A 54,493-nucleotide genomic window follows, 5' to 3' on the forward strand; every position below is an offset into this window, starting at 1 on the left:
GTACTCGCCGCAGTAAAGCTACCGTCGGCCGTTGTCGCCGTGATCGTCGCTGATCCGTTCCCTACTGCCGTAACAACGCCATTCGCTACCGTCGCTACGCTAGCATCGCTCGTGCTCCACGTGACGGTCTTGTTCGATGCTGAGGCTGGACTAACCGTCGCCGTCAGCGTTTCGTCCGCTCCGCCCGTTAGCATACTCAGCGTAGATTGATCCAACGATACGCCGGTTACCGCTGTCTTGACCGTTACCGTGCTAGTCGCGGTGAAGCTGCCATTAACCGTCGTCACCGTGATCGTTGCCGTCCCGTTGCCTACTGGCGTCACAACGCCATTCGCTACCGTCGCGACGCTCGCGTCACTTGTGCTCCACGTGACGTTCTTGTTCGTTGCATCCGCTGGACTTACCGTCGCTATCAACGTTTCGACTGTTCCGCCCGTTAACAGGCTCAGTGTCGAGCGATCCAACGTCACGCCCGTTACCGGTGTCGTGACCGTTACCACACTCGTCGCAGTGTAACTGCCGTCGGCCGTCGTCACCGTAATCGTCGCCGTCCCGTCGCCTACTGGCGTGACGACGCCATTGGCTACCGTCGCCACACCCGCGTTGCTCGTCGTCCACGTTACGCTCTTATTCGATGCGTCCGCGGGATTAACCGTGGCCGTCAATGTTCCTGCTGCGCCGCCCTTGATCAAGCTCATAGTCGGCTGATCCAATGTAACGCCCGTTACTAGACTCGTGACTGTTACTGCGCTCGTTGCCGTGAAGTTGCCGTCAGCTGTCGTCACCGTGATGGTCGACGTGCCCGGCCCCACTGGCGTTACAACGCCATTCAGGACCGTCGCGACACCCGCGTTGCTCGAAGTCCAGGTCACAGTCTTGTTCGAAGCTGCGGCCGGATTAACCGTCGCCGTCAACGTTCCGGTCGCGCCGCCCTTAATCAGGCTTAGCGACGCCTTATCCAGCGTTACGCCCGTTACTGGGGTCGTTACGGTCACCGTACACGATGCGGTGAAATTACCGTCTGTCGTCTTAACCGTGATGGTTGCCGTTCCGTTGCCTACTGGCGTAACAACGCCATTCACAACCGTCGCGACGCTCGCGTTACTCGTTGTCCATGTTACTGCCTTGTTCGACGCGGCAGCCGGATTAACCGTCGCCGTCAATGTTCCTGTAGCACCGCCAGGCGTCAGGTTCATCGTCGATTTATCTAATGTGACGCCTGTTACCGCAGTCGTCACCGTTACCGAACTCGATGCTGTGAAACTTCCGTCAGCCGTCGTCGCCGTAATCGTTGCCGTTCCGTTGCCTACTGGCGTAACGACGCCATTCGCAACTGTCGCTATGCTTGCGTTGCTTGTGGTCCACGTTACGGTCTTGTTCGTTGCGTTTGCCGGATTAACCGTCGCCGTCAACGTTCCGGTCGCTCCGCCAGCCGTTAAGTTAAGGCTTGTTGGACTCAGCGATACGCCTGTAACTGGCACCTTCACCGTCACGGTACTCGATGCCGTGAAACTGCCGTCGGCCGTCGTTGCCGTAATCGTCGCTGTGCCGCCTCCCGTTGCCGTTACGACGCCATTCGCAACCGTCGCTACGCTCGCATTGCTTGTGCTCCACGTTACATCCTTAATCGTTGCATTCGCCGGACTCACCGTAGCCGTCAACGTTCCCGTTGCACCGTTGTTTAAATTGAGTGTGCCAGGACTTACCGTTACGCCCGTTACTGGATTGTACATTCCATATGCATAAATCTTGTTATCGTCCAAGTTCCAAAAACCGAAACCGCTGCTGTACCCACTGAACAACCTTCCGTAGGTATGCACTGACCCTTCTACCCCTGTCGCTTGCCATGTGTTAGAAGGATTGTTATACAAGGACCCATCGTTGTTAAATTGTTTTACATAGAGCTGCCCCGGATATGGATCGACATTCACATAAGAATTGTCATATACGATAAACCCGCCATCCGCCAATCCAATCATTCCAGGATATTCCTGAGGAAGAGTATCGGCAATTTCTATCTCGCTAGTAATGACTGATCCAACCGCATTGCCATCCTTATCATAGATTTGCAGCTGGTAGCCGGCTGTTGTCCCAAATAGAACGGCATAATTGCCATTGGATAATGCCGCAACATCTCTAACGTTTCCACTATTATCTCTTTGGACACTATAGTCAAACGACTTTACTTTCGTTCCGTTATTCTGATAAACGTATACATGATGATTTCTTGAGACGTCTGAGTAGTTTACAAGCATAAACGTTCCGCCATTGCTTGCAGCAATGTTATAGGTGTAGGTTGAATCTGTCGCTGCTGCACCTTCAATAGACGTTGGGCTATTAATAAATTGCTTGGTGGTTATATCGAAGATCCGGTAGTAATATTCATCGCCATCGGATTGATACACAAAAGCAATATTCCCGTTGGAAAGCTCCTTCGCTTTAGCGTTACAATTAAGTAACGCCGTAGTCGTGCTTATATCAGTCGGAGACTGTACAACGTTGCCGGTTTGATTATCAATAATAATAAATTGAGCCATATGACCCGTGCTTTGATCACAGCTGTTCGGTTTCCCTGTCCATACGACGATCGTCTGGTCATTCGCCTTAGGAAAAACGCCCATTGTTTGGTAGTCGCTAGCTCGGCTTCCCATATAGGCGCTAGTGTTCAACTGTTTGTCATAAACTACGCTTCCGTTGGGATTTATGACTTCATAATAGTGATTGCTGCTAACTCTCCGCAAAACCCCAATCTTTCCTCCGGACAAACCTATTAAGGATGAATTGGTAGGATTATTAATATCCATTCCCGTCGATGGAACATTGTACTTTTTTACTTGGTTGTAGTCTATCGTGACTGCTGCATCAGCTACCCCCGAAAAACTAGAAACCAACAGTTGACTTGCGATTAACACGAAGCATGTTATCATCGCAGCAATTCTTTTAAATCGTCTCTCTCTTCTCATATTCCCTCCTAATTTATTGTAATTTTTGCTAGATAGTTCCACAGCCTTAGAAGCGTAGTCTATTATCCTCAGAACATATCAATTACTTCCAAATTATTCTGCTTAATAATAGCATATCTCGACAATAATCTGGCAGTTTTTCTGACATTTTTTTTCAACAAGATTCAGGATAATAGACTCATATATCTCTATCAAAAACAACCTTAGTCCGGCATACGTACCGAACAAGGTTGCTTAGCAGATTCGCCTTGATAAAAATAAAGATGCGGACGATCACCGTCCGCATCTTTCCTATCCTTTTATTCAGGATGATTCAACGTATCACTTCCGACTTCATAAGGGCTTGTTATCCCTTCGTACATCAAATGCATCGACATCCCGGTTACCGCATGGGTCAGATTGTGGCAATGATCCATCCATAAGCCAGGATTGTCAGCAACGAACGCAATTTCATACGTATCGCCCGGCAGCACATCGAGTGTATCCGACCACCACGGACTGCCGTCGGACTTCACGCCATTGCGCGACAGCACCAGAACGTGGTGGCCATGCAGATGCATCGGATGATCGACGGAGCCTCGATTGACGATCGTTGTCCGGACCAGATCGCCCTCCCGGACCATATACATCGGCGTATCCGGGAATACTTTGCCGTTAATCGTATACAGCTGATTGAGTGTTCCGTTATAAAATCCGAGCTTATTGTCGAGCACCATCGTAAACTCCCGGTCGAACTTACGGTCGGCATTGAACGACGTTGCAGCCGCCTTGCCGTAATGAATCGGATTGAACGCAGACGTCTTCTCCTTCGGCAGCTTACCCGGCACAACGTTCTGTCCGTCCGGACTCATGGCAATCCCAAGCTTGCTCCCTTGCCCTACGGCAAGAAACACAGGTGTATCCGGCATCTTAAATACGAGATCCATCCGTCCGCCCGTCGTCAGCTCGATATGTTTATCGTTCAGCAGCTCCGGTTCGTTGACGTCCGTGCCGTCAATAGCGGCGACCCGGAACGGGGCTCCGATAAGCGTATACTTCTGTCGCACCCAATCCTGTGTGTTGATGAGCCGCAGCCGTACTTCCGTTCCCGGCGTGACCGTCCGCTGTTGTACGCCTGTCGAGTCGCCGACAGCAAAGCCGACGCCGTCCCATACATGCGACATCACAATGATATCGGAGTCGCCCGTCTTCTGAACCGCATCCTTCTCCGACTCGCCGTTCCCCTTGTCAGCCGGCTCCACGACCAGCGGTCCGAACAGCCCTTTGCTTACCGCCTCCTGCGAATCCTGATGGGAGTGGTACCAGAAAGTACCCGTTTGTTCTGCAATGAACCGGTAGGTGTACGATTGTCCCGGCATAACGGCATTCTGCGTGACCCCCGCTACGCCATCTTCCGCATTCGGCACATCCAGTCCGTGCCAATGGATCGTTACGCCTTCCTCCAAATCGCGGTTCACTAGCTTCACTTCGATCAATTCGCCTTCCCGCATCCGCAGTTCCGGTCCCGGCAGTTGGCCATTGAACGTCCAAGCGCCTTTCACGGTCTCGCCCGTTGCCAGCTTCACGTCTTGGCGCTCCGCGGTCAACGTGAAGGTGCGGTCCGCCTCTGCTTGCTGAGGCCCTGTCAGCTCTGAGACGGATATTACTGCATCACCGCCTGCAGATGATCCGGACGCAAGCGCGATCGCCCCCTCTGACTCGCCGTCATTAACGGCAGATTCGGCGACATGCCCTTGATGTGCCGTATGAACGGTAACGGCATGATGGGCAGGCTCCTCGAGCCCCGCTGCGTCTGCCCCCGGCTCCGCGCCGCCTCCCCAATCCATCTCGCCGGCCGTCATACTGATTCGCGCAGGAAGCTTGCTGTTCTCTAATCCTGCCCAAATCCCTGCAGCAGCTATAGCTCCGACTATAGACACTGTTATGATGAATCGTACAAAGCGGCTCCAAGGCTGCCTACGGACAAGAACGTCAGCCTCGCAAATTTGCCGCCACCGCCGTACATGTCTCACATACAGCGCGCCTAACGCCAGCACATATATGAGCACAGGCACAATGACGGGCAGGGTTCTTACCGGCACGGGCGGCACCAGTGCATAGAACAATCCCGCCAAGCCGCCAAGCGCTGCCGCATGGAACGGAATAACAATGCCCGGCGCAGCCGCCTCTGCCCGCAGCGTATGGGGCAACGCACCATCCGCAGCACGCGCCGCTTGCCTGAGTCTGCGCAGCCTGGGCACCGCCACCAGCCATATTGCTGCTGCTGTTCCGAGCTCGAACGGCACATGAAGCGTCAGCCTGTCGATCCAAAAGACCGGCGCATGCGAAACGGCGAGCAAAATAATGGCTGCAGACCCGATCAACGCCGCCAGCGATGAATACACCGCCCAAGAATACAGTTTGCGCGACCGCCGCGCGAGCTGCCCCGCCGAACCGGTATAAGCGAGCCGGAACGCCTTCGTCCCTCCTGTCCAAGCGAAGATGGCGAGCAGCGCAGGCATCGCCAAGTCTAATCCAGCCAGTAATGAATACACACGATAACCCCCCGAGTAACAATTGCTGCTACTACTATAAAGGGAACGTTAAGCTTCATGTAACCGCCTCAGGTATACAATCCATGCCCGACCTCAGGCCGGGTGTACCTCAGACCGCCCCTTTTCCTCTGCAAAATAAAAAAGCTGCAGGTGGACTATAGTCCATCTGCAGCTTAACAGCTCGAGTTGCCCGAGCCCATTTGCTATTAGATTTGTGCGATCTTGATCAAGTTCGTCGCGCCGGATTTGCCGATCGGCACGCCAGCCGTAATGACGACCGTGTCGCCCGTTTCCAGACGGCCCGTTGCGCGTCCTGCTTCAAGCGACAACGCGAACAGCTCGTCCGTGGACTCGACTTTCGCGCCGCTGACTGCCGTTACGCCCCATACGAGCGCGAGACGGCGCTTAATGCGCTCGTCCGACGTAATCGCGATAATCGGCGATTTCGGACGGTATTTCGATACCATGCGAGCCGTGAAGCCGCTCTCTGTCGGCGTCAGAATCGCTTTTGCGCCAAGCTCAAGCGACGAGCTTACGACCGACTTACTGATCACTTCCGTCACGCTGGACGATTGGCCGAAGCCTTCTTTGTTCAGGTTGCTGCCGTATTCCATGATCGATTCCGCTTTGACAGCGATCGTCGCCATCGTCCGGATCGACTCGACCGGATATTTGCCGGCAGCCGTCTCGCCCGACAGCATGACAGCATCCGTGCCTTGCAGAACAGCGTTAGCTACGTCCGTTACTTCCGCACGCGTAGGGCGCGGGTTCACTTGCATCGAATCAAGCATTTGTGTTGCAACGATAACCGGTTTGCCGGCTGCGTTACATTTGTCGATCATCACTTTCTGGATGAGCGGCACGTCTTCAACCGGAATTTCGACGCCCAAGTCGCCGCGGGCAACCATGATGCCGTCGGATGCTTCGATGATCGAGTCGAGGTTCTCGACGCCTTCTTGGTTTTCGATTTTGGACACGATTTGGATATGGCCCGCGCCAGCTTCTTCGAGCAGACGGCGGATCTCAATAATGTCCTCCGCACGGCGGACGAACGATGCAGCTACGATATCAACATTCTCCTTAATGCCGAAATCGATGTGCATAACGTCGCGTTCCGTTACGCCTGGGAGCGTCGTGCGAACGCCTGGCAGGTTAACGCCTTTGCGAGGCTTGATAACGCCGCCGTTCACGACCGTACAATAGATGTTCTTCTCGTCAACCGAGTTGACTCGCAGCTCGATCAAGCCGTCGTCGAGCAGAATAACGCCGCCCGGCTCCATTACCTTCGGCATATCGGCATAATTGACCCACAGCTTCTCGCCGTCGCCGAGCTGCTCTTCCGTTACGAACGTAAGCGCTTGTCCTGCTTTCAGCTCGTACGAAGCTTCCTTCAGCTTGCCGATCCGGATTTCCGGACCTTTAATATCCATCAGTATCGACACGTTCGAGCCGGTAGCGGCTGCCGCTTCACGGATCGAGGCGATACGTGCACTGTGATCTTCCAACTCGCCGTGCGCCATGTTCAGACGCGCGACATTCATGCCTGCGTTCATCATATCTTTCAAAGTTTCGACCGATTCGCAAGCCGGGCCCATCGTACATACGATTTTGGTTCTACGCATTATTGGTGACGCCTCCTGAATTGTGCTTTATGTACTTATTGTACTGCTGAAACTTTCATTCGCATATGAACTATAGTATGCTAATAATACTATAGTACGATTTTTGGACCAGGAGAATTAACCATGTTAAAACTGCTTGACATGAATATGGACCGCAGCATGAACTGGTACGGCAACTCCAAAGGAACGAACACGGAGCCCGCCTATTCCCTTGTGCTCGCCAGTTACGGCAAGTGCGTCTATTGGATCGGAGGCGAGAAGCTTATCCTTGAAAAAGGCGATGTTCTTCTCATCCCGCCAGACGCGGACTATTATGGCAAAACCGTGCCGACCGTATTCCACGAGAAGATCGTCATCCGGTTTCAAGCCGATCAGCCGCTCGTCTCGGAGCTCCCCCTGCTGCATAAACAAGGGTTCGCGCACGGCAGACCAGGGCGGTTCGAATGGATGTTGGAACGGCTGCGCGACGTCTACGCCGAGTGGACAGACCGAACGGCGTATGCGGGCATTCGCGGCGCTGCCGTCGTGACGGAGCTGCTCGCTCTATGGAACCGCGAGTTCGACCAAGCGCCAATGGCGCAGAGTACGCAGAAGCTTGTCGAGAAAATGAAGCAATATATCCAGCAGTATCATCGGGATAAGGTGACCAAGGATGAACTTGGAGCCTGCATCAACCGGACGCCGAATTATGCCGCCTCGCTGTTCCGGAGGGCAACCGGCCAGACGATCAGCGAAGCGGTTCACGCTGCACGCATGAAGACTGCCGTCTACATGCTGACCGACTCGCTGCTGACCGTAGCCGAAATATCCGATTATCTCGGCTACCGCGACGTGTCCTATTTTCAACGCGTGTTCAAACGTACAACGGGACGGACGCCGTCCTCTTATGCGAAATAATAATTTGCAGCGCCAGTCAAATACTGACACCCTGTTGTCATTCCCTTCCTATATGATGAGGATATAGAAAGCAATTTGGCCAATGAAGGGGAAATGAACCATGAAAGACGCTGCCATTACCATGTACCAATATCATGCATGGGCAAACAACACGCTGTTGCAACACGTGAAAGGACTGCCGGATTCGGTCTACCGGGAGCAAATCACGAGCAGCTTTCCGACGTTGGCTCATGCTTTTGCGCATATTCTCGCCGTTGATTACTCTTGGCTCGGAATCATGGAAGGCACGGAAATGGCCGATTCAATGATTGAGGGCCGCGCGGTCGAAGCAGCCGCCCGTGAGCTTAGCCTGCCCGAATTGGAAGAACGGTACGCCGAGGTTCGTCATCGGTTCGAAGCTTTCTTGACCGGCCAGGCCGACTTAGACCGAACGATCCTTGTCCGCAATCCATATGCCGGCGACCGTGATACGCGCTTGTCCGAAATCGTGCTTCAAATCGTCAATCATGCCACGTATCATCGAGGCAACATTTCCACCATGCTGCGCCAAATGGGGTACGCATCGACCATGACCGAATACGCTTTGTTCTGGTATGCCGATCCGGCGCAGGTTCAAGCTTAGCAGCAATAGGTTATAGCTTTCTCACCAATCTTCCTCGACCAAAGCTCGGTTGATTGCAACGCCTGCCTCATAACCCTCGCTCGCCGCTCCGGTCAGTCCCGAGAATGATTGCTTCGCATCGCCGATGATATACAAGCCCGGAATGCGGGTCAGGCCATGCGATTGGGTCTTGTAGACACCGGATTCGTCCAGCGGTACGCCGAGCCGCAGCGGGATATCCGTCGCCTGCCGCGGCCCAGATTCGGTAACAAATGCGCCGCTTCGGGCAATTCGCTCTCCGCCATCCAGTACAACATGCGTAAGCTCGCCTGCCGCCGAAGATTCCAGACCAGCGAGCGGCTGTTCATACAGGGCAATGCTGCGCTGCTCGAGTTGCTCGCGCTCTTGTTCATTCAGATCCGCAGGCCCATCCGAGCATACGATTAGATCGCGGCTCCAATTATGAATCAGCTTAATATGCGCCATCAGGTTCGAACCGCCGCCAAGTACAGCGAGCGGCTTGCCGCGCATCTCCCAGCCATCGCAGTACGGGCACGGGAAGACGGTCCTTCCGTATACGTCCGTTAGACCCGGCCATGCCGGGAGCTGCTCCTTCATCCCCGATGCAAAAACGATCACGCGGCTCGCCAAGGAGCCGCCATTCTTAGTAATCGCGCGAAACTTTCCGTCCGTGATCGCTACTTCTTGCACAGCATCATGCCAGAAGTCGACCGACCCGTATCGGCGCAGTTCCTCCCTGGCCAATGACCGCAGCGCCTCCGGCTCTATGCCATCCCGCGTCAAATAGCCGTGTGACTTTCGCGCGACCGCGTTTCTCGGCTTCCCCTCATCGATCAAGACGACCGTGCGCAGCGACCGTCCTAAGACGAGTGCCGCGCTCAGACCCGCAGGCCCGCCGCCAACTATAATGATGTCAGTTGTTGTTTGAGGGCTCTGCCCTCCAAGCTCCCGACTATATACTGATTGAGGGCTCTGCCCTCCAAGCTCCCGTTTGTTTTGCATCCCTTCTAGCCTCCCAAACCCTCAAGAGCTTTTATCACCCACCCAAACCCTCAAGGCCTTTTTCACCCACCCAACCCCTCCCTGCAAGGGAGGGCCCCAAAGGTCTCGCGCCCTCTGGACTCCCCTAAGCCAACTCTAGCTACACCTACCGTCCCCGCCGCTTTCCGTCCCTCCCGGGACCCGCTTCCCTCTGTCCGCACCTATTTCCACTTATCCGTCCACCTACTTTACGTTGCCCCTCCCATCATCCATGCACCCTCTCGCTTAACGTCCCTCCAGGACCCGCTCCACCTTTAATCGCTCCCCGCCTCCTGTTGCTCCGCCCCCGGTTCCCGGGCTCCGCTTATGCTGATAGTTACTCTAACTTCCGGTTCCCAAGCCCAGCTTACGCTGATAGTTACTTTAGTTCCCAAATTCCCTGGCTCTGCTTATGCGTTCTAGTTTCCGTTACCCCGTCCGCCTACTACTCCATGCCCCTCCCATTATCCGTCCAACCTCCTCGCTTACGTCCCCCGGTTCCCCCATAACCCGCCCCTTACTGCGCTAACGAATCGTACGAGCGCTATTTCGTGCATTTTGGCCATTTTCAAATTCTAACGAACTCCAGAAACGCTATTTCGTCGTTTTTACCTCGTATCGATCGCTTTTGACTGAAATAACGCTCACTGAGTTCGTTAGAGTGTCTGACAGGACATCTTCGAGCAATTTGCACTTATACGATTCGTTACATTCAGACCAAAAAGCAAAATTTGCCCGCATCCATCCTTTTCATTAACTTGCACCATTTAAAGCCTTACAATGTGTCCTATCTTGATCGTCCCAGCCGGTATCAGCGTGCGACTCTCCCAAAATCAACAAAGCCTGCACAATGTGCAGGCGTTTAACGATTGAGCGAGTTTCCGGGACATGACGACCCTTCCGCTTATTCAGTTTCTATCCACATGTTAAGTTGTGGATAATGTGGACAAGCTGTGTGTTATTCCTGTATATTCCTCTATCACACCTTGCCCGCATCCACACGGTCGCAGTGGATAATCATCGCTTCGCGCATGAATGCGGCAAGACCCGGCTGCTGTTTGTCGATATTTTCGGTAAACCGGTAGTCATTCACGTACATATCCCCAAGCCCGCGATAGATTTCGGTCGAGCATTCATAGAAGTTATCCGAAATATGCTGGCGGTGGTTTGATATAATCCGCTGCACTTCCTCATCGTCCGGGCCATTCGCCATTCGAGCAACCAGCCCTTCGTATACTGCGGCCATCTCTTCCTTGATCCGCTTCCAATCCGCTTCCGTGTACTTCGCCGTGCGGCGGGCCGACTCCCTACACGCCTCCGTATGCCCCCAGCGCTGCTCCGCTTCTTTCTCGTATTTCTTCTGATGCTCCTCGATTTCTTTCATATCGAACGGCTCGAACATGTCCTTATTGCTCATTGCAGTGCCTCCTTCGATCGAATGAAGCGTCTGCTCCACCGACGTAATGATTTGCTCGAGGCGATGCTTCTTCTTCATTAACAGCTCCTTATGGATAAGCAGCGTCCGGCGTCTGTCATACTGCTCGTCATCGAGAATGGCGCGCACCTCTTGAAGCGGCAGGTCCAGCTCCTTAAAAAATAAAATTTGCTGCAGCCGCTCCAAATCCTCGACGCTGTAGTACCGGTAGCCGTTATCTCTTACCTCCGATGGCTTCAGCAGCCCGATCTCGTCGTAATGGTGCAGCGTCCGGACGCTCACCCCCGCGATCTTGGCCACTTCCTTCACCTTGTAGTTCATCCTCGCATCACCTCATGCCATCATCGTAAAGGATCACGTAACGTGAGTGTCAATGCACAATTGTGGAAAAAGGTTATACAGACTTTATCCCCAACTGCAATTGTGCATAATGTGGATAAAGTTCGGGATAACTTCGGCTTGATCCTGAATAGACGCGGTATTCCCACACAAATATACGAAAACCGAGGCTGCCTTCGGCAAGCCCCGGTCATTGCTCACAGCTTATTAAAATTTCAAACAAATATAACTGAGCGTTCCCATCTCGTAGCTCCGGTGAATCACTTCGGGCTTCTGCTCAGGATCGCCGCTGCCATAAGCAATATACAGCGGGACAAAATGCTCCGGACGAGGCACGGCCAGCGCCGCGTTCGGCGCTTGCTCCTCGTAACGGAACAGCGACGGCAGATCGCGCTCCGTCATGCGGTCCACCAGCCAATCGTCGAAATCGATCGCCCACTGCTCAGGCTCGCCGCCGCCCCATTTCATCTGTTTGAAGTTATGCACCGTAGCGCCGCTGCCAATAATAAGAATGTCTTCCGTTCCTAAGCCGCGCAGCGCCTCGCCGACACGATATTGATACTCGTTCGTCTGGAACGGCTGCACCGATATTTGCACAACCGGAATATCCGCATCCGGGAACAGACGCTTCAGGACGACCCACGAGCCGTGGTCAAGACCGCGCTGCGAGTCGAAGCGGACCGGAATGCCTTGCTCGCCTAGTCTCCGGCCTACCTCTTCGGCAAGTTCCGGATCGCCTGGCGCTGGATAAGACACTTCGAACAGTTCACGCGGGAAGCCGCCGAAATCGTATATCGTCTCATAAGGACCGTTCACCGTCGAGATTGTCAGTACATCCGTTTCCCAATGCGCCGTGAACAACACGATCGCCTTAGGCTTCCCGAAAGACGAACCATACTGGGATAAGAACAAGCCGCACTCGTTGTCTTCAATCGCCATCATCGGCGAGCCATGGCCAATAAATAAAACGGGCATCATATTGCTACCTCCTTGTGTTATCGATCGTATTCATGAAGAAGATGAAGGGGGTTCCATTTATCCTTACACTAAGTTACTATTAAGAAACTAATTACTTTATGTAAGTAAGTATATTACCTCTCTGTTTTGAAGTCAACAACGAACCCTGCCGTACTCATCGTTTCCTTTTCGAACCAACTATATTTATTTTAGTGAACTTGCGATATAATAAATTTATATTGAGGTGATGAAGATGAACGAGACAGCTTTATGTCCCCGTTTCGAGAAAGCGGTCGGCATGCTAAGCAAGCGCTGGGTCTCGCTAATCGTATTTCAATTGCTTCCAGGCCCCCGAAGATTTTGCGGTCTCGAGACTTCCTTACCGAATATTAGTGGCAGACTGCTGTCGGAACGGCTGAAGGAACTGGAGCAGGAAGGCATCGTTCGAAGAGAAGTATTCCCGGAAACGCCCGTACGTATCGAATATTCGTTAACGGACAAAGGCCGGGCGCTCGCGCCTGTGCTAAGCGAGATCGGGACCTGGTCGTCGAACTGGCTGTAACAGCTGTTATAGCGAACACCCTATAAGTTAATATGAAGCAACTCTGAGCCCTGTACCGGGAGGACTGTTTGTCCTTGCGGTGCAGGGCTGTTTTGGTTTAGCCTAACCGTCACTGGCACCAGCGGGAGAAACCAGGAACCCGCAACGGCCGCGTATGTTTACGCCAGCTTCAGGGCAAACGATGACAGTGGCTATTTTCGCACGGCATTCCGCTGCAAGCAGCGCAGCCGAACTGATAAACAAAGGATTGGGTAACATATGTGGAGCAAAATACGCAATTGGCTCGAACACCGGTCGCCTGCCCAATTGATTACGAGCTATTATTTAATTGCTGTCACGATCGCGATTGTACTGTTCAGCATCCCTGCCGTGCGGAAACCCGGCGTTCATGTCTCCTTCTTCGATACGGTGTTCACCGCAGTAAGCGTCGTCAGCGATACGGGGCTTGGCGTATTCAATGTTGCCGAAACTTACAGTACGTTCGGATATTTCATCATTATCATCGTGCTGCAATTCGCAGGAATCGGCATCATGGCGATGAGCACGTTCTTCTGGATGCTGCTCGGCAGACGGATCGGCTTGCGGGAGCGAAAGCTTATCATGGTCGACAACAACCAGTTCGCGCTGTCCGGTCTTGTCTATTTGATGAAGGAAATATTGAAGCTTGTGCTTCTGACGGAGCTCATCGGGGCCGCAATTCTGGGGGTACGTTTTCTAAGCTATTATTCGACCTGGCAGGATGCATTCGTCCACGGACTATTCGCTGCGGTGAGCGCGACGACGAACGCCGGCATGGATATCACCGGCCAGTCGCTTATCCCTTATGCGAACGATTATTTCGTGCAGATTATTACGGTGATCCTGATTATTTTCGGCGCCATCGGATTCCCGGTATTGATTGAGGTCAAAGCGTTCTTAACGAGGGCCAAGCTCGATCTGGTCCATCCGTTCCGGTTCTCGTTATTCGCCAAAATCACGACGTTCACCTATTTTGTTCTGCTCGGAATCGGGACTATTCTCATCTGGCTCACGGAGTCGCGGCACTTTTTTCATGGCATGTCGTGGCATAGGAGCTTCTTCTACGCCTTCTTCCAGGCAGCGACAACGAGAAGCGCCGGTCTGACGACGCTCGATATTAATCAACTGACGATGCCGACATTGCTGATTATGAGCATCTTCATGTTCATCGGCGGCTCGCCGAACTCTGTCGGGGGCGGCATCCGGACGACAACATTCGCGCTCAACATGCTGTTTATTTACCATTTTGCGAAGGGGAAGAAAGAAATTAAGGTGTTCCGGCGGGAAATCCATCAAGACGATATTCTAAAATCGCTGGCCATCTCGCTGCTTGCCATCCTCATGTGTACGGTATCGGTTATTGCAATCAGCATCACAGACATGGATCATCCGCTTATCTCCATCGTACTGGAAGTGTGCTCGGCCTTCGGCACGGTCGGCTTGTCGACGGGCATTACGCCGGACTTGAGCGCATTCGCCAAGTGCGACCTGATGGCGCTTATGTTCATCGGCCGAATCGGCCTAACGTCGTTCCTGCTCATTATCGGCGGCACGAAGCGCGATCCGAAATTCCGCTATCCGGTGGAGAGAGTGATGACGGGTTGAAGCGAGGCATTGGAAGACTAAGGGATGAAAAAAGAGCAGCGGTGCGTTATGCACCCTGCTCTTTCGTTCGTTACAAGCTGGATGAGCCAAGCACTCGAGCTCGCCTCGATTAGAACGAGCTTGCCGTCGCCGCTGCTTTCTCCACACCTGCGCCGATGATCTCCGCTGCTTGGTCAGCGAATCTCGCATGGCCTTCTACGATGATTTTCTCGATATCCTGAATACCGAAGAAGCGCAATTGGTTCTCGACGTAGTTAACCGCCATCTCGGATGCCGCGAATGGACCTTCCGAATAAACATTGCCGCGAGCGTTCAGAATGATGACTTGTTTGCCGCCGAGCAGACCTTCCGGACCTTGCTCCGTGTAACGGAACGTTTTGCCTGCTTGGTTCAAATAGTCCATGTACGTATGAAGCACGGCTGGAATCGTCATGTTCCAGAGCGGGAAGGCGAAGACGACTTTGTCTGCCGCGATGAACTGGTCGAGGTAGCCGTTCGCAATTGCAGCCGCTTCTGCTTCCTCTTGCGTCATGTCGATGCCGCGCGCCGCTTTGAACATACCCGTAATCATTGTGTTGTTCAGGTAAGGCAGATTCGTGTTGTACAGATCGATCTCCGTTACTTGTTGATCCGGATTGGCTTGCTTGTAGCTTGCCACGAAAGCATCGTACAGCTGTACGCTTACCGATTGGTCGGCTGGACGGTCATTGGCTTTGATAAACAATACGTTAGTCATTATATATTCCTCCTTGGAATGGTTGCTTAATTTTATTTAGTTACTTGATTGATTTGCTTTATGTGCTCATTGTACAGAAGGAGCCGCTCCCTATCGTCGGTGGATGGTCGGAGTATTCGCTACTGCTTTCGTAGGTGAAATTAAAAAAACTTCTACGACTATGGTCGTAGAAGCTAATGGTGCCCGCTAGCAGTATCTTGCTCGGTTATGCAAAGCCGGTCGGTTATTTGGGCCCTGCATAGCCCTTTCGTTATCCATATGCTACAGACTTACCCGCAGCGGGCCAAAACGTTCGCCATTCAAAATTAGCGTCAGTTCGTCGCCGTCTTTCACCCCGCCGACGCCGGCAGGCGTTCCGGTGTAGATGATATCGCCTGCAGCGAGGCCGAACGTATCGCCAATATAGCTGATGAGCCGCTCCAGCGGAAAAATCATGTCCCGCGGGCTGCCTGACTGCACTTCAGCACCGTTGTTCAGCAAGCTGAATGTCAGCTCCTGAAACGCCGCAGCGCCAGGGAACGGCTGGAATGCCGACAGCACGGCGGAGTTTTTGAACCCTTTGGCAAGCAGCCATGGATGCCGTTTTTCCTTTAGCACCGTCTGCACGTCGCGCGCCGTCCAATCAATGCCGATCGCCAGCCCGTCCACCACTTGGTCAGCGGTCATTCCCGACTCATACGTGCGCCCGATCCGTACAACTAACTCCGCCTCATAATGAATCTCGCCGATGCCGGAAGGCAGGCGCAGTTCCCCCACGGCCGGGTGAAGCGCGTGTGTCGGCTTCGAGAAAATCATCGGCTCCTCCGGCACATCGTTGCCCAGCTCCTGAGCGTGAAGCGCATAATTCCGGCCTACGCAATAAATATTACGAATATCCATCGATTCGTCTCATTCCTTTCCAGTCGGGATCACCATCATTTATCGTAACCGCATTAGCTTTGCAGCTTATGCGTCTCGAAACCGCAGTTTAATATCAATCAGCTCTGAGCGGCTCATCAGCCGAATCGGCGGCCCCCATGAGCCGAAGCCGGATGATACGATGACATGCATCAGACCTTTGCGCATATAACCCCAATCGAGCTCGAACAGCCGGCGCGTGAAATAATGGTTCGGGAAAAATTGTCCCCGGTGCGTATGCCCGCATACGAGCAGATCGACTCCGGCCTCAGCTGCCTGCGCAAAGCCATACGGCTGATGATCCATTGCCAGCACCGGAAGTGCCGCGTCAAGCGGAGCCGTAAGCTCGCTCATCGGCAGTCTGCCGCCTCCCGACTCCGCCGTCTTATCCTTGCGTCCGACGACATGGAACAGCCCATCCACCGTCACCGTCTCGTCGCGAAGCACGGAGATTCCAATCTTCTTCATCGTCTGTACATATTGTTCAGAATCGCCGCCGTAATATTCATGATTGCCGAGCACAGCATACACGCCTTGCTTCGCCTTCAATTGCTCAAGCGTTGCCGCCATGTTGTTGCGGAGAAAAGGCTCGATCGAATCGTCCAGCACGTCGCCTGCCAGCAGGACGACATCCGGCTTCATAGCGTTCATACGGTCAACCAATTTACGCAGGTGGCGGTTGCCGACGACATTGCCTAGATGCAAGTCCGATGCCATGGCAACGCGCAACTCTCGCAGGCTTCCGGCGGGAGCCGGCTTGTCCAGTGTTAACACATACTCGCGCACGACCGGCGACCATGCGTTATAGGAACCGCGAAGCATCAGCACCAGCAGAATAGCCGCAACGATGCCGAACAAAATCATGACGGTATCGCCCCGCTCTATTCCTGCTGCTCCCATCAGCCAAGCTGCCAGATCTGCGACGGGGAGCAGTAATAGCGAAAATTCAATTAACGCTACATAATAGGCGCCAATCACCTTAAGCAACCGTCCGATCGGACCGAGCTTCAACATCCTGCCAAGCAAATATCCGAAAGACAATACAGCGAACACAGGCCAGTAAATCCAAGACACAACATCCACTCCAGCATGTCGAAGCACAAGATCCCCATGCCAGCCAATGTAGAAGTTGATGATCACCAATAGGACCAAGAAGGGAAGGAATCGAATAAACATGGAAGCCGAACTCCTCTGCTCATAATCTATGACTCTAGCTTACTCCGATTGCTATAGTATGAATGTAACATATCAGACGAGCCAAACCAAACGAGCGCACGCAACCTGGCCTCCAACCATCTGGTGTGGCACAAAAAGTGTTGCAACAGCCTGCAACAAAAAACAGCGGTCGCCTGCCTGACGGCAAGCGACCGCTATCTAACTATCTACGGGGTGCGTGCATTGCCCTCCCCTTAAGTACCATTCCGCTCTACCTCGGCTAATCCGAATACCCAGCCTTTGCGCGCGGGACTTGCCTGATCGCCGAACCAAGCGCGACGACGATGCCGGTTGTTACCAGCAGCGTGCCTGTCGTGACGAACAGCCACTGGATGCCGAGAAACATGCCCATCCCTCCGCCAATCAATGGACCGAGCAACTGCCCGAGCTGATTGGCGCTCGTCGTCATGCCGAACGATCTTCCCCGGAAAGAGCTGTCGGTGCTTTGCACGACGAGCGTATTGATGACCGGCACGATACCGGCCAGGAATAAGCCGAAGCCAAATTGGACGACCGTGAACAGCCAGAGCTGATGAACAAAATATTGCGTACTGATCACGCAGCCTGCAGCAATGAGGCAGAAAATCAACACCCGAACATAGCCTTGCTTCTCGCCAATTCGGCCCCACTGCGGCGAGGCCAGTATGCCGGCGATACCGATCAGCGATAGAACGAATCCGGCCGTCGCCGCAGCATCTTGTACACCGCCTTGCAAATCGGCAATATGCAGCGTCAGCAGCGGCTGCACCATACTCACAGACAGCTGGAACAGCAGCAACAGGAAGAGCAGGTTCAGCAGTTGCTTGTTATGCAGCGCTTCGCGGTAATCGCCGAACATCGACGTCTTCCTCGGCGCTGCGTCTGAACTCGCCGCCACCCCTTTGCTTGCCGTCCCCGTCTTGCCTTCTTGGACGAAGAAGTACACCGCCGCCGTCGCCAGCAGCAGGAACACGCCCGCCACGACGAACGATTGCCGCTGGCCGAATGTATGCGCTAGCAGGCCGCCGAGCAGCGGTCCCATAATGCTGCCGGACATGGAAGCAGCTTGCATCGTGCCGAGGCTCGAACCGAGCCGGTTCGCCGGCGCGATCGAAGCGACAATCGACATCGAAGCCGGTACGAAACCGCCTACGAATCCTTGCAGCATCCGGATGCCGATCAGCTCCCACGGGTTTTGCACGAATGCCATTAACGAGTACACGATCGCCAAGCTTAACCCGGCCCGGATGACCATTTTACGCTTGCCGTATTTATCGGCCAGCGATCCCCAGAGCGGAGCCATGACGGCACCGATCAGAAACGCTGACGATTGAACGATACCGGCCCACCAGTAGACCGAATCGTCCGATACGCCGAGCTCTGGCAAAAACAGCGGGAGAAGCGGTATTACCATCGTGTAGCTGGAACTGCACAACAAAACGCCGAACCATAAAATCCACATTTGACGCCGCCACGATTCCATTGCCGCTCACCTTCATTCTATTGTTCCGTTCTTTACGTTAGCTTCAATATACGCCTGTGCAAGCGATCATTCAAAAGCTCTCCGGGACAGCATTCAGCCGTAATCCGCCGCATATGCCCGATTCGACAATCGAAATGAGACGAGAGGACCCGACAACGTAAAGAATGGGAAATGTACCCTAACAGAACCAACGCAGCCGACGCAATATACTAGTCAGTTAGTGCGCTCATAGTAAAGCTTCTGCTTCACCGTTCAAATCATTTAACACCAAGGCCGTAACTTTTGAGGCGGCAGAGTACAAAGACGTTACAGAACCTGCGTATGCTACTCGCACATGCAATTCGAGAGAAGTTACCTCTACCTCAAATTGACAACCGAGCAAGATGTTCCTGAGCAACAAGAGCCCGTCGGCATGCGCCGACGGGCTCTTGTTCTATTCACTCTACGACTGCGGCGTATACGCCAGCCACTCTGCATAAGCAACAGCCGTGGAGGGTGTTCCGTTGCCTGTCGCATATAAGCCGAGGCAGACGCCTGTGAATCCGCCGCTTACTTCCGAGGACAACACATTCGCTGGCGCCTCAGCAAGCTCGTGCCACGTACTGCCGTCAGCCGACCAGGCGAATCGATACGTATGCGAATCCGATGTTATAGCAAGCTCGATTCCGCCAGCAGCAGCTGCGCCGCTGTTCGACTCGATAAGCTGCTTAGCCGCCTCGCTCGTTGAGCCGCCGGCCGTCAACGACACGATAACATAGTCGACACCGCCTTCACGGCGGATGCCGATCTCATAGTGCGCTTTCTCGTGAAGCCGGGCAGACAACCCCGCTTCCTCTCTATCCCGCACTGGCTCGAACGAAAGTCGCGTCTCTACCCGCATATTCACATGCTGCTGGCGGACACCGGCGAATACGGTTGGCGCCGCGTCGCTCAGCGTGTAGGAATGGCCGGTCAGCGCAAGCGCGCCCGGCTTCTTCGTAACCGAAATCCGCTCCTCGTCTAGCGTTCGCAGAGCTGACCAGCGCGGACTTAAAGCCTTGCCGTCGAACTGTTCCCGATAAGATCCGGAACCTAACACGTTGCACCGAGATACGAGGCCAGCTCCGCCGGCATAGATCTCAGCGTTCATCAGCCGCTGAACCGAGCCTTCATTATTGTCGATCATCGGCCAGCCTTTCTCCGTCCAACTAACCGGCGCAAGGAATGTCTCCCGGCCGAGCACGCTGTAATGGCCGTCTACCGGACGCACACCGAGGAATAACGCCCACCAGTTGCCTGCCTCGTCCTCAATCAGATCCGCATGGCCCAGATTGTGCAGGGGATGGTCCGGCAGCTTGTTGTGCGTCAGAATCGGCTCATCGTGCAGCTCGAACGGACCAGTCGGATATTCGCTGCGGGCGGCAAGTACGCGATGGTCACGGCCCGTGCCTCCGCATGCGCAGAGCAGATAGTAGATGCCATGAATACGGTACAAATGCGGTCCTTCCGTCCATACGCCGCCGTCTCCGCGGCACACAACCACCGGCTCGCTTAGCGCTTTGCCCGTAGCGATGTCGATCTCGTAAGTAATGATATGCGATTCCAAGTCAGCGCCGTTCTGCGCCGTAACATACACCTTGCCGTCTTCATCGAAGAATAGCGAAGGGTCTATATTCCCATAGGGTATGCGAATTGGTTCAGACCATGGTCCTGCCGGATCCGCAGCCGTAACGTAAAAATTGCCGATTCCGTACACATCCGTCGTAATCAAATAGAACACGCCATCGTTATACCGAAGAGTCGGAGCGTAGATGCCCTCCGAGCTGTTGCGCTTCGTCATGTCTACCTGGCTGCTTCTCGTCAGCACATGCCCGATCTGCTCCCATTCGACTAGATTCCGGCTCCGAAAAATCGGGACAGCCGGGAAATACTCAAAGGAACTAGTCGCCAAATAATAATATCCGTCTACCCGAATAACGCTCGGATCCGGGAAGAAACCCGGAATGACCGGGTTTTCGTATTTTACCGCCACGTGATTCATTACTGCGTCTCCTCCGGCCCCAATAAGTTTCAATTATTAATAATAGTCCTATTGTAATCATAAAGGAGAATGCACCTATAGCTTAACCCTGTGAAATATAGCTTTTACTTCATAAAATTAAGGATAGACCGCAGCAGCGGATAGGTCTAAAGATGAGGCAGACTGGTGATACAGTCATTTAAGAGCTGTCCATGCATCTGCCGTCGCTTTCCTTCGAACGGGTGCATAGGATGGATGATCGAGGTGAATGGGTATGTACAACCGAACGATGCGTGAGCTGTTCCAACAGCACCAGCAAGGCGCGGATCTCCGCTCCCGCTCCTATCAGGAGCTGAATCTTCATAAACTGGACATTCGGCAGCCTTCCGAGCTCATTGCGAACTCGCCTGTCCTGCAGCGGATCGTCCGCAAGCACTGGCATTCGATGATTGTGCCATGGTTGAAACGATAACACTCTGTCCAGATGACTACTATATAATGTGACAAAAAAACCTCCGGGGACGCTGCTAGAAGCAGCGCAAACCGGAGGTTTCCATTTCGATTAACGGGATGCGTAACGTTTGACGAGCGGATCGTCCTTCTCTACTTTGACGTTCTTCATCGCATCCTTGGCCGTCTTCGCCGGAACGCGGGGGCCGGACAACACGGCGGATGCGCGTTTAATGACTTCGGCTGCATTAATAGGCTTTCCCTTCTTGCTCATGCTCCGATCCCTCCCTTCTATTGGTCCATATTGTACTTGCTGCCGGACAAGCCGGTCAACCAATATTAGCAAATCTTAACAAAATCGCCTTTAAGATTCCGGATTCGCATTCGGTGAAGGAGCTGGGGGCGGAGCCGGGTTCGGATTCGTAGCGACGACCATCAGCTCGATGGACTCGATATTCGTGCTGATGACGTTATGAAGCAGCGGCAGAACATGCTTATCGAACGCATCGAACTGCGTCGCGAAGCTGCTCAGCACCGTTAGCAGAAAACTCGTTTCGCTGATCGAGTAATAATACACCATCCGGTTCGGCTTGAACGGATGGTCCGTCTCCGCCTTGTTCCAGAGTGAGGAATGGCCCGTTTCCTTCGAATGCTGAGCCATCCGCGCATATTTCGGAGGAATTTCATCCTCGTATATTTCGATGGTGAAGCCCGCATTGAACGTATCCCGATACGCCGCTTGGATATCGTCGAGCAGGACGCGCAACACATCGGGGAACGTAATGACGTTGCCGTGCATGCAGCCCAATGTTTTAATAAATGCATCCCGGCCCGTCAAATATTCCATCAATGATGCTTTGGACGTCGTAATTATCGCTTGCTGAATTGCAGCGCGCTCGCCTTCGACCTCGAACTCCACATTGAAGAACTTGAACCGCTTCAGACGCAGGAACGCAACGGGCACGACCAGGAACAGCAGCACCCAGACGAACAGATAGAATAAGCTGCGAAAAATAACCTTGTTCACCGGCGACGTCACGATCGGCTTAATCACAAGCGCCGTAATCGTATTGGTCTCGCTCGGCGTGCCAGAGCCCCCCTCCTGTTCCACAGAGGGCGAGGCTGAAGATGGTGCGGCTGCCGGATTCGATTGCGCACTGGCCGCCCTAGGCGGGTGTGCAATCGTCCAGATCGACCATGCGCCGTGCGCAACGATCAGGACGATGCCGATCACGTACAGCGCCTGCATATATTTGAAACGCAGAAGCCAGTCCTTTACCCCATGCCATCCCTCCGTATTCCGGTTGTTGTCCGCAATATGTATGGTGAGCATGTCTAGCTTCGCGTGAGCGGATCGCCTCATTTTACTTGACCAACATGAGTTTACCACCCGGACAGGCGCAGCGTCATGATACGTTCGTCACATTCGGGGCCGCAGTTCGTGTCGATTCGATGACATCGAACCTTTGGGCGGATGCCGCATACGATGTAGAGCTACTACATCTCGAAAGGGTGTTATTCGATGGGATGTTCTTGTCAATCACCGGCCCCTCAAATGGTCGTTTATGATCCGCGTTACTTCCAGCCTCAAGCGCCTGCACAGTTCGTACAACCTGTACCGGTACAAGACGACAGAGCTTTAATGCCGATGCCAGGCGGTATGCCGGGGCAAGGCGGCTTGTTGCCGATGCCAGGCGGTATGCCAGGTCAGGGCGGCTTGCTGCCGATGCCGGGTGGTATGCCGGGGCAAGGCGGCATGTTGCCGATGCCAGGCGGTATGCCGGGGCAAGGCGGCATGTTGCCGATGCCAGGCGGTATGCCGGGGCAGGGCGGCTTGCTGCCGATGCCGGGCGGTATGCCGGGGCAAGGCGGCATGCTGCCGATGCCAGGCGGTATGCCAGGTCAGGGCGGCTTGCTGCCGATGCCGGGCGGTATGCCGGGGCAAGGCGGCATGCTGCCGATGCCGGGTGGTATGCCAGGCTTTCCTGGTTTACCGGGGCAAGGCGGCGGCATTTTCTTTCCGCAAGGCGGTGTGCCAGGTCAAGGAGGCGGCATCTTGCCTGTGCCAGGCGGTACGCCGGGGCAAGGCGGCATGCCTGGTCAGGGTGGAGGCGGCGTTCCGGCACAGCTGTCGCAAGCGAATCTGCCCTCTGTGCTCGCTCAATTTCCGCGGCCTGTAGGACAGCCGCCTGCGGAAATGCTGTTTCTGTTCAACTACTTACGCGGCAATCCGCAAATGCTTCAGACATTCATCCGCCAACGTCCTCAATCGCTGCAGCAAGCGGTGCAATTCGCACAATTCGGCACAATGGGCCCCCGCGAGGATGAAGACCGGGTACTGCCAGGCTTCTGTTACAATCGCTGGTCGCTCATTTTCACATTCAATAACGTCTTCCTCATGTTCCCGGTCGCGAACCTGTTCGGCTTCGTCATCGGCCACTGCTTCCCGCAGCAGCCGTGCATCATTCCGGACTTCACTATCCTGTTCGCCTTTTGCTAATGTGTCATCTGAACCATATGAGCGGCCTTTTGCGGCGTTTCATATGGTTCTTTAGTTGGTAGAAAAGTCGGATGCCACTCGAGCCAGGGTGCTCTTGCATCACTTTTTGTGTCACTACAGTGGGGTTTCCTCGCTCTGGGGTGCTCTTGCATCACTTTTTGTGTCACTACAGTGGGATTTCCTCGGTCTAGGGTGCTCTTGCATCACTTTTGGGTGTCACTACATAAAAAAGGATCCTCAAAGGACCCTTCACTTCCAACAACCATGCTGTACCTCGCCCTCATCACATCAACCGCTTCAGTACGTCGTACGCCACATATAGAAGGTGGCATACGATTCCCAGTTGGTCCACCCCGCGGACAGCTCCCGGATCTGCTTGATGGACGGCTTCTCCGGCAGGCCCAGACGGTACTTGATCGCCAGATGCAGACCCACATCGTCAATCGGAAAAGCGTTCGGCATCCGCAAACAGCGCATCAACGCATAGTTCGCCGTCCATGGACCGATGCCGCGTATGCCGACGAGCCGACGCTCCGCCTCCTTCAAACTTCCCGCCGCCTTCAGCGAAGACTTCGTGAGCTCGCCTGCGGCCATCAATTCCGCGACGCCGATCATATACTCCGCTTTGCGCGTCGTAATCTGCAGCACTGTCATGTCCTCAACCCGCAGCCCCCTTACGACTTCCGGCGACGGGAATAGCCGAAGCATTCGTCCCTCCCACTCCAATTGGGAGCCGAACAACTCCACGAACCTTTTTTTCAACGTATACGCGAATTTCAAATTGATCTGCTGCCCAAGTATGCCCCAGCACATCGCCTCGAAGAGGTCCGGAATGCCGATGAGCCGCAGCCCTCTGAACCTTACGACGGCCTCTTGAAGCAGCGGATCTTGCTCCGCCATCGCATAGAAGGGGGCCAAGTCGGTGTCCATGTCGAACCACTCGCGCACGAAGCGAACGACCGCTTCCTTTCCCTCTGCAGAAGACTCGTCCTTGAACCGGAGCCGAAGGCTTCCGTCGCCGCCGTCCGTAATCTCTACCGCATGCCGTTCGCTGCCTGCCTCGATCCACCGGTATACCCGTCCGCTCTCGACCTGGAACAAACATTCGTCAGCCGATCGCGTCAGATAGCCTAGATTTTGTTCAAACGAAAAATACGGCGGCACCGCAATCCGAACATCGTTCATCCCGCAACTTCCTTCCCTGCGAATATTACGCTCCGATCAACACAACCAGCAAGCACGCATCGCATTCGATCTTCGTCCAATCGGATCTTGCACTCCTTGCTCCATCCTTCCCCCATTGTACCAAATCCAACCGGGTTCAAGCGCACGGCCGCATGCCGCCGAATGAAAGAGCAAGAATACAATACCTTGCAGACCGGCCCCTGACCGTACCAAAAAGGCACGCCCCATCCGAGTAGGTACGTGCCTTTTCATCGCTCTTATGCGTTGGCGATTTAGAACGAAGCCGTAATCGCCCCTAAGTAGTTCGCCTTGAAGTTCGACAGCGATGTGCTCATCGTCTTGACTGGATATCCCCATGTCCAATAGTCGAACGAAATTTTGTCATTGGCTTCATCGACCGTAACCGGGCCTTCGAGCGTAATAACGTGGGTGCCGTTGCCCGGCTGGAGCAGTACGGTGCGAATCCACAGCACGATGTGATTGTTCGCCGTTTTCGAGATCGCTTTGATGCCGGCTACGCTCGTATCTTCTTTAAATACGGCGTCGGTATAGAAGCCCGTTTTCTTATACCATTCACACAATTCCTTGGTCGGCGTCTCGATCGCCGTCTCTTCGTCCGGAGCTCCTTCGTAATCGAAGAACCAGTTCTCGCTGTCGCGCAAGGACGACATGAGCATCCAATCGGCTTGCGGCGGCATGTTCGTCCATTGGCTTGCGAGCGCGCTATAATCAGCATTGCGCAGGTCGGAGCCGGGCGCAACCTTCAAATTGCCCAAGAAGCCGATGCCGCCGCCGTAGAGCGCATTGGCGAACGACTCGAACTTGGCCGCATCCCTCTGGATAATGTGATGATAGAAGCATGCCGTCGTGCACAATCCGATTTTGCCTTGGTTGAACAGATTCGCATTTCCTTTCAACTGTTGAATTCGCGTCAGCACCGTCGACGGATCGAGCTTCGGCCACGCTTTGCGTGCTTCAAGGGGCGAGCTCGCCGGAGCATCCGCTCCGCTGCCGTTAACCGCTCCCGTTACCTTATCGAGGAATTGTCCGACTACGCCCGACTTCGGCTGGCTGTCTCCCCATGTCGCGGCAAGCGCGGCCGGGTTCTGCGAATAGCCCGCACCACCGCCGGACGGTGCGCCGCCGGAGCTCGAACCACCGCCGCCAACCGGCGATACGGCACCTCCTCCGCCGCCGCCGGATGCACCGCCGCCTCCCGAGGCTCCTCCCTGGCCTTGCGTTTTATCGAAGTAGTTGATTTTGGCGCCGTCCTGCGAATGGTTGCCGCCCCCGCTGATTCCGCCGCCTCCGCCGCCGGCAAGGCCGCCGGAGTAGACAGACGCCGCCGTCTTCGCGAGGCTCGTAATCATCTCGGCTGCAATCCGCTGACGCTCCGTATTGGCCTTCAGCAAATTGTTCATGTTCGTGCCCGCCTGTTCGCCGGCCGTCGCAGCGCCTGCCTGCGTCGATTGAAGCGCCGCCTGTGCTAGACCGATCGTCCCTTGCAGTCCGCTCATGTCGCGGAACATATTGCCGTTCTGGATGGCAGCGAGTATGGCCGCCGTTCCGCTCGGATCTGGCAGCGACGTCGGCGACGTAATGTTCACGATAGGGCTGCTCAACTGCCCCGGCTTCACGTCTTCTTGCATCGCGCGGCTGCCCGTCTGAATTGCGGCGATCTCCGTTGCCTGCATCGGAATCGGCGAGTCCTGCCAGTTCCAGAAGCGCGTAATGTCGAGCTTCTCAGCGCTGTTCGAACGGCCGAGCACCGCTTCGGCGAACGTGCCGCCCGACGGCAGCGGAACAATATCTTCCTTCGCGCTGCCCAGTTGAATGCCGTGATCCCATAACCATTGCGCCCATTCCGGATCAGCGGCGTCCGTATTCATTTTGAATGCGAGGTAGTTGCCGATGTACCGGATCGGACGCGGCTCGACGACTTGCGAGACCGGCACAACCTTTCCTCCGACCTCGACGCCGTAGCCGGCAAGCAAGAACGCAAGCTGCGTGCTGTCCAGCGACCGGTAGACCGCTTGGCTGTAATGCATCCGGTTCTCGTTCAGATGCGCCTTCAAGTTCGCGTCAACACCGCCGAGCTTAATCTGCACGACTGTCGTCTCGACGGTTGTTCCTTTGAACACTTTGAAGAGCGGCAACTGGAACGGGAAGCGAACGCCGTTGCGGTTCAACGTCAGGACGACGTGGACCGCCAGATCGACCTCCTGGCTGCTGCCGATGACGCCGATCCGGCTGACATCGCTCATATCGAGCGGATGCGCCGCATCGACTGTCGTAACCGTCGCCCCCGATAACGTATGGAACACAGGCTGAAGCGGCGTTCCTCCGGCATACACGACGACGCCTTCAATCGTCACGTCGGTCGGCAGAAACGCGGAAGCGCTGTTCGAGCGAAGAATCGCACGGTTAAGCAGTCTCGATACGCGAGCCGAATGCTCGATCGTCCACAGCGCATCGTTCACTTGCTGGTACACCGGCAGCGTATACGACAGAACGAACGGCGTCGTATTGACGACGAGCGACGCAGGATTCGCCTGCGCTTGCGCGGCATCTCCGTCTTTCATCAACTGCAAATTGTTCTGCGCCGACGACGGCTGCGTTGTGGCCGGCTGAGTCGTCGAACGCGTCGGCTGGGTTGAAAGCGGCGGCTTCGTCGCATAACCGGTCCGCGAAATCAGCGCCTCGCGCAGCAGAATATTTAAGCGGTTGCCAATGTTAATGAAGAATGTATTATTATCCGGCGCTATTTCTAACACATCGAGATTAATGAGCGCTTCGCGAATCGAATACGTAAGAGCTGCCCTCGACAAAATGCTCCGGAAGCGCCGAACGAGCGCATCCTTGTTGAAATCGATGAGATCGATCGGAATGAAGACCACTTTATCCGCTTTGACGATGGCCACTTCAACCCGGTATACTTGCACGACTTCGTAATATTGAATCGTCAGCGCATGCATATGGTTGTAGTTTGCAATAACCCGGGTGCTTACGCCTTCATGCTCGGATTGCGACACTTCCTTCACGACCGAAGCACGGCGGCTGCGGCTGCTATGGGCATGCTGATGCGTACGGTCGTTCACATTCTGCATCATCGTGCTGCCGATGTCCCGGTGTCCGTACGAGGTGGAATAGCTCTCCGCCGACGAGTTCGTTGAAGCCGTACTGCTCGTCGTTCCAGACGATGCGCTCGGTCCGCCGAACAATCCGCCGAGAGGCGCCGACAGCTCCTCAGCAGTCGCGGTGCCCTTCGCCTTCGACGTGCTCTTCGCGCTCGATTCGGAGAATCCGCTCTGCGCCTCGTTCGCGACCGCCTCCGTCACCTCGCTGATCGAACGGTTATGCGTTGCATCATTCGTCAGGTCATCGACTTCGCTTATCGTTTCCGTCTCTCCTGCGCGGCTTTTGCGGGACCAGTCGATGACGGCAATCCGCGTGCTCTCGCCCGGTGCCAATGCCGTGCTGTGCAGCAGCTGGCCCAGCGTTACGCCCTGCGCGTACCACGATTGGTTGAATGTCAGCAAGGCGCCGAAGGCGATCTTCTTGAAGCCGGCATCGCCTGCCGCGAGCGCGCCGATATCAATCGGCTTGAAGCCGGGACTGGCAATGTCGATCAGCAGCTCTTTATCGTCGTGGATTTGATCCATTAAGAGCGTCGTGTACTGCACGCGTTCCGTCGGATATTCCCCTGTTTTCGGGAGCAGATCCGGCGGACGCTCGGGATCGTAATTCGGTATATTTTCCGGAAAATAGACCACGTTCAGCAGCTTCGAAGCCGCCCGGTACGGCGGATAAAGCGCCAAATCCCGGACCGTATGCACGTCCAGCACCTGCTGCAACGACGCAGCCTCATTCTCCGGAATGCTCTGCAGCGCGTTGATCGGGAGGAACTGCAGCTCGTTGACTTTGACGCCCGCCGCTACGGATTCCCTGACGAGATCGGCCGTTGGCGTCCCATGCTGATTCAATGCGGAATGAATGTCCGAAGCCGCATTCAGCAGCTTCGTAGCGGCATCGAATACGCTCGATGTCGCAAGGTCGAACAGCGTGTTGATTTCGAGCAGCTTCAGCGCATCCGCCGCTTGCGTATTCACGCCAAGCAGCACTTGCGGGGACAATCGCAGCAGCTCTCGAACCGGCAAGTTGCGGTACTCCGTTCGGACTAATACAAGCAGTTCATCGGAAGCGTTCTGATTAATAATGGAAACCATGACACCTCTCCTTATTTCATCGTAAAGGATGAATACAACACTGCCGAGTCAGCGGTCCTAAACGCATATCCCGCAATGCGATACGTATTGTATCACGGGCTTTTCGGGGCAACAAGCTACGTTCGATACGGTCGAACCTGACATGGAATGCCCATGGCTCGGCCTGACGACCTATTCCTTTAGTTGGAAAGAAAACAAAAAGGGCCCAACCCGCTTCGCAGCGATGTTGAGCCTTACGTAACATTAATACCATTACATTATCCTTGTTTTCCTTCGATTGCAAGAAGCAGCACCGCTGCGGCCAGACCAAGACGACGGTCCAGCTGTTGGTTCGGATCGAGTGCGAAGTCGACATTCAACTTGCTGACGAACGGATTAAAATTTTGCTTAAACTCCGCTACCATGCTCCCGCCAAGCTCTACATTAAACGTCTGAGGAATGAGGTTGCTCAGGAAACGTCTGAGCATCGCCATCAGCACGCTGTCTTCCTTGATCAGCCCGATCTCCCTCTCGCTTGGGCTCATAATGACCCACTCATCCTTCAGGATCGACTTCATGCCTTTGCGGCGCAAAGAGCCAAGCGGGTGGCCCGTCACGGCATCGACAACGTCATACGTTGCGGAGAAATCGATCACGCTCCGCGCTTGAATCGTAATCAATTCCTCCTTCATGGACTCGTCCGCATATAGGCGAATGTCCTCTTTGAGCTTGAATGCTTTCATCTGCGAGAATAGGACAAGCTGCTCGTTGTTGTCATAGATGTGAAACTTTGCTCCTGCGAGAGTCATCACTTTTTTGCGTACCAGATATTGCGTGTGGCTGAACTTAGCATTCATTCGAAAGGGCCCCCTGCGACTGTGGAATGAGTTCGAATCAGAATATATTAAGTCCTAAAATTCGACATTCATATAAAACATCCTTCTATTTTCTCAAAGAATGCGCCAGCCGAACAGAATCGCGATAACCGATGGCGGCAATTCCTGACTGACTGCAGATGGATATCGCACAAGAGAGTACGCTATAGAAACAGACCTACCGTTTCTTGGAACCGGCCTTCGGCATTATGCTGATGCGCTTTGTTCAACTTTCCTCGAATGAATAACACTCCATATCCTCCGTCTTCATGGATGAAAATAAATAGGCTGCCCATTACTGCTCAGGACAGCCTTACTATTATAACGGTTTGCTGAAGGTCACCCGGTGATAGCCGGGAATGAAATAATCGGTCTCCTCGCGGACGAGGTCGAACCCGATTCCTTGATAGAACAAAATGACTGCGCCGTTATCGGCATGTCCGAGGGTGGTCAGCATGACGCTCGATGCCCCTTCATCTGCAATATAGCGGCATACCGTATCGATCAACTCCCGGCCGATGCCTCGCCGCGCCTGGTCCTTGCGGACGACGACGCCGACGATTTCATAATCTCCGTCCTCGCTCATGATGAATCCAGCATGGCCGACCACGCCAAGCCGATCGTCCTCCATCACCCAATACCCGCACCGATCGTTGCGTTCTTCGTTAAGGTATACGCTCCAGCGTTCGGGATATTTCTGAATGACGAAATCCGGGAATTGCAGCGTATGCTCCGCCATAAGACGCATCACTTGTTGCTCATCTTCGTGAACGAGGGGACGAATAGTCATTTGGCGGCTCCGCCTGGCGTATAATACGGGTATTCCATCCGTTGCTGCACTTGCCGTGCGACGTCCGCGTTCGTTACCGATTCAACGAAGTAGAGTCCAAGATCGAGCGAAGCCGAGACGCCTCCGCCGGTGAACACATTGCCGTCCCGCACATAACGCTCGCGCACGACCTCGGCACAGTACGGCTCGAGCAACTCGTAGGCGCTCGAGTTCGTCGTCGCCCGCTTGCCTTCCAGTAGTCCAGCGGCTCCCAGCAGCAGCGCTCCGGTACATACCGAGACTTGGTATTGAACGTCGCGCGCCGACCTGATCCAATCGACGAACGCTTCGTCGAAGCGCAGCTGCCTCGTCGGGTATCCGCCCGGAACGAATACAAGGTCGTATTGCGACAAGTCAGGCTTTACTTGATGCACCTTGATGATCATGCCCCGGTCGTCCGTCACTTGTTCGCTCACCGCGCACATTTCCCAGGAAACGTTATCCTTCACTCTGAGAATGCCGAGCCACGTCACCGCCTCATAAAATCCGACATAATCCAGCGACGTCATCCCGTCAAACAATACGAAAGCCATCTTCATAACCATTCCCCTGCCTTTTCCCGTGTAATGAGAAACAAAAAAAGCATTCGATCCGAAGATCGAACACTTTGCCCAGGCGTACGGCGGTTATCGGTGTGCTCCCTCATGGTTATCCATGTTTACGCCAGTAACACACCGTTCAGTTGTATCCCTAATATAGATTGAATTCTGGAAATTATCAACATGCCATTTAACAAAAATATCCTAAAGTCTCATTGTGCATCTCAAGAGACTGGCTTACAATCTACTCGGCTTAAAGTCCAGTATCCCACAGGAAAAGGAGATGCCATGTATGGATCTGAGCAACAAAACGGTAATCGTTACCGGGGGCGGCACCGGCATCGGCCGGGCGGCCTCTCTGCTCCTGGCAGAACGCGGGGCTAACGTCGTCGTCAACTATTCACGTTCGCAAGCCGATGCCGAGGAAACGGTCCAACAGATCGAGAGCATGGGCGGGAAGGCCATTGCGCTGAGAGCCGACGTGGCAAAGGACGAGGAAGTTCGCGCGATGACGGAAGCGGTGGTGCGGCATTTCGGTGCCATCGATATGCTAGTGAACAACGCCAGCATTACGAAGCATATATCGCTCGAGAACCTCGACGCGGTCACCGATGACGTATGGGATGACCTCCTTGGCGTAAACGTGAAAGGGATGTTTCACTGCGCCCGGGCGGCCGCTCCCTATATCCGCCGGAATGGCGGCGGCGCGATCGTCAATATCGGCAGCATCGCCGGCCAGAACGGACTCGGCTCTTCGCTTCCTTACGCCGTTTCCAAATCAGCCGTACACGGCTTGACCAAATCGCTCGCGCGCGCCCTCGCGCCCGATATTCGGGTCAATTGCGTCGCGCCCGGCGCCGTTCTGACGAGATGGTGGGCAGGCCTGGAGGAACAGATGCTGCGGCTCGCGCCGAAGTTGCTGCTCAAGCAGCTCTCCACGCCGGAAGACGTCGCCTCGCTTATATGCGCCGTATTGGAGCAAGAAGCCATGACCGGCCAAATCATTACGGTGGACAGCGGCCAGACGCTGTAACCCCGATTCGAGGCAAGACACGATTTGTATAAATTTTCCTTGCAATACTCATATATTTAAATATTATAAACGTATAAGCTGATTTCAGTATGTGTGACTGGCGTAAACGTGGACGACCACGGGGAAGCACATATTTCATATGCCGTACGCCTGGGCAAAGTATTGGGTCGAACCGACCGAATACTTTTTATTTTTTCGGGGGAGTTGACCAACTGGATGGCAGAGGCGCGGCAAGCTAGAAACGTGGCGATTTTAATTTTCGACGATGTGGAAGTGATGGATTTCTGCGGCCCATTAGAGGTGTTCAGCAAGGCGAGCCTGGATGCCTATTTCAACGTGTACACGGTCGCCGAGAACCGGTCGCCGGTTCTAACCGCTAACCAATTGAGCGTCAATCCGGCTTACAGCATCGAAGACTGTCCGGTACCTGAGATCGTCCTTGTTCCCGGCGGCATCGGGGCATGGAGGGAAATGCATAATGATGTGCTGACGGACTGGATCCGCCGAATGTATGACTGCGCGGAGCTTGTGCTCTCGGTATGCACTGGCGCCCTCCTGCTCGCCCGAGCGAATCTGTTGGACGGGCTTAGGATCACAACGCACCATTTTGCCTATAAGGACCTGAGGAAGGCCGCCCCGCCTACGGCTGAGCTGCTCGAAGGCGTCCGGTATGTGGATAACGGCAAAGTTATTCTATCCGGCGGGATATCGGCAGGCATCGATATGTCCTTCTATGTCGTGGCACGGTTGTTAGGCGAAGCGCATGCTGCGGATACGGCTAGACGAATGGAGTACGATTGGAAACGAGTATAATGCCAATAAGGCGTGCCGGGTGAATTAACCATCCGCACGCCTTCCGCATTGAATCTAGTTCAAGCCGCTCCTGCTACACGCTGACCAATGCAACGATCTCCTCCACGCCAAGCCGGCTGAAATCGGTCACGATGAGATCGGCGCCGTCCATATTTTCATGCACGTGGGGCAATCCCTTGTAGCCGATGCATTTCATGCCTGCACGCTGCGCTGCCAGCAATCCGTTCCCGGAATCTTCGATGACGACGCAGCTTTGCGCCGGAACTGCCAGCTTATCGCTTGCCAGCGTAAAAATGTGCGGGTCCGGCTTAGACGCCTTAACCTCATCATCGCATACGACGGCATCGAACAGAGAGTGCAGGCCGAACAGGTCCAGCACCGCATTGGTCCGATAGCGGGAAGCGCTCGTCGCAAGCGCCGTCTGAATGCCGGAGTGCCGAAGCTGCGCCAGCAGCTCCTTCACGCCCGGTATCGGCATCATTCCGCGGTATTTCTGAATCTCCTTATCCGCGTCATAACTGCGGATCAAGTCGCTGAGCTCTTGCGGCAGCCCGTAATCCGTCTTTACCTTCGTCCAGAACTGTCTGGAGCTTAGGCTGCCCCAACCCTTGATCTGCTCGACGGTAAGAGCGCAACCATACTCATTCGCCGATTCGCACAGCAGCTCGTATGCGACCGAATGCGAATCGATAATAACGCCATCCATGTCAAAAATAACGGCTCTCAGCACATTCAGTTCCCCCGTCCCCCCATTTCCCCTATTCCAGCTCCAGCACGGCGTCCCCGCTAATGAACGTCCCGTTATTGATTCCTTCGCATATTTCTTTCATCGCGCCCGGCTTATCGAAGTTGAACACATGCATCGGCAGCTTGTAGTCTCTGGCGAGAATAAAAGCCGACTGGTCCATAACCGTTAAGTTCTGCTGCAGCACATCATTGTAATGCAGCGACTTGAACTTCTTGGCTCCGCTGTCCTTCCGCGGGTCGGCGCTTAATACGCCGTCCACGCCTTGCTTTGCAACGAGCAGCGCATCGCAGTTCACTTCGATCGCCCGCTGCACGGACGGGTAATCCGTCGTCACATACGGCTGCCCGTTGCCTCCGGCGAATATGACGACATAGCCTTTCTCCAGATGATGGATCGCCCTTAACCGGATGTACGGTTCCGCGACGGAGGTGACTGGAAGAGCGGTCATAACGCGAACTTCGCGTTTAAGCTTCGCTTTGAGAACGCCACGCAGCATGAGGCTGTTAATAACGGTCGCCAGCGTACCGATATTGTCCGCTTCTGCACGCTCGATCCCCCAGCTCTCCGCCATGTTCCCGCGAAAGATGTTGCCGCCGCCGATCACGATCGACACCTCGACGCCAAGGTTCACCACAGACAAAATCTCGCCCGCAATATGCTCCAGCCGATCCGGCTCAAAGCCGAACTCCGAATCTCCTGCGACCGCGCCGCCGCTCAGCTTGATCAGCACTCTCTTGTACCTCGCCGTCCGAACTGCCGTTGTCTCCGCTGCCTTCACCCCAAGCACCCCCTAATAAAATAAAAAACACTAAAGCATCAATGCTTTAGTGTTGAACAGAAATGAAAATATGAAAAGGTACGTAAGGTACGTTGGTCCGAATCGAACGCTTCCGCCGCTGCTTCATACTTCCATTCCCCTCTCTTATGAATTCAACTTATTGTACAGTGAAACATTTCCATGCGCAATAACGGTTTTTCCAAACCTTTCATACGCTTCCTTGTTGTACAAAGAAGTGACTTCTTACTCGTACAAGCTCGATTTGAAGTCTCGGCCATTCACGGCCATGCCGCGCAGACGATAGTCGCAGAAGTCGAGCAGGTTGTCGATGTCCTCTTGGCTGCGCGCATGGCCGCCCGGACGGAATCCGATGCCGATCTGCCCGCCAATGCCGAGGAAATCATACACTTTAGCCGCTTCCGCATAAGAGATATACATGCCTTCCGGATTCGTCCAATAATCCGCATAACCGGCTGTGACGAGCAACGCTCTCGGCGCGATCAGTGCCGCCAGTTCGTGTTGATCGAACGGCAGCTTCTCCACATCCTTGAACTCGCTGAAGACGGAATTGAACCAATGCGCCTCTTGGTCACATTGCAACACTTCAAGCCCTTCGCTGCGGTCGGCAACTCCCCAGGCATATTGCTTCCCGCCGAACGAGCGGCGGAATGAGGCGATGCCGCCTGCTCCCGAGCAATGCGAGTTGACGATAGCGAACCGCTCGTCCAACGCCCCGGCAATAAGAGCGGACTTGCCGCAACGGGAGAAGCCGGTAATAACCGTCTGCACGGGATCGATCTCGTCGTAAGCGCCCTGCTCCAGCGCATCGAGCACTTTGCCCGCGCCCCAGCCCCATGCAACGAGCACGCCGCTGTCATAGCCAGCCTCCGCTGCCGGTTCGGAGCTGTATGGATACAGCTCGAAGAACGCTCCGGTCCGTTCGGCATTGTCCGATGCGACGAGCGCCGTCTTCAGCGTCACGACCGCATAGCCGCGCCGGTTCGCTTGTCTTACATAGTCGGTATCCGTTATGCCGCCCGGCCGCCAAGCTTCCAGCGTTCCGATCGTGAAGATGACGGGATATGGCCCTTCGAGCACACATTCATCACCCGGCAAGCTGACTTCGACAGGGTAGGATACCGCCATGTCATGCACCGTTACCGTAATAATCAGCCCGGTCTCCGTTCGCCGATAGGTTACCCTCTCTTCCGATGCATCCGGCAGATAGCCGTACATATAGTGCTGGTACAAAGCTTTCAGTTCCTCGGCGCGCTGGTACCAGTCCTCTGCGGTCGCGACTTTGGAGCCATCCCTAAACGTGAAGATGTCCGGCAGATCCGGCAACGTTGGCAATTGGCTAACGGGAACGAACTTCTGTGCCGTCCTCGACATTGTATTTCACGGCCTTTCCAGTAGATTACCTTCATTCTCACTAGTCTATCATTCCGCCAACCGAAATTGAGGAGACGCATTTGATTTTGACATTCCGTTCACGCAACAAACCTCCGACCGCTATAACGAAGCGGAAGGAGGTAGTTCAACCCGTTTACGGTTCTATGCCGACTCCAATTGCCCGAGTCTATTATTGATCATGCCAAGCAGCCAATCCCGTTCTCCCGGAATATTCTCCCGAAGCCTCGCGGCCGCGATAGGCAGCACCCACGGCTCAAGCTGCGCTTCTCCGGTTCCGGTAAGACGATAATATTCATCCAAATAAGTGCGATTCAGCAGCTCCTTCAGCTGCCAAAGCGCCTCGTCCGGTATATCTGTCGGATTGTAAGGCGTCTGGAACATTAACGACGTTCTCGCGACATCCCCCATCGGATCGCCGATGTTGGCCTCCGTCCAATCAATCGCATACGACCTTTCCTCCGTCACGAGGATATTATCGGGGTGCAGGTCGCCGTGACAGATCGAGTCGCCTTGCGGCAAGCTGTGCAAATAACGGCATATCCGGTCGGTCCGTTCACCTAGCGTCGATTCTGACTGACGGATAAAATGCTCCAGCCGGTCTTGCCGGCGCGGCAGGAGCGCTGTTGTGCACCTGTGAATGCTGCTATGCAAACGGGCCATTTCCTGTGCATATTGAACGCTCTGTGACGGATCTGCTGCAATGAGCTTCAATAATGATGTGCCTATAATTTTCTCATAGATAAGTCCTCGCCGGCCTTCCACTTCGACGAACTCATACACGGACGGAGCCGGTACACCAGCCTCCTGGACAGATCTGCACACGCTCGCCTCATAATGAATCCAATCCGTCTGAATCCGATCATTATACAGCTTAATGACTTGGTTATCGCCCCATTCATAGACGTCGGCCGTCATTCCTTGACCAATCATTGCTCCCTTGCTCAACGCGGCACCTCGCTCGCTTGCAGTATCGACGATTATTTATCCAGTATAAATTGGAAATAAACACCTAGCAATAAAACGATGCCGCCGACTGCCGCTATGAATGCGCTCGATCGTCCGATCGACTTCGCAGCAAGCAGAACCGCGATAAAATTGACTGCGCTATGCAGAGGAATGAGCGCAATGACAGTCCACGGATTGTAAGCGACGACCAAGGTCGCACCAATATGAAGTGCGGATGCCCATACACGTTCGAGCACGCCCCATAACGGACTTGTCTGAATATTGCCGTTCGCTTCAAGCATTTGCTTCGCCTGCAGCGCCTTCTCGTCCGTGCGGTTCGCGAGCGATTTGATTGCGATGATGGTAACCAGCACGTACAACACCTCGACTGCCGCCCAGCCTTGGCCGACCGATAGCGCCCAAGATGATCCGAATGACGTCACCGCCAACAGAACAAGCCGTATCGTTTCCTCCATTACGCCGGAGCTGGCGATCATTATATTTTTCGCTCTTTCCTGCGGCATCTTCATGACGATCACGCTGACCGGACCGCGTAAGAACAGCGCTGCAATCCATCCAAGCGCGCCTAGCCCGTACGCTTTCCATTCCACTTCATAGCCGGTCAGCCAAAAGGCGACCGCGAACAATACAGGTACCGCGATATATAACGGGAAGCTGAGCATAGCTTTGCGGGAAGCGTTCGCGATCTTCAGATCCAGTTCTTCATTCCGTTTCATGGCCATGTTCATCGTCTCCATCTCCTTCATGGTTATCCTTACGGTTCGTTCCGCTGCTGGCCTCCGGTATAACGACCGTCGAAATCATGCGCAGCCTCCTGCCCTCCGACGGGCCGTTGCTCGCATACTGTTGCATTCGTTGCCGCTGCTCCATCAACAAGGACATGTACTCGTCGTCCGTCAGATACAGCTCCACCTTGCGGAACGAAATGCCGTCTTCCTTCAAGTTGTACTGCTCCTGCCCGACATAAGCGCCGAAATCCCCAATCAAAGAAGCAACGAATTTCAGAAATAGTTCCATATGCCTCTCGGATGACGTTTCGGTCACATCATCCGGAGTCGCATCGGCCGCATTGGCAGCCAGCGCGTATACTTTCTCCGTCGTGCCCCGAATTTTGCGTTCCTCTACGACATGTATGAGCCCCGCCTTCAACAGCGTGTTCAAGTGCCGGTACAACGTTGCTTGCGGAACGTTCGGCAGCCGCTCCGCGAGCTGCAACGTCGTACGATTGCCGGACAACAGCGCCTGAATGATGCGCATCCGAATCGGATTTAGAATAAGATCGGCTTGTGTTCGTTCCATTTGTGGACTCCTTTTTATTGTTATTATTATCGATAATGATAACAATGGGGTGCGGGAAAGTCAACCCTTTCCAATTAGTTCATTAAGACCGCAAGAAAAGGAAAATATAAAAATAGGTTAATCATGGTAGCATGTGACCATAATCGACCTGTATTGATGTAACGTACAACCGTTATTTAGGGTGTAAAAGTAAAGTATTGACGTGTGTACAGAGTGTTTAAAAAACTTTAATACTGATAGGCTAGTTGTGTATTGGTTGTATCGTAAGTTCATTCGGCACCGGGTAGCCCCCAACAAAAGAAAAACCTTGAAAGGCACGGGGCCAATCAAGGTCTATCACATTTAACAAGGCTTAATCATACTCAATCCATACTTCTCTATCTATTGATTGCGCCTGATGGAGAATTTCAACTATGCTTTGAAAGACAGTAAGTGTTGCTTGATCTAATTCTATTTTACTAACACTTTGAAGATTGTTCAATGCGTCGCCTATATCAGGTATTCTCCACGGCGTCTCTTCAAACCATCCAGTATCGGTATGATAGTAATATGCAAGCCCACTCCACCCGTTTTCATTAGGCTGTATAGCCGCCATGATTGAATCTAAATAACCAATCCAAATCTTAAGCTGAACTTTTTGATCCTCGGAATTTTCAAAAGAGAAGATGATCTCCGCCTCACCCTCAAATCCACTGTAGAAGTCCTTAACTATCTCCATTTAACATCCCCTATTCTTATTTAGCAGGCCAGTGCCCTGAATCTAAGAGCGCTTGTTGTTCAGCTGTTGCTGTACCATTTTGTCGTGCACTTACCGCGTCTTGCCATTGTTTCATAGATGTCCATTGGTTCTCACCAGTTAAAATGTGTTGCTGTTTTCTTGTTGTTTGGCTTCCTGGTGTTGTTCTAGTGACCACCCAAGTATCTCCCTGATCTGCAGGCGCACCAGGAGTTCTTGTATGCCAACGTGCTTCATACTTATAAGTTCCATCAGACCAAGTATACTTTACTTGATCGTATCCATTCTTAGCCTGTTCTACCTTTACAGCATTACTAGGGATTTTTATTGGACTAGTATCAATAAGATCTCCCGCGCCCTGAGTAGTCCGACTTTTTGCAGCACCTTTATAAGTTTCAGTGTCATCAAATTCATCGATTAGACGGTTTACTCCTGGTCCACCTTTACCCGCATCCTTAGCATTCTTCCCATTGGTATTATTTTTCGCTATATTAACCTGCTCCAGTGGTGCTGTTACATCCAGACCAACCTTCGGCCTGAAACTAATACCGGTGGCCGCATAATTATTGAATCCAGAATTAATATTATGCTGAAACTCCGTATACAAAATATTAGCTCCGTATTGGTTAGCCATCACGGACATCATGTTGAACTTCTGTACTTCTAAGTTATTGTAACTTAGATGCAGCGCTTTGACTTCATAATCATTCAATATGTCCCCGTCTGTAAGCGCAAGTCCGATTAAAAGCGACTTCGGTTGCGAGTAATAGAGTCCGCTTCCAGGTTCATTAAGGTTCGGTACATCCGACGTTTTAATGCTCTTAAGCGTTTTATGCGAACTTACATCAAAGGCGACGGCTGTATCACGCAATGTTTCGTATGGAGTAGTTACTTGTGTAATGACAGCCGCTTTAGCGGTTTCGACTACTTTTCCTTTGCTCTTGACTTCATCGGATACAAAAGAGTCCACTTTAACCGTTGCGCCATTTTGGGTTCCCGACATTTTCGCGTCAAATACTTCGTTGTCTATTACCATTCTGCCGTTTTCGATTTTGACACCGTCTTGTCCGGCTTTAAACTCTACCTTATACCCGGATGTTACAGTGACGGTCGTCGTCTTCGTCTTATTGTCATACTGAATGGTCGAACCCGTAGCCCCCGCCAAATCGCGCAAACTAACTTCCGCATGCCCCGTCGGATCCCAATACATCAGCGGATCATTCAGCACATACGTATACCGGTTCAGCGACAGTGGATCTTCGTCACGTCCCACATATGTATCCTCCGAAATGAACCGGCTAATGTACGGATCGTAGTACCGCGCACGCAGATAGTACAAGCCGACCTCGGCGTCGTAGAACTCTCCTGAGTAACGGATTGAGCTTGCGTACACTTCAAGCACCTGCATAAAAAAAAACGCAAAGGCATTAGCCGGTGCGGTCCAAGAAGTCTAACAATTTCCAGTCCTCAAAACTAGAAGATATAATTCCCATCAAATATAATATATTTATTTTCTTTAAGTGCTTCAGCAAACCATCCCTTATCCCAGACGTGCGAAGAGTTCTCTATATAAATACCGTCTTTAGTAAAGAAACAAAGTTCATTATCATTATTCGATAAAAATAACGCATTCGAGTTAGTGTTCCTCATTAATTTGAATACTAGAGCTAGAACAACCTCGAAGGTTTCATCTTTATATGCATTGTTTATAAATCGAAAAGTTAGTGTATTCGCGTACACAAACTCATCTTTTATAAACTGAGTATCATAAGCATTATACGGATAATCACCGGCCTCCATCAAAAGTATTGTTAAACCAAACTCTTGTTCAAAGTCACTAATTCTAATCCCGTTTGGTAACTCCATAGCAGTAATTTTTCCGTATCCCGCCATCAATTCAAGCTCACGGAGTAAAAAGGTTCGGGATATTTCTTTATCAACTTTCAGCGAGTATTCAATTGCCATTTCGTCACTCCTAATTAGGGAAATATATTTGTGACATTCCCTTTACTATCAACTGCAATTACTTCTTTCAGTCCAGCAATTGGCCAATCCGACAACTGTTTCTTTAATGTATTCACATCTCCTTGCCAATCGGAAAGGTTTAAAACGACTCTATCTGTCTGACCACTTTGAACTTTACCCTGTATACTTGAACTTATATTTTCTTGGTGATGTGGTTGGTTTAGGAGAATAACAATCAAATATTTTCCCTTCAATTTTATAGTCCGGATTTTTTGTAGTATTAGGCACGTTCGGATTTTGCTCGACTTTATATCCGTTTTTCGCTAGAATCTCAGCAGCTTCATTTTCACGCTCCAAAGCTCGAATATTATCTTTGTCTGGGTCATTGTAGTTTACTTTCGTTTTAGTTCCAGACGGTTTAGAAGCAGAATCTGAACTACTGCTAGGTGTTGTTTTGCCATTAGAACTAGCATTACCCGAACTATTCCCCGTACCTTTACCATTCTTCCCATTGATATTGCTTTTCGATGTATCCGCCGGCTCCAACGGTGCCGTTACTTCCTTACCAACCTTAGGCCTGAAACTAATTCCTGTGGCTGCATAATTATTGAATCCAGAATTAATATTATGCTGAAACTCCGTATTCAAAATATAAGCACCGTATTGGTTGGCCATCATAGACATCATGTTGAACCTTTGGACTTCGAAGTTATCGTACCTCAGATGCAGCGCCTTTATTTCATGATCATTCAGTGCGTCCCCGTCTGTAAGCGCAAGTCCGATTAACAGCGATTTCGGTTGCGAGTAATAGAGTCCGCTTCCAGGTTCATTAAGGTTCGGTACATCCGACGTTTTAATGTTCTCAAGCGTTTTATGCGAGCTTACATCAAAGGCAACAGCTGTATTACGCAATGTTTCGTATGGAGTAGTTACTTGTGTAATGACAGCCGCTTTAGCGGTTTCGACTACTTTTCCTTTGCTCTTGACTTCATCGGATACAAAAGAGTCCACTTTAACCGTTGCGCCATTTTGGGTTCCCGACATTTTCGCGTCAAATACGTCGTTGTCTATTACCATTCTGCCGTTTTCGATTTTGACACCGTTACGACTTAGCCACCCGATTCATTCGGCACTAGGTGGGGGTAAAAGAATGACCTTGAAAGAGAATCTTTCAAGGTCAAATAAACACACTACTTTATACAGTTATCGATAGATATTCCCTTCAGTTTCTATTGCTTCATACTCATGAACCAAACGTTTCATCCCCGGAAGCCCCTCTTCCGAATATCCCGATTTACTCAATGCAGTTATTAAGTTATTCAGAACTCTTTTCCATTCAGAATTAAACGATTGCTTTGTTAATGTAACATTTCCACTATTTTGTAATAGTTGCCCTGTACCGCCTGACACACTCCCCCAGTCGGCATTAATCACTAACTGTGTTGAATCCCATGACAAGTGCCAAACATGTGCAAACGTATTTGAAGCCCAGTGGATAGTCTTTGCACCTGAGTTTTCTTTTCTTAACACTTCTAAGATTTCTAAAATATCATCAATCATAATACTAATATCATATTTATAACCCAGTAAAATCGGAACATATTTCCACACAATCACCGCATTTTCAGTCAAAAGCGGAAATGAACTCTCTATTGCATCTGATAGAGATTCTGCTTCACTATCAAATAATCCAGTAAACTTCGGACAACTCGCTTGTATAATAAATGACATCTCGAAACCTCCTCTATGGGGCCGGATACCCGTGGAAGGTACCTGTACCGTTGTTTCTAACCCACATTCTAGTTGCAGGTACTGTTGTACCATCTGGCATGTGAACTACAGATGTAGAACCCGGAGGAAGATCAAACCAGGCCCCTTGACCCTTTTCCAAGGTACTCGCTTTTGCTCCGGCATACTCTAAATCCGCTTTACTCCATTGTCCTTGAGCTATTCCTGAACTTTTAGCGAGTGCCGAGCCTTCTGTCCAGTTAACCCCATGCTTTCCTCCTTTGAGATATTTAGCTTCTGGACGAAGACAACCATTTGTATTATGCACCCAAATCCCAAGATCACTGACAAAATAGGTATGGAACTCGTCAACCGTCATGTTGTAAACCGTAACGTACTTGTGCAACAGTTCAATACTGGTTATTTCCAGTGTATTCCCATCACTCTGAACAAGCAAGTCACCGACTTTAAGGTCTTTGACGAACGTCCATCCCTTATCTTCCACATAGAACGGATGGTTAAAGGTCGATTCAATCGTCTGACCGCCCACATGAATCTTGTAAATCTCATCCGTCTCATGGTTGAACGTTGCCGTAACCTCTTTGTACGCTACCTCGCCAGTCGCTTCATCCTTCGAGAGAACCTTATCTCCGACTTCAATGTCTTCAATATTCTTCTCCCCTTCGTCTGTTTGAACTTTCGTTCCAGCCGTGAAGCAATTGCATTCGCTAGAGGTAGTTTTCGCAGCCGGTTTACTCGACCCTTGACTGTTTTTACTGCTCGATGCATTCTTCTCCTTGCTAGCTGGCTCTGGTGGAGCCGGTTCTTTTTTGCTAGATTTCGGCATTGCAATCCCAGACGCCGTATAATCATTAAAACCTGAATTAACATTCGTCACACTCGAAACGATCATACGACCTGCTTCGGATTGATCCATTGCCCATAGATGAATGCTTACAACTTCCGCATTCCTTAAATGCAATGCTTTAACTTCATTATCATTCAAAGAGCCGTCTCTGACTGAATATGCAATCAATAACGATTGGGCTGGGGTGTAATAAACACCGCTGCCAGACATTTGACTGAGATCATTCGGTACTTGTGACGAAGTAGTAGTTAACAACTTCTTCTGCGAATTCGTATCGTATACTATTGCTTTATCAACTTCTACCTTCCTTCCCTCATAAGAAGTTACTACTTTAACGGCACCGATTTTTTCAGATTCGAGGATTTTACCTTTTTTATCCCTAACTTCATCAGAAACGTAAGTGTCAACTTTAACCGTTGCACCATTTTGAGGCCCCGTTGCCGCTACTTTTGCATCAAATGCGTCGTTGTCTATAATCATTTTGCCTTTTTCATTAATGTATACGCCGTATTCTCCCTTTGCTCCGTTTTTACCAGCTGTAAACTGTACTTCATATCCTGTGGCAAGAGTTACGGTGGCAGTCTTCGTTTTACTATCATATTTAATCTTCGAATCAGTGGCATTCGACAAGTCAGTTAGTTGGACTTCCTTATGCCCCGTCGGATCCCAATACATCAGCGGATCATTCAACACATACGTATACCGGTTCAGCGACAGCGGATCTTCATCACGTCCCGCATACGTATCCTCCGAAATGAACCTGCTAATGTACGGATCATAGTACCGCGCACGCAGATAGTACAAGCCGACCTCAGCGTCGTAGAACTCTCCTGAGTAACGAATGGAGCTCGCATAGACTTCGATCGTCAACAGCGGATTGCCGAAGATGTCGTAGTCGTACGTATTCTCGACTTCTCCCGCTCCGTTGACCGTATGCACGACGTCTCCATGTCCGTTAAACAGGAAGTACGATGCCTTCATCGCCGCGTCTACACGAGCAATATAGTTCACGCCGCGTACATACCGGGTCGTGACCGCATCCGACTCATCCGTCTCCAGCACAACATATCGGCGGTCATACAAATAGTTCGTTACATGCGCCGCGTTGTTGTCCTTCGAGCTGCGGGACACCTTCTGCGTCCGCAGACCGTCGCCATCATAGGTGTATGTGACGCTGGAACGAACGCTGCCTTGAATACGCTCCGCCTTTATTAATCGATTGAAGCCGTCGAACGTATTGCTCGTCTTTTCCAACAGGACGTTGAGCTCCCCGGAGATGCCATCGCCGCTCGCGTTCGCACCGGTCGTCTGTTTCAGGCTCCGGTCGTGAGGACGAACATAGCTGACTTGGCTTCTCAGCTCGTTGCCGTTGTCGTCGTACAGATAGCCGGTCGTCTTCTCCAGAACTTCCTCGCCCTCGTCATCGTACATCCGCTCGACGAGCTGCTTCAGCACATTGGCGTTCGAGTAATTGTATTCGCTCTTCTTCACGAGATAGGTAACAGCCTTGCCGCTTGACGGTTCGGTATATCCGCTTGGCTGGTCGGATACATACGTCTCGTTCATCGACTGTCGGTTGCCGCTGTCATCGTAAGCATACACCGTCGTTTTGCCCGGCGCTTCGACCTTCTTCACCCGTCCGTCCGCATCGTAGCCATACAGCGTCTTCCCATAGCTGTCGGTCTTCGATGTCTGGCGGCCAGCGCCGTCGTAGCCATACGTATAGGAGGACAGCACCGTGCCGTTGGCCTTCAGATTGCGCAGCGTGAGCAGCCGATTGTTCCGGTCATATGTGTAGCTCTCCTTCACGCCGCCCGGATAGACGATGGACGTCCGGTTGCCGCCTTCATCGTAATTGTAGGTTGTCGTCTTGCCATTTGCAGCAACCGTAGCCATACGATTGGCCTTATCGTACGTATAGGCTGTTGCGTTACCCTTCTTATCCTTGACGGATTCGACATTGCCAACTGCATCGTACATGTACGACAGCTGCACCGTACCGCCCTTGGTAACGGTCTTCAGTCGGTTGTTGCCGTCATAGGCATATCGGGACATGCCGCTTGCGTCCGACATCGAAGCCCGGTTGCCGGCCTTATCGTACGTGAATTGAATCGTCTCGCCCGTCTCCGCCACCGACTGCTTGAGCAGGAGATTCCGGCTATCATACTCGTAACTTGTATGCCGCCCGTTCTTGTCCGTCATCTCAGCGATATTCGAACCGAGATCGTAACGATAAACGACCGGTTTGCCATCCGGATTGACGAGCTCCAGCAGCAGCCCGAACGCGCCGTATTTGTACCTGGTCATCTTGCCTCTGCCGTCGGTCATTGCGACCTTGTTGCCGGCCAAGTCATAGTTGTACGAAGTCGCGATACCGAGCGGATCGGTCACCTTCACGAGACTGCCGCCATTATCGTATTCGTAGACGTAGGCTTCGCCGAGCGGATTCGTCTCTTTCACGAGATCGCCGCTCGTGTTGTACTTGTACGTTGTCTTATAGCCCATGCGGTCGGTCTTCGAGGTCATTCGTCCCGCCAGATCGTATACATATTCCTCGCTGTACCGCTGGTCGTCCGAGCTGCCGGACAAATAGCCGGCTGCGTCGATCTCTTTCAAGACATTGCCCGCTGTATCATAGACGTTGTGCTTAATGACGACGTTATACGGATCTTTCACAGTCACAAGCCGGTTAAGCTTATCGTAAGAATACGACATCCGGTTGCCGAGCGCATTCGTCTCGGACAGCTTGTTGCCCGCAAGATCATATTCGTAACGCATCGTATGATGCTCACCGTCGGTGACGGCAGTCACTCGGTTCATCTCGTCATATTCATGGATCGTCTCGAAGCCGAGCTCATTCTTCTCCGAGATCCGGTTGCCGTTCTTATCGTATTCGTAAGACACGGACGCCGTCTCGGAGCCCGATTGACGCGTCAGCTTCGTAAGCTGGTTCAGCGCATCGTAGACATATTGAAGGACATAGCCCCTCGGGTCGGTTTCTTGGGTCCGGTTACCCAGCAGATCATATTCATATGATGTAATGAGTTGGATTTTGCTTGCATCCGCTTTATCCTTCAATCCCGCTGCTCCAGCAGCGACAGAGGATTCAAGGCCGGACTCGTCCACAAGCTGAATCCGCTGCACCATACGGTCCGACAAGTCGTATATGAACCGCTCGACGTCCTTCTCCGACGCTGTGCGAAGCGTTTCGGTTCGAATCAGATTGCCGCTCTTGTCATAGAAGTTTTCAACAGAAGCGCCGCTGTTGTCGGATGAAGTTCGCACCAGTTTGTTATCGTAATACGTATATGACGATTCCCTTAAGTACGAACTGTCTTTCGAATTCTGGACCGATTGCTTCAACAGATTGCCGGCTGCATCGTAGACGTACGTCTCAATCGAGTAGACGATGCTGCCGCTGCCGTCCCTCTCAAGAGGCGTCCGCGTCTCGACAAGCTGTCCCTTGGCGTCATACTTGTACAGCGTTACGTTCCCGCGCTTGTCCTTCGATGACAGAAGATGTCCTGCAAGATCATACTTCATCTCCGTCGTGACGCCGTTAGCGTCGGTTGTCGACTTCTCAGAGCCGAAAGCATTATAGGCCGACTTCGACACGGCTCCGAGCGGATTGCGCTCGCTTATCTTCCTGCCCAGCTTATCGTAGCTATAAGCGACAACAGAATCGTCTGCGTACTCGACACGCTGCACGGTGCCGTCGGCATTATAGACGTACACCGTCTCGTTGCCTCGCGCGTCCGTATTCTTCGTCAAGTTGCCCAGAGCGTCGTATTCCTGTTTCACCGTATTGCCGAGCCCATCCTTGCGCGATGTTACCCGACCCAACCCATCATAGGTAACGACGGTGCCGTCCGACGAGTCGATGCTTCCGTCATACCGTATACCGTCGACCGTCTTCCGTACGCGGCCAAGCGCATCGTAGGCGATGTACTCGAGTGTCCGGCCGTCCGGTGCAACGGACGTCGTTCTCCGGTTCATCTTGTCGTACGTATAAGCCGTGCCTGCCATTGCCAATACGTCCGACGGGTTATCCTTCGATGCGTCATATTGGTTAGGTTTGATTTCTTTAATTAAATTCCCTGCAGCATCGTAGACGTAACGCTTGACGGCTGTCGAGCCGTCGGCAGCAGGTGCCTTCTCGCGTAACAGACGCCCTTCCGCATCGTATTCATACACGGTCGAGACGCCCATTGCGTCCGTTGCTTCAACCAACTGTCCCTTCCGGTCGTAACGATAGCCCTTCGCCGTTCGAAGAGGATCGGTCTCCTTCACAAGACGGTTGTCCAAGTCATACGCGTACGTCGCTGTATTTCCTTTCGCATCCTCGCGGCTGGTCAGCTGTCCGTTCTTGTTATAGCCGTACTTCGTCGTAGCCAGCACCCGGTCGACGAACTCATCGTCGAACGATGCTCCCGCAAGCTCCTGCTGCGCCAGCTCCGACAGCCGGACAAGCTTCGACTCTGCAATAGGCCGGGATTGAACGTCGTAACCATACCGCGTCATCTCGTAATCGTTGTCTGCGACCTTCTCTTTCTTCAGTACCGCATTGCCTGCGCGGTCGTATTCATACAACGTCTCGCGGCCATTAGGCCCCGACTCCCGCTGCAGACGGCCCGCTTTGTCATAGAAGTACTCAGCCTTGTCGCCGGCCGAAGTCTTCACGGCGGCTTGTCCGCCAGTGCGCGGCGCCTCATAGAGGAACGTCTCCTTCGACAGCAATCGGCCTGCCTCGTCGTACCGCTGTTCGATCCGCTGGAACGACGACGTCGATGCTCCTGCGGAAATGAAGGCCGTTTGTGCCGTTACACGGCCCGCTTCATCATACTCGAAGCGTTGCTCGCCGCCCGCCTGATCGATCCGCTTAGTCATAAGGCCGAGTGGCGAGTATTCGAACCGCTGGGCCGTACCGTCCGGATACTCGATCCGGTAAGGCTGGTCGAATACATTCATGAAACGCGTCGTCACCGCTCCATTGCGGTCCTTCGCTGCGACCATCGACTTGCCGGTTAAATCGTAGTCAAAGGTCTCTTTGCTTTCGTCCGGATACGCCTTCTCTCTGAGAAGTCCGTTCCCGTAATAGGCATAATGGGTTGCCGCCCCGTTGGCATCCGTCTCGGTGATGACGTTGCCCGCCCCGTCGTAAGCATAGATAGCCGTCGCGTAGGACGTTCCATTCTTGCGATTGTCGGCTGCCGTCTGTGCCGAGACAATACGAACTTTCCGGTTAAGCGCATCGTATTCGGCAGTGGTGCCGATGGAGGTTGTCGGATCGGCCGCATTATAGCCTTCCCCTTGCGCTTCCATGATGATGTTGCCCCGTCCATCATAACGCTTGTACGACAGCACGGTGCGGCTCTTGCCGTCGAATACATAGGTCGTTACGGGCCGGTTGAGCGCATCATACTCGGCTTCGATACCAGGCGCCGTATTCAGCGGCTGCGCCGAATAGCGCGGGTCGATTTCTTTGATCCGATTGCCGTTCTCGTCATAGACGTACCTCGACGCATTGCCGATCGGATCGGTTACCCGAACCGCACGTCCCAGTCCGTCGTACAGGTAGCTGGTCGTAAGCTCATTCCCTTGTACCTTTAGCGTCTCCGACAGCACTCTTCCGGTCTTGTCGTACGCGTAGCGCGTCACTTTGGCCTCCGCCTTACCAGCGTATGGCTCGCGTTTCTCGGTAACCAGGTTCCGATAATCGTAATCGTAGGCGGTCGTATCGTAGCCCGTACCGTTATAACGATTCTGCTTCATAACATTGCCAACTGCATCCCGCTCATAGACAGTGCGGTAGCTGCCGTACTCCGTTCCGCCGCTGCCGGCGGTCAGATCCTTATAACGTCCGGAGTCCTCCGTTACACGGCCCGCGTAGTCATACACTTTCTCGAAGAGACGGAATTTCTTCTTCGCAGCATCGGCATAATACGTCTCGGACGTCCGGTTGCCTTTCTTGTCGTACGCATATACGGCAATTCCTGTCCGTACATCGTCAATCTTCGTCTTCTCAGCCGTTACGCGGCCCATGCCATCGTATTCATAGCTGACGGCAGAAGCGACGGCATCGACACCGCCGGCCGACTGCCCCTTGCGAAGCTCGATGACATGGCCGGCCGAATCGAGCTTATACGATTCATACGTGTAATCGGCTGATCCCTCCGTATATACCTTCATCTGTGTAGCGCGTCCTAGTTCATCGAACGCATAGCTGGTCGTTCTGCCGTCTGGCTCCTTCTGCAGCGCGACTTGACCAAGCGGATGATAGGAATAAGTCGTCTCATTGCCGAGCGCATCCTGCTTGGACCGCAATTGACCGGCCGCATCGTAGCGGTAACGGGTCGTATTAAGTCTCGCATCGGTCTGTGCAATCAGATTCCCTGTATAGTTGTATTCATTACGATTCGTATAATAAGTGCTGTTGTCCGGCGTCGTCTCCAACCGAACCAATCTGCTGTTTATGTCATAGACATAACGCTTCGGATAGCCTTCTTCATCCGTGATGGTTACGGTGAGCGGCACATCGGCATTCTCGCCGATCCGATAGGCAACAGATGTCGCTGCCTTAAAAGCTCCGTTCTTATCGTACACCGACTTCTTCACCAGACGCTCGGCGCTGTCATACTCGAAGCGGCTTTCTGTTCCGTTGCCGTCCGTATCCTTCACTTTCTTGCCGTGCGCGTCATACTGCCATTGGCCGAGAGTCTTCCAAGCGTTGCCTTGCTTCAAGCTTTCCTTCAGTTGTGCGCCAGCCGTATCGTATTCGTACCGGAACACATTCTTGTTGGGATCGGTATATTGGATCTGCAAGTTCGCGAACCGGTTCTCCTCATACACGAAAGCTTCCTGTCCGCCTTCCGGATCGGTCGTGCTTATAAGACGATTCAATGTATCGTAGGCGTAGTCCGTGCGTCCGCTGTTCGCATCAATCTTGGCGGTCCGGTTGCCCGTCGTCCAATCGTAAGCGTAGCGTGTTCCGACTGCCTGTCCTTTAAGCGTACCGTATTCCCTCGTCAAATAAGCGCCCTTCGTATCGCGCCCATCCGCATCGGTGCCGTACTCGTAATTCGTCGCCACCGATTGCCCGTCCGATGAAACCTTCTTCTGGATAACGTTGCCGTAAAGATCATAATCATAGTCCGTCATGATCCACTGCTTTTTGTCGTCCGTAATCGCCTTAGTCTCACGCGTGATATTGCCCTTCGCGTCGACATCATACATCGTCTGCGCCGACGTATTCTTATCCTGCTTCCACGTCTTGGACGTCAGCGCATGGAATTTGTCGTACGCGTAGGTGTAGACGACCATATGCTCGTTGTCGAGCGGCTCGCCGTTAGCGTCGCGCGGCGCTTCGGGACCGGTATAGTTAGTCAGGTTGCCGTACTGGTCGTACCGGAAGTTTTCGATGCGCTTCAGCGGCTCCCCCTGCGCCTGCCCGCCTTGCACGTTGTACTGCAGCGTCTCTTTCTTCTTGATCAGCTTCATCTCGTCCCGCTCGGTACGAATGACGTCCTTATGGTCCTTACCGTACTTCTCCGTCACAAGAAGCTGATTCTTGCCGTCGTACGTATACTTCGTTTTACTCCCTAAGGCGTCGGTCTCCTCCGAGTAATACCGGTATGTATCGGCTAAGTATTTGGTATCGTACGCCATGTACCCCGCGAAGCCATAACCGTCCGGCTCGTTCGTATAAGCATAGGTCGTCTTATCCTTCACAACCGTCAGGAACCGATCGAGGAATTGGGTCTTGCCCTTATCAAAGCCGGTCTTCACAAGCTCGCGCTTCTCGAACAGCTTGCGGTACTGCATGCTTCCATCGTCGCTCAAGCTCTTCTTATACGACTCATACATGTAGCGCGTCAGCCGGTTCGTCTTGACATAATCGATCTGCTCCAAGCTCTCATACCGGTTGTAGGCCGAGTACGTATCCTTGCTCATGAACGTAAAACCAAGCTCCGGCTGTTCATACCAATAATGGTATTTCGGCATTCCGTCGGTATCGAATACCCTCTGCAGCCTTGTGCGCAGAACGTGCTGAGTACTGTCCGCCAGCGCCGCCGTCTTGTCGTAGACAAGCTCCTTGCCGTTCGGCAAATGTACGATTACCTGGAACTTGCCCTCCAGGTCGCCGGAGTGAGATTTGTCCGGATTCTGCGATTGCTTATAGCTTTGATCGCCGTCATAGACGACGTCCGATAGCGGTTTAACCTGATAATTCGCGTCTTCCTTATATTCAATCGTCGTCACGCGTCCAACGGTATCCGTAATTTTGGTGACAACCTTCTTCGTTATCGTGCCGCTGCCGAGCTTATATTCAAGCTTCGTGTTCTCGAATACGATCTTGTTCCCGTAGCGGTCTACGATGCCGAGAATGACGCCGTCCTTATCGAAGTACGTCTTCTTGCCGTCTTTACCGGTCATGACGTACTTGGACACGCCTTCGGCTTGCCCGTTGCTGAACTCCGCCGTTTCCTTCACGACGATGTCGCGAATCGTCTGTCCGCTAGGCAAGAGAACAATCTCGCCGTTAAGGATGTCCGGACTAAGACGATACACGTCACCGCTGTCGGTATGCAAAAATTTGTAGCTCGAACCGTCTTTGTTTACCTTTATCTCGATAGTCGGGAAGGAGAAGCGCATGCCGATGCCGAGATTATAACGATTCTCGTAAAACGTGGCTGTCGAGTGATCCGACTTCACGAAATCGACCCAAGCTCCGTTGACGTAATGCACGTTCATTTCCTCGACACTGCCGCTGCCGCTTTTGTAGATCCGCTTAATCTCCAGATCAAGCCCATTGCGGCCGGGCAGCACATAGTCCGTCTGAACAAGCGAGAAGTCGCCGCTCTGCGGATTAATATCTTCCGTCGGCGTATTCGTTCTTAAATAGACAGGCGACAGCTTCGTGTTATACTGCTGCTGCGGCCCGATCAGATTATTCAATTGCTCCTCCAGCGTCTCCGCCGAAGCCCATTTCATGGGCAAGAATGCTAATAAAAAGGCGAATACCGCCACATAACGCCACCGCTTCAAGCCAGCACCTCCAAGTGGATGTCCGATCTAAATTATGATTACGAGCCGTATAGGGCCGTCCACTCCGCAGCCATGATGGCCGTCTCGCTGCGTCCCGCTTTCATTGCGGCGACGGTCTCGCCCGGCTCTTGGCCAAGCTTGCCCGCAAGAACGAATGCTTCCGCTACCCGTTCCTCGCCGAATGAAGCTGTTGCGTATTTGTTCATCTGCGCCTCGGTAATTTGCACCCGCGGTATCGTTGACGAGCCGTTAACAATGTCCCGCTCCGCGGCTATCTCCTTCCAGTTGCTGCCCTTTTCAAGCCTCAGCTTGATCACATTCATGATCGGTTCGCCGGTTGCGTAAGCGATATGGTCGGCGATCATAATATCGTCGCTGGACAGCTCAGGCGTCAAACTTTCCAACTGCCCCGGTTCGAAGGATCGCGGCTGAAAAGGCGCATGCTTCTGCAAATAATCGTCGAACACTGCACTCCATGATTTGCCGCCCTCTTTCATCGCGACCAGCGGCTCCAGTTGTTCGATGGTACCGTACTGGTCGTATAAGAACGCGTATCCGACCATTAGGTCGGAGCGGCTATGGCCCGCATTCGCCAACTGATCGAGCCGTTGGGCGAATTTATCGTGCACGTCGTATTCAGCAAGCCAATCCTTGTAATCGACTTTGCTTCCGCCAAACAGACCCGATTGAGCGAGAGCCGTCCCAAGCTGAAGCAGCCCGGCAAACACAGCGACAGCTAACAAAATAACCGTCAACTTTTTTATTCGGTTTGACATTTATCGTAAGCCCCTTCTATGGCAAATTAGGATTAAGCGCATCCAACTCCGCCCGAACCCGTTCTCCAGGGTTGACCGGTTTTACGTCCGGAACCTCCGGCAGAAGCGAATCCTGCTGCGGTTGACCTGCTTGCTGTCCGACCTCTACGCCAGCAGCCCCCGTATCCGTTGGCGCGGTGGCGTCGGTCGATGCGTCGACAGGGCGAAGCTTGTCCAGCATCATTTCCTCAAGGCGTGATACCGTGACGATATCGCCCGGCGCCAATAATCCAATAGCCTTCTCCTTAGCTTCATCGTAAGTCTTGCGGTCCCGAATGCGGTCCGCCAGATCGAGGTCAAGCTGCAACGCGAGCAAATATTCATCCAGTACCGCTTCCGAGCTGCCAAGCTCTTCTTGCAGCAGCATCATATAATACAGCGCAAGTCCGGCCTCGTAACGTTCGCCGATGTGTTGCACGGCCTCTTGTTGAGCATTGTCTTTGTGATCCGCCCCAGGGACAGGAACCGCCGGTTGAATGGTGCCGATCCCCCGAACGATCTCGTCCAGTTGAAACTCGACCCGTTCAGCCAACATTTTCGCCGCTTGCAGCTTCTCTTCCTCATAGCCCATGTCCCGCAGCTTAACGACGATTTCTTCCATGCCGGTCTCGGTCAGCAGCGTACTGCGCTCTTCCCGCTGCGCCTTCGTTCCGCCGTCTTGTCCCTTCAACCGGCCAAGAACCTCGTTCCAGCTGAGCCCCGTCGCTCGCAGCTCGCTTACTTCCTTCGTGCTTGCACCCGTCAGATTCGATATATCAGCCGCGATATCCAAATCCTGATCGGCGGACGACGCTTCCGTAGAAGCGGCGGGAGCAGAGCC

At 53.0% G+C, this 54,493-nt stretch carries 41 protein-coding genes and 2 riboswitches; of the genes, 8 read left to right on the forward strand and 33 right to left on the reverse strand.

From position 1 onward, the window contains the following. The 3 genes from PKO01S_RS20240 to pyk form a co-directional block, all read right to left on the reverse strand. The coding region (locus PKO01S_RS20240) for an Ig-like domain-containing protein (protein WP_164779689.1) at positions 1-2,405 on the reverse strand (2,405 nt) is incomplete at its 3' end. 857 nt (positions 2,406-3,262) lie between these two features. Beyond that, positions 3,263-5,497, reverse strand: a complete 2,235-nt coding sequence (locus PKO01S_RS20245) for a multicopper oxidase family protein (RefSeq protein WP_246070657.1) — start codon at positions 5,495-5,497, stop codon at positions 3,263-3,265. Positions 5,498-5,703: 206 nt separating this feature from the next. Further along, positions 5,704-7,119 (reverse strand): pyruvate kinase, encoded by a 1,416-nt coding sequence (pyk, locus tag PKO01S_RS20250; protein WP_127533263.1) that lies wholly within the window; start codon positions 7,117-7,119, stop codon positions 5,704-5,706. Between the two features lie 123 nt (positions 7,120-7,242). On the opposite strand from pyk, the gene PKO01S_RS20255 reads away from it, so the two are divergent. Further along, entirely contained in the window at positions 7,243-8,016 is a 774-nt protein-coding gene (locus PKO01S_RS20255) for an AraC family transcriptional regulator (RefSeq protein ID WP_127533264.1), read from the forward strand. A gap of 100 nt (positions 8,017-8,116) precedes the next feature. After that, entirely contained in the window at positions 8,117-8,638 is a 522-nt protein-coding gene (locus PKO01S_RS20260) for a DinB family protein (protein WP_127533265.1), read from the forward strand. Positions 8,639-8,659: 21 nt separating this feature from the next. Here the strand turns inward: PKO01S_RS20260 and PKO01S_RS20265 are convergent, their stop codons facing one another. The 3 genes from PKO01S_RS20265 to PKO01S_RS20275 all read right to left on the reverse strand — a co-directional run bounded on the left by PKO01S_RS20265 (position 8,660) and on the right by PKO01S_RS20275 (position 12,410). Then, positions 8,660-9,640 carry an NAD(P)/FAD-dependent oxidoreductase gene (locus PKO01S_RS20265; protein ID WP_127533266.1) on the reverse strand — a complete coding sequence of 327 codons (981 nt, stop codon included), beginning with the start codon at positions 9,638-9,640 and terminating at the stop codon, positions 8,660-8,662. 997 nt (positions 9,641-10,637) lie between these two features. Further along, positions 10,638-11,414 carry a MerR family transcriptional regulator gene (locus PKO01S_RS20270; RefSeq protein ID WP_127533267.1) on the reverse strand — a complete coding sequence of 259 codons (777 nt, stop codon included), beginning with the start codon at positions 11,412-11,414 and terminating at the stop codon, positions 10,638-10,640. Between the two features lie 225 nt (positions 11,415-11,639). Further along, entirely contained in the window at positions 11,640-12,410 is a 771-nt protein-coding gene (locus PKO01S_RS20275; RefSeq protein WP_127533268.1) for a dioxygenase family protein, read from the reverse strand. Positions 12,411-12,642: 232 nt separating this feature from the next. Between PKO01S_RS20275 and PKO01S_RS20280 the strand changes: the two genes are divergently transcribed. Next, complete coding sequence (locus PKO01S_RS20280; RefSeq protein ID WP_127533269.1) at positions 12,643-12,951, forward strand: winged helix-turn-helix transcriptional regulator; 309 nt, start codon at positions 12,643-12,645, stop codon at positions 12,949-12,951. 258 nt (positions 12,952-13,209) lie between these two features. Then, positions 13,210-14,574 (forward strand): TrkH family potassium uptake protein, encoded by a 1,365-nt coding sequence (locus PKO01S_RS20285; protein ID WP_127533270.1) that lies wholly within the window; start codon positions 13,210-13,212, stop codon positions 14,572-14,574. A 109-nt stretch (positions 14,575-14,683) separates the two neighbouring features. Here PKO01S_RS20285 and PKO01S_RS20290 read toward each other — a convergent pair whose 3' ends face one another. The 5 genes from PKO01S_RS20290 to PKO01S_RS20310 all read right to left on the reverse strand — a co-directional run bounded on the left by PKO01S_RS20290 (position 14,684) and on the right by PKO01S_RS20310 (position 20,904). Then, entirely contained in the window at positions 14,684-15,310 is a 627-nt protein-coding gene (locus tag PKO01S_RS20290) for an FMN-dependent NADH-azoreductase (RefSeq protein WP_127533271.1), read from the reverse strand. A gap of 261 nt (positions 15,311-15,571) precedes the next feature. Continuing rightward, complete coding sequence (locus PKO01S_RS20295; protein WP_127533272.1) at positions 15,572-16,189, reverse strand: fumarylacetoacetate hydrolase family protein; 618 nt, start codon at positions 16,187-16,189, stop codon at positions 15,572-15,574. Between the two features lie 66 nt (positions 16,190-16,255). Further along, on the reverse strand, positions 16,256-17,383 hold the full coding sequence (locus PKO01S_RS20300) for a metallophosphoesterase (protein ID WP_127533273.1): 1,128 nt from the start codon (positions 17,381-17,383) through the stop codon (positions 16,256-16,258). 259 nt (positions 17,384-17,642) lie between these two features. After that, on the reverse strand, positions 17,643-18,884 hold the full coding sequence (locus tag PKO01S_RS20305) for an MFS transporter (protein ID WP_127533274.1): 1,242 nt from the start codon (positions 18,882-18,884) through the stop codon (positions 17,643-17,645). A gap of 442 nt (positions 18,885-19,326) precedes the next feature. Continuing rightward, on the reverse strand, positions 19,327-20,904 hold the full coding sequence (locus PKO01S_RS20310; protein ID WP_127533275.1) for a glycoside hydrolase family 43 protein: 1,578 nt from the start codon (positions 20,902-20,904) through the stop codon (positions 19,327-19,329). Between the two features lie 253 nt (positions 20,905-21,157). Between PKO01S_RS20310 and PKO01S_RS20315 the strand changes: the two genes are divergently transcribed. Continuing rightward, positions 21,158-21,355, forward strand: a complete 198-nt coding sequence (locus PKO01S_RS20315) for a hypothetical protein (protein ID WP_127533276.1) — start codon at positions 21,158-21,160, stop codon at positions 21,353-21,355. Positions 21,356-21,445: 90 nt separating this feature from the next. Here PKO01S_RS20315 and PKO01S_RS28900 read toward each other — a convergent pair whose 3' ends face one another. Beyond that, positions 21,446-21,607: a hypothetical protein gene (locus PKO01S_RS28900; RefSeq protein WP_164779690.1), complete on the reverse strand. Its 162-nt coding sequence runs from the start codon at positions 21,605-21,607 to the stop codon at positions 21,446-21,448. A gap of 90 nt (positions 21,608-21,697) precedes the next feature. Beyond that, the gene (locus PKO01S_RS20320; RefSeq protein WP_127533277.1) at positions 21,698-22,666 is read right to left on the reverse strand and encodes a hypothetical protein; all 969 of its coding nucleotides are present in this window, start codon (positions 22,664-22,666) and stop codon (positions 21,698-21,700) included. Between the two features lie 189 nt (positions 22,667-22,855). On the opposite strand from PKO01S_RS20320, the gene PKO01S_RS20325 reads away from it, so the two are divergent. Further along, a complete protein-coding gene (locus PKO01S_RS20325) occupies positions 22,856-23,833 on the forward strand; it encodes a hypothetical protein (RefSeq protein ID WP_127533278.1) in 978 nt (325 codons plus the stop codon). A 297-nt stretch (positions 23,834-24,130) separates the two neighbouring features. On the opposite strand, the gene PKO01S_RS20330 is transcribed toward PKO01S_RS20325, so the two are convergent. The 5 genes from PKO01S_RS20330 to PKO01S_RS20350 all read right to left on the reverse strand — a co-directional run bounded on the left by PKO01S_RS20330 (position 24,131) and on the right by PKO01S_RS20350 (position 31,466). Then, the gene (locus PKO01S_RS20330) at positions 24,131-25,018 is read right to left on the reverse strand and encodes a DNA-3-methyladenine glycosylase family protein (protein ID WP_127533279.1); all 888 of its coding nucleotides are present in this window, start codon (positions 25,016-25,018) and stop codon (positions 24,131-24,133) included. Positions 25,019-25,290: 272 nt separating this feature from the next. Beyond that, entirely contained in the window at positions 25,291-29,244 is a 3,954-nt protein-coding gene (locus PKO01S_RS28905) for a hypothetical protein (protein ID WP_164779691.1), read from the reverse strand. Between the two features lie 257 nt (positions 29,245-29,501). Further along, the gene (locus PKO01S_RS20340) at positions 29,502-30,080 is read right to left on the reverse strand and encodes a hypothetical protein (RefSeq protein ID WP_127533280.1); all 579 of its coding nucleotides are present in this window, start codon (positions 30,078-30,080) and stop codon (positions 29,502-29,504) included. Between the two features lie 337 nt (positions 30,081-30,417). Next, a complete protein-coding gene (locus PKO01S_RS20345) occupies positions 30,418-30,888 on the reverse strand; it encodes a GNAT family N-acetyltransferase (protein ID WP_127533281.1) in 471 nt (156 codons plus the stop codon). Further along, positions 30,885-31,466 carry a DJ-1/PfpI family protein gene (locus PKO01S_RS20350; protein WP_127533282.1) on the reverse strand — a complete coding sequence of 194 codons (582 nt, stop codon included), beginning with the start codon at positions 31,464-31,466 and terminating at the stop codon, positions 30,885-30,887. Before PKO01S_RS20350 ends, PKO01S_RS20345 begins: the two co-directional genes overlap by 4 nt. Before the next feature lie 63 nt (positions 31,467-31,529). Continuing rightward, positions 31,530-31,608, reverse strand: a riboswitch (ZMP/ZTP riboswitch). Between the two features lie 150 nt (positions 31,609-31,758). Here PKO01S_RS20350 and PKO01S_RS20355 point away from each other — a divergent pair. Together PKO01S_RS20355 and PKO01S_RS20360 are read left to right on the forward strand one after the other, a co-directional pair. Then, positions 31,759-32,499 carry an SDR family NAD(P)-dependent oxidoreductase gene (locus tag PKO01S_RS20355; protein ID WP_127533283.1) on the forward strand — a complete coding sequence of 247 codons (741 nt, stop codon included), beginning with the start codon at positions 31,759-31,761 and terminating at the stop codon, positions 32,497-32,499. Positions 32,500-32,582: 83 nt separating this feature from the next. Beyond that, positions 32,583-32,662, forward strand: a riboswitch (ZMP/ZTP riboswitch). Positions 32,663-32,715: 53 nt separating this feature from the next. Further along, positions 32,716-33,312, forward strand: a complete 597-nt coding sequence (locus tag PKO01S_RS20360; protein WP_127533284.1) for a DJ-1/PfpI family protein — start codon at positions 32,716-32,718, stop codon at positions 33,310-33,312. A 73-nt stretch (positions 33,313-33,385) separates the two neighbouring features. Here PKO01S_RS20360 and PKO01S_RS20365 read toward each other — a convergent pair whose 3' ends face one another. The 15 genes from PKO01S_RS20365 to PKO01S_RS28915 form a co-directional block, all read right to left on the reverse strand. After that, on the reverse strand, positions 33,386-34,042 hold the full coding sequence (locus PKO01S_RS20365) for an HAD family hydrolase (RefSeq protein ID WP_127533285.1): 657 nt from the start codon (positions 34,040-34,042) through the stop codon (positions 33,386-33,388). A gap of 28 nt (positions 34,043-34,070) precedes the next feature. Continuing rightward, positions 34,071-34,838, reverse strand: coding sequence for a UMP kinase (gene pyrH, locus PKO01S_RS20370; protein ID WP_127533286.1), 768 nt, complete (start codon positions 34,836-34,838; stop codon positions 34,071-34,073). A 243-nt stretch (positions 34,839-35,081) separates the two neighbouring features. Beyond that, a complete protein-coding gene (locus PKO01S_RS20375; RefSeq protein ID WP_127533287.1) occupies positions 35,082-36,230 on the reverse strand; it encodes a glucuronyl esterase domain-containing protein in 1,149 nt (382 codons plus the stop codon). Positions 36,231-36,392: 162 nt separating this feature from the next. Beyond that, positions 36,393-37,196 (reverse strand): phosphotransferase family protein, encoded by an 804-nt coding sequence (locus PKO01S_RS20380; protein WP_127533288.1) that lies wholly within the window; start codon positions 37,194-37,196, stop codon positions 36,393-36,395. Positions 37,197-37,228: 32 nt separating this feature from the next. Further along, complete coding sequence (locus PKO01S_RS20385; protein WP_164779692.1) at positions 37,229-37,945, reverse strand: YhfC family glutamic-type intramembrane protease; 717 nt, start codon at positions 37,943-37,945, stop codon at positions 37,229-37,231. Next, positions 37,920-38,516, reverse strand: coding sequence for a helix-turn-helix domain-containing protein (locus PKO01S_RS20390; protein ID WP_127533290.1), 597 nt, complete (start codon positions 38,514-38,516; stop codon positions 37,920-37,922). Before PKO01S_RS20390 ends, PKO01S_RS20385 begins: the two co-directional genes overlap by 26 nt. A gap of 352 nt (positions 38,517-38,868) precedes the next feature. Continuing rightward, the gene (locus tag PKO01S_RS20395) at positions 38,869-39,234 is read right to left on the reverse strand and encodes a hypothetical protein (protein WP_127533291.1); all 366 of its coding nucleotides are present in this window, start codon (positions 39,232-39,234) and stop codon (positions 38,869-38,871) included. 16 nt (positions 39,235-39,250) lie between these two features. Further along, positions 39,251-40,660 (reverse strand): RHS repeat-associated core domain-containing protein, encoded by a 1,410-nt coding sequence (locus PKO01S_RS29130; protein WP_218031491.1) that lies wholly within the window; start codon positions 40,658-40,660, stop codon positions 39,251-39,253. A 65-nt stretch (positions 40,661-40,725) separates the two neighbouring features. Continuing rightward, on the reverse strand, positions 40,726-41,217 hold the full coding sequence (locus tag PKO01S_RS20405) for a SitI3 family protein (protein ID WP_127533292.1): 492 nt from the start codon (positions 41,215-41,217) through the stop codon (positions 40,726-40,728). A gap of 14 nt (positions 41,218-41,231) precedes the next feature. Next, a complete protein-coding gene (locus tag PKO01S_RS29810; RefSeq protein WP_407669679.1) occupies positions 41,232-41,471 on the reverse strand; it encodes a CdiA C-terminal domain-containing protein in 240 nt (79 codons plus the stop codon). Beyond that, positions 41,392-42,294: a CdiA C-terminal domain-containing protein gene (locus PKO01S_RS29140; protein WP_218031493.1), complete on the reverse strand. Its 903-nt coding sequence runs from the start codon at positions 42,292-42,294 to the stop codon at positions 41,392-41,394. Before PKO01S_RS29140 ends, PKO01S_RS29810 begins: the two co-directional genes overlap by 80 nt. A 126-nt stretch (positions 42,295-42,420) precedes the next feature. After that, on the reverse strand, positions 42,421-42,948 hold the full coding sequence (locus PKO01S_RS20415; RefSeq protein ID WP_127533293.1) for a hypothetical protein: 528 nt from the start codon (positions 42,946-42,948) through the stop codon (positions 42,421-42,423). A gap of 13 nt (positions 42,949-42,961) precedes the next feature. Beyond that, positions 42,962-52,858, reverse strand: coding sequence for a polymorphic toxin-type HINT domain-containing protein (locus PKO01S_RS20420; protein ID WP_127533294.1), 9,897 nt, complete (start codon positions 52,856-52,858; stop codon positions 42,962-42,964). Positions 52,859-52,896: 38 nt separating this feature from the next. Then, complete coding sequence (locus PKO01S_RS20425) at positions 52,897-53,634, reverse strand: hypothetical protein (RefSeq protein WP_127533295.1); 738 nt, start codon at positions 53,632-53,634, stop codon at positions 52,897-52,899. A gap of 16 nt (positions 53,635-53,650) precedes the next feature. Further along, on the reverse strand, positions 53,651-54,493 hold an 843-nt coding region (locus PKO01S_RS28915; protein WP_164779693.1), incomplete at its 5' end, for a hypothetical protein.

It is taken from the genome of Paenibacillus kobensis NBRC 15729 (assembly GCF_004000825.1).
GTDB classification, from domain to species: Bacteria; Bacillota; Bacilli; order Paenibacillales; family Paenibacillaceae; genus Paenibacillus_T; species Paenibacillus_T kobensis.

What these genes read in the sequence shown, in the direction of transcription:
- pyk (WP_127533263.1), bottom strand. Translation starts at nt 7,119, where the DNA reads ATGCGTAGAACCAAAATCGTATGTACGATGGGCCCGGCTTGCGAATCG.
- PKO01S_RS20255 (WP_127533264.1), top strand. Translation starts at nt 7,243, where the DNA reads ATGTTAAAACTGCTTGACATGAATATGGACCGCAGCATGAACTGGTAC.
- PKO01S_RS20260 (WP_127533265.1), top strand. Translation starts at nt 8,117, where the DNA reads ATGAAAGACGCTGCCATTACCATGTACCAATATCATGCATGGGCAAAC.
- PKO01S_RS20265 (WP_127533266.1), bottom strand. Translation starts at nt 9,640, where the DNA reads ATGCAAAACAAACGGGAGCTTGGAGGGCAGAGCCCTCAATCAGTATAT.
- PKO01S_RS20270 (WP_127533267.1), bottom strand. Translation starts at nt 11,414, where the DNA reads ATGAACTACAAGGTGAAGGAAGTGGCCAAGATCGCGGGGGTGAGCGTC.
- PKO01S_RS20275 (WP_127533268.1), bottom strand. Translation starts at nt 12,410, where the DNA reads ATGATGCCCGTTTTATTTATTGGCCATGGCTCGCCGATGATGGCGATT.
- PKO01S_RS20280 (WP_127533269.1), top strand. Translation starts at nt 12,643, where the DNA reads ATGAACGAGACAGCTTTATGTCCCCGTTTCGAGAAAGCGGTCGGCATG.
- PKO01S_RS20285 (WP_127533270.1), top strand. Translation starts at nt 13,210, where the DNA reads ATGTGGAGCAAAATACGCAATTGGCTCGAACACCGGTCGCCTGCCCAA.
- PKO01S_RS20290 (WP_127533271.1), bottom strand. Translation starts at nt 15,310, where the DNA reads ATGACTAACGTATTGTTTATCAAAGCCAATGACCGTCCAGCCGACCAA.
- PKO01S_RS20295 (WP_127533272.1), bottom strand. Translation starts at nt 16,189, where the DNA reads ATGGATATTCGTAATATTTATTGCGTAGGCCGGAATTATGCGCTTCAC.
- PKO01S_RS20300 (WP_127533273.1), bottom strand. Translation starts at nt 17,383, where the DNA reads ATGTTTATTCGATTCCTTCCCTTCTTGGTCCTATTGGTGATCATCAAC.
- PKO01S_RS20305 (WP_127533274.1), bottom strand. Translation starts at nt 18,884, where the DNA reads ATGGAATCGTGGCGGCGTCAAATGTGGATTTTATGGTTCGGCGTTTTG.
- PKO01S_RS20310 (WP_127533275.1), bottom strand. Translation starts at nt 20,904, where the DNA reads ATGAATCACGTGGCGGTAAAATACGAAAACCCGGTCATTCCGGGTTTC.
- PKO01S_RS20315 (WP_127533276.1), top strand. Translation starts at nt 21,158, where the DNA reads ATGTACAACCGAACGATGCGTGAGCTGTTCCAACAGCACCAGCAAGGC.
- PKO01S_RS28900 (WP_164779690.1), bottom strand. Translation starts at nt 21,607, where the DNA reads ATGAGCAAGAAGGGAAAGCCTATTAATGCAGCCGAAGTCATTAAACGC.
- PKO01S_RS20320 (WP_127533277.1), bottom strand. Translation starts at nt 22,666, where the DNA reads ATGCTCACCATACATATTGCGGACAACAACCGGAATACGGAGGGATGG.
- PKO01S_RS20325 (WP_127533278.1), top strand. Translation starts at nt 22,856, where the DNA reads ATGGGATGTTCTTGTCAATCACCGGCCCCTCAAATGGTCGTTTATGAT.
- PKO01S_RS20330 (WP_127533279.1), bottom strand. Translation starts at nt 25,018, where the DNA reads ATGAACGATGTTCGGATTGCGGTGCCGCCGTATTTTTCGTTTGAACAA.
- PKO01S_RS28905 (WP_164779691.1), bottom strand. Translation starts at nt 29,244, where the DNA reads ATGGTTTCCATTATTAATCAGAACGCTTCCGATGAACTGCTTGTATTA.
- PKO01S_RS20340 (WP_127533280.1), bottom strand. Translation starts at nt 30,080, where the DNA reads ATGAATGCTAAGTTCAGCCACACGCAATATCTGGTACGCAAAAAAGTG.
- PKO01S_RS20345 (WP_127533281.1), bottom strand. Translation starts at nt 30,888, where the DNA reads ATGACTATTCGTCCCCTCGTTCACGAAGATGAGCAACAAGTGATGCGT.
- PKO01S_RS20350 (WP_127533282.1), bottom strand. Translation starts at nt 31,466, where the DNA reads ATGAAGATGGCTTTCGTATTGTTTGACGGGATGACGTCGCTGGATTAT.
- PKO01S_RS20355 (WP_127533283.1), top strand. Translation starts at nt 31,759, where the DNA reads ATGGATCTGAGCAACAAAACGGTAATCGTTACCGGGGGCGGCACCGGC.
- PKO01S_RS20360 (WP_127533284.1), top strand. Translation starts at nt 32,716, where the DNA reads ATGGCAGAGGCGCGGCAAGCTAGAAACGTGGCGATTTTAATTTTCGAC.
- PKO01S_RS20375 (WP_127533287.1), bottom strand. Translation starts at nt 36,230, where the DNA reads ATGTCGAGGACGGCACAGAAGTTCGTTCCCGTTAGCCAATTGCCAACG.
- PKO01S_RS20385 (WP_164779692.1), bottom strand. Translation starts at nt 37,945, where the DNA reads ATGAACATGGCCATGAAACGGAATGAAGAACTGGATCTGAAGATCGCG.
- PKO01S_RS20390 (WP_127533290.1), bottom strand. Translation starts at nt 38,516, where the DNA reads ATGGAACGAACACAAGCCGATCTTATTCTAAATCCGATTCGGATGCGC.
- PKO01S_RS20395 (WP_127533291.1), bottom strand. Translation starts at nt 39,234, where the DNA reads ATGGAGATAGTTAAGGACTTCTACAGTGGATTTGAGGGTGAGGCGGAG.
- PKO01S_RS29130 (WP_218031491.1), bottom strand. Translation starts at nt 40,660, where the DNA reads ATGCAGGTGCTTGAAGTGTACGCAAGCTCAATCCGTTACTCAGGAGAG.
- PKO01S_RS20405 (WP_127533292.1), bottom strand. Translation starts at nt 41,217, where the DNA reads ATGGCAATTGAATACTCGCTGAAAGTTGATAAAGAAATATCCCGAACC.
- PKO01S_RS29140 (WP_218031493.1), bottom strand. Translation starts at nt 42,294, where the DNA reads ATGGTAATAGACAACGACGTATTTGACGCGAAAATGTCGGGAACCCAA.
- PKO01S_RS20415 (WP_127533293.1), bottom strand. Translation starts at nt 42,948, where the DNA reads ATGTCATTTATTATACAAGCGAGTTGTCCGAAGTTTACTGGATTATTT.
- PKO01S_RS20425 (WP_127533295.1), bottom strand. Translation starts at nt 53,634, where the DNA reads ATGTCAAACCGAATAAAAAAGTTGACGGTTATTTTGTTAGCTGTCGCT.